The sequence below is a fragment of the Flavobacterium sp. Root901 genome (genome assembly GCF_001429765.1).
In the GTDB taxonomy this organism is placed as follows: Bacteria; Bacteroidota; Bacteroidia; order Flavobacteriales; family Flavobacteriaceae; genus Flavobacterium.
This window is the reverse complement of sequence record NZ_LMJB01000005.1, coordinates 1,235,598-1,293,268: the sequence shown is the minus strand read 5'-3', so window position 1 is coordinate 1,293,268 and position 57,671 is coordinate 1,235,598. Positions and strand designations below refer to the sequence as shown.

Sequence of the window (57,671 nt, the reverse complement as noted above, 5' to 3'; positions counted from 1 at the left end):
CAGAAATGCGAAATTGGCTGGACCTGGTACGGAAAAGATTTTCAGGGAACTGGTTTAAACAAAGCCTGTAAATATGAATTATTGAATTTTGGTTTTGAAAATATTCAATTTAGAAGAATACAATTCAGCGCAGATCTTGAAAACTTAAGATCGCAAAAAGCAATTGAAAACCTGGGCGCTTTAAAAGAAGGTTTATTTCGAAATAATTATATCGATTCTGAAGGAAACAGCAAAGATGATGTTTATTATAGTATTATTGCGGAAGAATGGCAGAATACTAAGCGGGATTATTTTGGGGAGTTTGTTAAATAATATCGTATTAGAAAAAATCTTATTTTAGTCTGTAAATTTCTACGACAGGAATTACTTAGACAAAAAATAGAAAATGAACCTCTACTCAGAACATTATGTCAGTCAAAAAACGGAAAGGTTCGTTAATAAAATTTGGTGTCTGGATAACAGCATCGGCGAAAGCCTGATCGAAAATAAACTCGTTTTACCAAACGGCTGTTTTAATCTTGCTATTGTAAATGGGATTGCCATCGAAGTTCATACGAGTAAAAACAAATACGAAATGAACAAGGGAATTTACTTTTGTTCGCAAATGACCAATAAAGTTTTAGTTAATATTCAGCCGAAAACTAAAGTTACTATTATTCAGCTTCATGTATGGACGCTTTCGATGTTTCCTCAATATGATTTAAGCAATTTTACAGATTCGATTCTTAAAATTAATCCAGAAGAATTACCTTTTAAAATTCAAATCGATTCTGAGGTTGAATCTTTATTAAAGATCTTAAATGATTATTTTGAAGAGTTAAGTACTTTACATTCAAACAAAAATACAATCGAAAAAATCTGCGAAATCATTAAAAATAAAGATTCAGCAATTTCGGTTTCAGAAATCAGTTCCGAATTAAAATCTTCTCAGCGGCTGCTTCAGATAAAATTTAAAATTGCGACCGGACTTACCATCAAAAAATACATTCAGATTTTAAAATTCAGAAAATCTGTCGATCAAATGGTGAATGCTGATTTAGAAAAACTGAAATTAACTGATATTGCGATATATAACAAATATTTTGATCAGTCGCATTTTATTAAAAAATTTAAAGATGTGACGAAAGCAACACCAAAAATGTTCGATCCCGATTCTTATTTTCTTTCTCAAAAAAGATAAATTTTCGCTTTTATACTATTTTCCAGATTTTGATTGACGTATTATTGCAGAATCATTAATCATCAATCAATCACAATGAAAATCAATCACACTTTTTTTCAATTAAAAGCTTTTTTAATTGGAATGTTACTCTTTCATATCCAATTTGGATTTTCTCAGGAAATTAAAAATTCCGCTTTGTACAAAACCATTTTATCAAAAGACAGCCTGCTTTTTAACATTGGCTTTAATACCTGCGATGTAAAACAATTTGAGAATCTTTATACGGAAGATTTTGAATTTTATCACGACAAAGACAGTATTTCTGACAAAGCAAGATTTTTAAAAACGTTTACCAGCGGCATCTGCTCTCCCGACAGAAAATACAATTATCGCCGAGAACTAATTGACGGAAGTACTGAAATTTATCCCTTATATAAAAATGGTGTTTTATACGGCGCCATACAAATGGGAACGCATAGGTTTTATGAAAGTTCTGCAGGTAATACGGAACAAGCCGGAAGTTTTGCCAAATTCACGCATTTATGGCTTTTAAAAAACAAAGACTGGAAGTTGGCGCGATCGCTTAGTTACAATCACCAAATGACCAGTTCTACGGCAGGAAAATCAAATCTTTTTGATAACGGTCCGGAAACGGAAAAATGGCTGAAAGAAAATAAAATTCCGGCTTTAGGAATCGGCATTATTGCAGATGGCAAATTAAAACAAGTAAAGGTTTTTGGCGAGCTGAAACCCGGAGTTACTGCGCCATACAACACTATTTGGAATGTCGCTTCACTAACAAAACCGATAACTGCCATTACAACCCTCAAATTAGTAAGTTCAGGAAAATGGGATTTGGATGAACCGCTTTATAAATACTGGACAGATCCAGATATTGCGCAGGATCCTTATTTAAAACTGCTGACAACCAGAATTGTTTTAAGTCACCAGACTGGTTTTCCGAATTGGAGAGATTTTAATGAATCTAAAAAATTAGATTTTAAATTTAAACCCGGAACGAAATATCAATATTCCGGCGAAGGTTTTGAATATCTGCGAAAAGCATTGGAGAAAAAATTCCACAAAACGTTAGATCAACTGGCATCAGAATTGGTTTTTGAGCCTTTGAAAATGACAGATACGCAATTCATCTGGAACGATAAAACCGATATTTCGAGATATGCTATTAATTACGACAATAAAGGAAATGCTTATGAACCAACGAAAAACAAAACTGTAAATGCTGCTGACGATCTTTTAACCACAATTGAAGATTACAGCAAATTTTTATGCAGTGTTTTAAACAGCGATGGTTTGAGCAAAAAAGTATTTGATGAGATGAAGGCACATCAGGTTACTACTAAAAAAGATAAGTATTTTGGTCTTGGTTTTGAAATTTACGATTTAGGAAACGGAAATTATGCTTTATCGCACGGCGGCGCAGATAAAGGCGTTCAGACCATTTTTATTTTACTGCCAAAAACAAAACAAGGTCTGGTAATTTTTACTAATGTAGACGACGGTTATAAAATATACGAGAACATCGTTGTGCATTATCTTGGAGCAGATGGCCAAAAAATAGTTGATATCGAAACAAAATAATTGAATCTTAAAATACAATTATGATACCGATGATCAATACTTTAGTACTTTTCATGTTGTTTTTAAGCAGACAAGCCTCCGGAAAAACAAATAGTGAAAATGCGGGAATGGAACTTTTAAAAGATGAAATTATTGCAATGGATAACCTTCTCTTTGATTTTGCTTTTAATCAATGCGATGCCGCGCTTTTCAAAAAAATAATCAGTGATGATATTGAATTTTATGACGATCGTTATGGATTAAATATTGCCAATGGAGATAAAATTAAAGCCATAGTCGAAAAATATTCAAGACCGGAAAAACTGGTCAGGAAGTTAAATTCCTGCACGATTGATAAGTTAGGAGATTTTGGTGCGGTGCAGGTAGGCGAACATACATTTTACAATAATGATATTCCGCAGGGAACCGGAAAATTTATTCATATATGGGAAAGAAAAGGTAACGAATGGAAATTGAAACGAATTGTTAGTTATGAACATAAACCTTTTTAAAAGGTTTTTTGTCTGTATCCAATTTCTTTTTTATTTAGAAATGAAAAAAAATTGATGACTTGTGAAACCAAACTGGAAATGAATCGTCTAACATTTTAAGACATAAATTTTATTCAGATAAAAAATCGTAATTTCGATCAACTTATTGAATTTCAGTTTATAAAAAGTTTCAATCATCAATCAAAAAAGAATCATTTCGTTAACCTAACCCATAACAATCATTATGAAAAAATCAATCAAACTCATAGGGCTGTGCATCCTGTTACAGCTTTTTGCACTAAATATTTTTGCGCAGGACAAAGCAAAAAAAATCGAAGATCTTTTGGCCAAATACAACGAATACGGACAATTTAACGGATCTGCCTTAGTGGCTGAAAATGGAAAAATAATCTATAAAAAGGGTTTTGGCCTGGCAAATATGGAGTGGAATATTCCAAACCAGACTGATACAAAATTCAGACTTGGGTCTATAAGCAAACAATTTACAGCCTTATTAATCGTAAAACTGGCTGAAGAAGGAAAAATAAAACTAAATGTTCCGATTACAACTTATTTACCAGATTATCCAAAGGAAACCGGCGATCAAATCACCATTCATAATTTATTAACGCATACATCCGGAATTCCGAATTATACAAATGCGCCAAACTTTCTGAAAGAGAAAAGCCGTAATCCTTATACACCAGAGGAATTTATAAAAACGTTTAATAAACTTCCACTTGATTTTAAACCGGGCGAAAAGTTCAATTACAGTAATTCCGGTTACTTTTTACTAGGCTATATTATTGAGAAAATTTCAGGTAAAACATACGAGCAGTATTTACAGGAAGTTATTTTGACACCTCTGAAAATGAGAAATACAGGTTACGATCATTTTGAAGTAATATTAAAAAACAGAGCTGCAGGTTACGAAAGAGAAGGCAAAAAAATTACTAATGCTCCTTTTCTCGACATGAGCATTCCGTATGCGGCGGGTTCTTTATATTCTACTGTTGAAGATTTATATCTTTGGGACCAGGCGCTTTATACGAATAAACTTCTTTCAGAAAAATCGATGGAATCCTTATTTAAGCCATATATAAAAGCCTGGGATAGCTCTTATGGATACGGATGGTTCATAAGAGAAGCTGACAATGGTGATAAAGGTAAATTGACAATTATTGAACATGGCGGCGGTATCAACGGATTTAATACCAATATTGCCCGAGTTCCTGCTGATAAAAATTTAATTGTTTTATTGAACAATACCGGCGGAACAGTTTTAGGTGAAATGACTGCTGCAATTGGTGCCATTTTATACAATCAGCCATACAATCAGCCTAAAAAATCTTTGGCATTGGAGCTTTTAGATGTTTTTTCAGAAAAAGGAACCGCTGCCGGATTGGAAACTTATAAAAAATTAAAAAACGATCCGACTTTCGGCATTAAAGAAGACGATATGAACCGTGTTGGTTATCAATTATTGCAGACAGGAAAAAAGAAAGAAGCAATCGAAGTTTTTAAAATTAATGTGGAAACTTTCCCAAAATCAGGAAATGTTTATGATAGTTTAGGCGAAGCGTATCTAGCCGATGGTGATAAAAAACAGGCCATTCTAAATTATTCTAAATCAGTTGAACTGGATCCTTCAAATGCGGGCGGCAAAAAAGTATTAGACGAACTTCTTTCCAAAAATAAAGCGAAATAATATTTCGTAAATTCTTTAAAATTATCTCCGATAAAACAGATTTTTAACCTGGATTATCGGAGTTTTTTGTTATAACTTGTAACATTCAAATTTGATGATTTCTCATAAAATATAGTATTTTAGCCGTACCCAAAACAACTAAAATAACCTATGAAAAATCTAAAAAAGCACTTTTTTATGGCTTTGCTGGTATGTCTTTTTATTCCGGCTATTTCTAATTCTCAAACCAGTTTTCCGACTCCGAAAATGCCTTCGCAGCAAAATAAAATTATAATAGATAAAATTGTCGAAGCCGCGCACTACAAAAACTATGTAATTGATTTTTGCTTATCTAAAATAAACGAAACATCGGCAAAAGAAGGCTGGAACGAACAAAAAGCCATGGAAATTACAGAAAGTATCAACTACAAGAATTTTAGAGATGCGATTTACAATTTGTTTGTTGTTTATGACGAAGTTGAACTGGAGACTTTATTAAAAGCATACGAGAAAGATACGGCTTATCAAACACAAAATATTATGACAACCAGCAAAGTGCTTACCAATAACCTTAACATTTTTGCAAATGATATTGTTAAGGGAAAGTATATTGCTAAATAAAGCGGCTAAGATTCTAAGAACTAAGGCTCTAAGTTTTTTTTTAAAAGTTTCAACATCTTTGTCAAAGTTTAAAACTTTGACAAAGATTCGCAACCTGAAAACTGAAACTTAAAAACAACCTACTTTTTCGGTTTCAAAACCAATTTCGTAGAAGTCTTTATAATTTCGTCTTTGTTCAGTTTCATTTTTCTGAATTTTCCGGCGTTGTACATTTCGGCCTGATCGCTGTAGTGTTTGCTGAAAGGATTTCCGGATTGTCCTGTTGGAAGAATACTCCAGCTGTTTTCAATGTCTGAAAAATCTACAATTCTTCTGGTCGAAGGACCGCCTTTTACATAATACTTTCCTTCATCAGTTAAACCGAAAAATAAATTATTAATTACTTCATTTGAACCAGGCGAAGCAAAAGGCCCAACATTGAATAAACCACGAAGTGCAGCTACTTTTCCTAATGGATGCTCGTGTTCAACCGTATGTACTTGCCCCCATTTCCAGTCAGAAATTGTATTTCCTAACTGTTCTTTAAGAGCTGAAACAGCTTCATGAAAGGATTTTGAAACAATCTCTTTTCTGGTTTCCTTTATATTTTTGGTTTTGATATTATCCCACCAAACCGAATTTTCATTCTTAACCTGATTCGCAATAACTTGTTTTCCAACAGAAATCCCTAAAAACAAATTAAAATTATCTTCGCCCATTTCGTCTTCAAAAGTGTTTTTTAAATACAGGTAAACCCATTTGTTATAAATGGTTGGCGCGACATCCTCAAGGTTTGTTGTTCCTTTCCATGATTTTAAAACTTTAATCGCCTCTTTTTCTTCTGCAGAAGCAGAATTAAGATCCGTATTTGAAATTAAATTTTTAACCGTTTCAACAGCAACTACCGAAGTATTGTCGTAAATCATTTTACTAATTGCTTCTTTATCCCAATCAGATTTTGCATCCATTAGATTCGAAATTCTTTTTGCACGGTCTTCCGGAAGATAATATCCCGGATATAAAAAACCATCAACTGCCTCCGGCTGATTATTAGCAGAATAAACATATCCCCATTTTGGATTTTCAGCCGATGGATTTTTAGAAAAATCTAAATATTCTGTAATATCATCTTTTCCACCTGAACCGTCTAAAATTAAATGCGTATTTACACCTTTGTTATGTTTATACAATTTTCCTGTTGCCCACCAGCCCACATTTCCTTTGGCATCGCCATACATTACATTTAATCCCGGAGCAGCAATTAAACTTGCAGCTTTTTTAAAATCCTCTTTACTTTTAGAATGAGAAAGACCATAAGCCGCATCTAAAATTTGAATTGGCTGCCGGGTATAAGTCCACATCATTGCAATTGGATGTTTACGATCTAATCTCTCCAGCAAATCATTCATAACAGGTCCGTGACGGGTTGTTTTTATGGTTAAAACAACATCTGAAGTATCTTTTACTTTAATGGTTTTTTTTCTGATTTCGTACTTTGCAAAACCTGTTGGTGTTTGATATTGACTGGAATCTCCGGTTTTATTTTTTTCCTGATAAAAATCAATGTCATCATTTTCAAACATCGTTAAACCATAGGCATAATCCCGATTATGTGCTAATAACGGAAACGGAGTTCCTGCGAGATAACAGCCGTACAATTCATGTTCCGGAGTTACGATATGCGCTTCATACCAGGTTGCCGGCTGCGAAAATCCGATATGCGGATCATTTGCAAAAATTACTTTTCCGCTTTTTGTTTTATGTGGTCCCGCAACCCAGCTGTTACTTCCTATAAATGGCGGAATTGGCGATTTGTCCAGCAATGCCGTTATTGATTTTGAAACCGCGGTATAATCCTCAATATTTTCCTTGGAGCTTTTAAGCTGCGTAGTGTTAAATTCGCCTTCAATTCCTAAATCTTTCAAATAAGCGGCTCCGAATTTATTACGGATATCGGTTAGTAAAGGATCTGTTTTTTGAGCCATTGCAAAACTAAAAGACATATAACCAAAGATATTATAAACGTCTTTTATGGTAAATTTTTCTTTTTTCACTCCAACCAATGTAAACTCAATTGGTGTTGTTCCTTCTTCAAGATATTGATTAATTCCATCCAGATAAGCCATTGTCAGTTGATAACTCTTACTATTTTTGTCTAATTTGGCAATGGCTTTCGCCGAAGCTTCTTCAATACCAATTCCGGCAAAAAACGTATCATTTTTAAGTGCTACAGAACCAAAAATTTCTGATAATTTCCCCGGAGCAATTCTGCGGAGCAATTCCATCTGCCATAATCTTTCCTGTGCATGAACGTATCCAAGTGCCGTCATTGCATCTTTTTCAGAATCTGCATAAATATGGGGAACGCCATATTCGTCAAAATATACTGTAGTTTCTTTTTCAAGATTTTTTATTTCTAATTCTCCTTCATATTTGGGCTTTAAATGAAAAATATAAGCACATAAACCTATTCCAATTACTACAACAAGTACCAATAAAACCAGCAGGATTTTTTTTAATCTTTTCATATTTTGAAAAAGTATAAAGCGTAATGTTTCTAAAATGATGTAATCAAAAAGGGGAATAATGTAAAAATCATCCTTTTTAAAAGCCTAAATTTATGTATTTAAACAATACTATAAATGTCAATATATAAAAAAATAGCGATTGGAGTAATTTCCCTTTTTCTACTTGTGATTTTCGCCAATATTGGACTGAATTACTGGATTAAAAAGCAGCTTCCGATTATTGTTCATGAAAATAACAAGACGCCATATAATATCAATTATGAAAAAATTGAAGTTTCGCTTTTTTCAAGAAACATCTATGCAGAGACATTATTAGTAAGTCCGAAAAACCAGCCTAAAGACAGCAAAAATGGTCTTTTTTCTAAAATAGAATCTATTACAATCAAACATTTTAATATTTGGGATCTTGCTTTTCGCGATGTTATTCAGGCTGAAAGCATTATCATTAATAAACCCCGCGTCATTTTATATAAAAAAGGCGAAAAATTATTGAACAACAGCAAAAGTATTAAAAGTGAAATCTTTGAACCGTTTCGCAAAATCATAGCTGTTTCTAACATTTATTTAAATGACGGAACTATTGATGTTGTTTCTCTAGACAGCGAAAAACCAATTCTGAGCATTAAAAAAATAATTCTGAAATTAGAAGGAATTCTCCTGACAGACGCCACATTACAAGAAAAAATTCCGCTGCAATATAAAAGTTACGCCTTGGTTATTGATAGCTTATTTTATCGTGCAAGTGCTTTTTATCATATCAATATTGGAAAAATAAGCACTGAAAAGAACTTTTTAAAAATCAATAATTTTTCTAATCTGCCTCAATTTAGCCGAAGAGATTTTATAAAACGATTAGATAAGGAAAAAGATATTTATACCTTAAAATTTGATTCGGCACAAATTGCAAAAATGGATTGGGGATTTAAAAATGACCGTTTTTTCTTCAAGGCCAATTCGGTTGTAATCAATCATTTTAATGCTAATATCTACCGTGGAAAAATGCCAAAAGATGATTTAAGCAAAAAATATCTTTACAATCATTTATTACGAAATATTAAATTCCCTCTTCAAATTGATACGCTGCAGGTTTTAAAATCAAAATTGGTTTACGAAGAAGAAATTGATTTTTCTAAAGGTCCCGGAGTTTTGAATTTTGACCGTTTCAACCTGCAGGCATTAAATCTGCGCAGTGGTTTTGGTTTGAAAAAAACTAAAGACGTAAAAATTAAAGTGAACTGTATTTTTATGAAAACATCTCCTTTAAATGTAAACTGGAATTTTAATGTTCTCGACAAAAAAGACAGTTTTCATATTCAGGGGGTGATTTCAAATTTTGATGTCAGGGCTATGGGTCAGTTTAGCAAACCTTACATGAATGCTACATTTACGGGAGCTTTTAATAAATATCGTTTTAATTTCTACGGAAATGACAATATTTCAAAAGGAAATGCTTCTCTGGATTATGATGATCTTAAAGTCAAATTATACAAAAAAAAGCATCCCGAAAAAGAAGCGAAGCTTAAATCTGCAATTGTTAATTTATTGGTTAAGAACGATTCAAATGACAAAACCAAAACAGCAGATGTTGAAGTTGAAAGAATTCAGGAAAAATCATTTTATAATCTTTTATGGCGCAGCATAGCCGAATCTTTAAAGAAAATTTTGATTTAATTTTTTTTGCCGCAAATTGCACGAATTGCATGAATAACGCACAATCTTTGTCATTCCGAGGAACGAGGAATCTTCGCAAGAAACTCAGCAAAGATTTTCAATTCAATAATCTTACGCAAAGACATAATTTAAAAAATCTAAATCAGGATTAATAGTTTTAATTAATTCTAACTTTTTGCCTCTAGTCCAGCCTTTAATCTCTTTTTCACGCATAATCGCTTCTTGAATCCAAGTGAACTTTTCATAATATAAAAGAAATTGGACATTATATCTCGAAGCAAAGGTTTTGTTTTCATCAGATATATTTTCTTTATGCTTATTTAAGCGAATTCTTAAGTTATTTGTTACTCCAGTGTAAAATACGGTTTTAAATTTATTCGTGATGATATAAATGTAATAGGTGTGATAACCTTCTGACAATTGCATTGCTTAATTGATTATTTTCTTCGAAACGCAAAATAAAAAGAAATATTTTCTTACTTAGAGAAATAGTGATTAATACTTTGTAGAGTTACTTGCGAAGATTCCTCGTTCCTCGGAATGACAAGATTGTAAAACCCCATTTATAATTTTTAACCTGACAATTATCAGGTTTTAAAAAAATCCTTTTTTCCATATTTGCCTTTATTTTAATCTGAAAAACAAATGGCAAAAATACCTCTCCATACTTTTCATATTCCTGTTATGGGCCTTGCATACACAATTGACAGTCCAATACGTGTAGCCCAATATGGAATTTCATCTGTTATCGCACTTGCTGATGATGATTTGATTGAGAAAATGCGCAGCTTTTACAGCACTAAATTCAACATTCCATACGAAGAAATTACCCAGAAATTTCATGATTATCGGGCAGAAAGAATTACCTCTTACTTAAATTTGGTTGATAAAATTGTCAAAAAAAAATTTGAAAATTTCAAAACTGAATTAGCTGAAAGCAAAACTGCGCTGGAAAACTTCATGTCAATCCTGCCCAATACATCTGATATTAAAAAAGGATTTCAGAATTTATTAAATGATGGAATCACATTTAAAGAAAACATTCAAAATTACATTGAATCTCATCTATTTCCGGGCGAAATCGACGTTAACATCATGACGAAGCTTGACAAAGATAATTTTGTAAAAAAGGAACAGCTTCCAGTCGAATTTAATGATGCTCATGCTGCTTTAAGGGGTTTTGCAAACAGCAATTTAGAATCTTCCGTAGTTCTTTCGGCAGGAATGAATCCGAGATTGTTTGGATATTTTGAAAACTTTAAAGATTTTTTTCCGAATGAAAATAACGAACTTAAAAAGAAAATCATTCTAAAAGTAAGTGACTTCAGATCGGCGATGATTCAGGGGAATTTCCTCGCCAAAAAAGGACTTTGGGTTTCCGAATACCGAATTGAATCCGGACTAAACTGCGGCGGTCATGCATTTGCAACTGACGGCCTTTTATTAGGCACTATTTTAGAAGAATTTAAACAAAAAAAAGAGCAGCTTATACAATCAGCCCATGATTTGATGATTAAAGCTTTACAGCTAAAAAATCAGGCTTTTCCGGAAAATCCTTTAGCAATAAAAATCACAGTTCAGGGCGGCGTTGGAACTGCAGAAGAACATGAATTTTTATTAGACGAATATAATGTAGATTCTGTTGGCTGGGGATCTCCTTTTTTGTTAGTTCCAGAAGCAACTTCTGTAGATCAGGAAACGCGAAAATTATTGATGAACGCTAAAGAAGATGATTTTTACCTGAGCAATATTTCACCACTGGGAGTTCCATTTAATACTTTAAGAGGCACAACTAACGAGTTTTTAAAACAAAGAAGAATTCAGGAAAATAAAGCCGGAAGTTCATGCCCAAAGAAATTTTTAGCATTAAGTAAAGAATACGATCCGCATGGTATTTGCACGGCATCTAAAAAATATCAGGATATTAAACTAGCAGAATTAGAAAACATAAAAGACACTTTATCCGCCGATGCATTTGAAAAAAACAAAATCAGGATAACAGAAAAATCATGTTTATGCGTTGGTCTGGCCAATGCTTCATATCTTGAAAATGACATCAAAATAAAAGGCCAGGCACAAGGAGTTGTGATTTGCCCCGGGCCAAATTTAGCTTATTTTGATCAGGAAGTTTCTTTAACAGAAATGATTCAGCATATTTATCAAGGAAAATCCATTTTAAGAACGAATGACCGACCAAATTTATTTGTAAAAGAATTAAAAATGTATGTTGATTATTTCAGAAATGAAATTGAAACATTATCGGGAGAAGCAACAGCAAATCAACTTAAAAAATGGAATTCTTTTAAATCAAATATTTTAGAAGGAATTGAATATTATCAGCGCCTTTTTTCATCGACATTGTATTTTAAAAAAGAAAAGGAAAAAATCAAGACCCAATTTGATTTTTATAAATCAGAATTAAATGCAATCAAAATTCCAACACTGGAATTAACCTAAACAAAACGCCGATTTAGAATTCTAAATCGGCGTTCTTTTATATGTAAAGGTTAAAATCTACTCTTTTTTCTTCTTGCTGTCAATAACAGCACCTGTTCCTGTACCTAAAGCAGCACCGGCTAAACCACCAATAATAGCTCCTTCACCTTTTTTCTTGCTGACAATTGCACCAGTTGCAGCACCTACCCCGGCACCAATTACAGCACCTTTAGCAGTTGCACTCCATCCTTTCTTTTTAGCAGGAGTCGCAGTTGCAGCAGCGGTTCCGTCATTTTGATGCACCACAACAACTTTTTGTTCTTTTTGAGATTCAACTTTCTGCTCGTCTTTTATTTTGGCCATTTCAGTCTTCATTGAATCTATTACACGCTGCTTGTTTATTTCAACTTTCATTGAATCAATACTGGCTTGTTTGGCTTTATTTAGATCTTCTTTGCTTTGATTCTGGCAAGAAGTCATCATTATTACTGCAAATAAAATATATAAGCCTTTCATGATCTTTAGTTTTTAAATTTATATTACAAAATACGGAATATCTGCTATATTAGTTATTACAGAATTTTTTAAAAACGTTATAAGATTAGAAGATTATTTGTTTTTACGTAGAATTTTTCGATTTTAATTTTGGTGAATTAATCTCGCAAAGGCGCAGAAACGCTAGGTTTTATTATTTTAAATTCAATAGTGTCCAGTTCTGGCTGGATGAAAGCATAAATACAAACAAAAGGGCTTTAGCCAAACTTTATCGTTTGGCTAAAAGCCTTTCCTATTTCTATTATTTCCCCTAGCTGAAGCTAGGGGCTATGGAAAAAACTTTGCGCCTTATCCTACTTTCCTAAAATTCCTTTTTTCAAAATTTGTCCAAAGTCATACATGTCTTCGTAAGAACAATATAACGGAACTGGTGCCAGACGAATTACGTTTGGTTCACGCCAATCTGTAATTACTCCGTTTTTCATTAAATAATCAAATAAACTTCTTCCTTCTCCGTGCAGGAAAACAGACAACTGCGAAGCTCTTTCTTTCGGGTTTGCGGGAGTGATAATTTCAAAATTACCTGCAACTTCTTTATCAATTTCGTGCAGAATAAATTCAAGATAAGAGGTAATGTGATCACGCTTTGCAACTAAAGCATCCATTCCAACTTCAGCAAACATTTCTACAGATGCCAGATAGGGCGCTAAAGACAACACCGGAAGATTACTAATCTGCCATCCGCCTGCCCCATGAACGGGATCAAAGTTGGGTTCCATTTTAAAACGGCGTTCTTTATTATGTCCCCACCAGCCGGCAAATCTTGGCAGATCCGGATCGTTATGATGTTTTTCGTGAACAAAAACCCCAGAAGCATTTCCTGGTCCTGAGTTCATGTATTTATAACTGCACCATGCGGCAAAATCGACATTCCAGTCATGAAGTTCCAGTTTGATATTTCCTGCAGCGTGCGCTAAATCCCAGCCCACTTTTGCACCTGCTTTTTGTCCGGCTGCAGTAATTGTTTTTATGTCAAAAACCTGACCTGTATAGTAATTTACTCCACCAATTAAAACCAACGCCAGTTCATCACCTACTTCTTCGATTTTTGCTAAAACATCTTCAAGACGAATATTGTGTTCTCCTTCTCTGCGTTTAATTTCTACAATTGCATCTTCTGGTTTGTAACCATGAAAATGAACCTGGCTCTGAAACATATATTGATCTGATGGAAAAGCTTTTTCTTCACAAATAATTTTATAACGCTTTCCTTTTGGCTGATAAAACGAAACCATCAATAAATGAAGATTTACAGTTAAAGTATTCATTACGGTAACTTCAGACGGAAGTGCGCCTACAATTTTACTCAGTGGTTCTGCAAATCTTTCCTGATAATCCCACCAAGGTTTTTCGGCATAGAAATGACCTTCAACAGCTAATTGTGCCCAGTCGTTCATCACTTCATCAATATAAGCTTTGGTACGCTTTGGCTGTAATCCAAGAGAATTTCCGGTAAAGTATATAACGCGTTTATCGTTCACTTTCGGAAAAATAAATTGTTCCTGATAATGATTTAATGCGTCTTGTGCATCAAGTTGTTTCGCGAATTCGCGTGTATTTTGAAAAGTCATTGTTTTTTGTTTTGGATGCTAAAATAACAAAATTTGTTTGTTTTGTTTGAGGTTTCACGTTTCAAGTTTCACGTTATATTGACAATTTGAAAGTGAAACCATTATAAAACAGAAAACCCGACAAGTTTTGAAAACCTGTCGGGCTTGATATATAATAATTCAAATTACAGAATTAACATTGCATCTCCGTAAGAATAGAATTTGTATCCTTCTTTGATCGCTTCTTCGTATGCTTTTTTCATTAAATCATGTCCACAGAAAGCAGAAATCATCATTAATAATGTTGATTTTGGTGTATGGAAATTGGTAATCATACAGTTTGCAATACTAAAATCGTGTGGAGGAAAAATAAATTTATTTGTCCATCCTTCGTAAGGGTTCAAAGTATTAGCAGAAGAAACAGAACTTTCGATTGCACGCATAGAAGTTGTTCCAACTGCACAAATACGCTTTCTCTTTGCTTTTGCCTCATTTACGATATCGCAGGCTTTTTGATTGATAATCAATTCTTCAGAATCCATTTTGTGTTTAGATAAATCCTCAACCTCAACCGGGTTGAAAGTTCCTAAACCTACGTGAAGTGTAACTTCAGCAAAATTTACTCCTTTGATTTCTAATTTTTTCAAAAGATGTTTTGAGAAGTGTAAACCAGCCGTTGGCGCTGCTACAGCTCCTTCTTCTTTAGCATAAATAGTCTGGTATCTTTCAGCATCTTCCGGAGTCACATCTCTGTTGATGTATTTAGGAATTGGAGTTTCTCCAAGTTCTGTCAATTTGTTTCTGAATTCTTCATAAGAACCATCGTATAAGAAACGTAAAGTTCTTCCACGAGAAGTTGTGTTATCAATTACCTCAGCAACTAACGAATCGTCATCACCAAAATAAAGTTTGTTTCCAATACGGATTTTTCTCGCCGGATCAACTAAAACGTCCCAAAGTCTTTGTTCTGAATTTAATTCTCTCAACAAGAAAACTTCAATTCTTGCTCCTGTTTTTTCTTTGTTTCCATACAAACGTGCAGGAAAAACTTTTGTATTGTTAAGAATTAAAACGTCTCCGTCATCAAAATAGTTGATAACATCTTTAAACATTTTATGTTCTATTGTTTGTTTTTGACGATCAATTACCATTAAACGAGATTCATCTCTATTTTCTGCCGGGAATTCAGCTAAAAGTTCTTTCGGTAAATTGAAATTGAAGTGTGATAATTTCATATTTGGATTGTTGATTTTAAAGTGTAGATTTTAGATTTATTTACCTAAAATTTTAAATCGGATGCAAATATACGATTGTGAGATAGGCGTTGTCAAGTGTTTTGACGTTTATTTTCAAAAGTCCCTGATTTACTGATGTTTTCAGAAGCCTTAAAAATGTTTTTTTACCTAAAAAAAACTATTTCGCATAATTGTCATTTCGAGGAACGAGAAATCTCCGCGAGAAACTCGACAAAGATTTGATTTTCGTTGCGGAGCCACTTGCAGAGATTTCTCCTCCGTCGAAATGACAAACTTTGAGGCCAGAGCAAAACTCATCCACAAAAAAACCTCTGGTTGAAACCAGAGGCTATATTGATCAAGCTTTATATTAACTTTTTATTTAAATGAACTTATGTAACTTATATGGTTCAAAAAAACTATAATTCTGAAATTTGAAAATTCAGCGCTTTTAAATCATTCCAAAAATCAGGATATGATTTAGAAACCACTCCGGCATCTTCAATAATAATAGGCACTTTTATTGCTAGTGGAGCAAATGCCATTGCCATACGGTGATCATTATAAGTTCCGATTTTTACATCATGATTTATATTTTCAGAACGCAGTAATGTTAAGCTATCATTTGTTACAGAAATGTTTGCGCCCAGTTTGGTAAGTTCAATTTTTAAAGCTTCTAATCGGTCTGTTTCCTTGATTTTTAAAGTATGAAGTCCAGTTAAATGACATCCAATTCCTAAACCTAAACAAGTCACCACGATTGTTTGTGCAATATCTGGTGTATTGTTTAATTCAAAATTTACATCCTGATAATTATATCCGGCAATTTTTTCCAAAGTCATTTTATTGTTTTGGAAGATGGTTTTTACACCCATTTTTTCATATAAAGAAACTAATTCAGAATCTCCCTGAAGACTGTTTTCTTTGTAACTGCTTAAAGTTATTTTTGCAGCATCGGCCAAAGCCACAAGGCTAAAGAAATAAGAAGCCGAGCTCCAGTCAGATTCGACAACCATTTCTTTTGATTCCACAGCATCTTTAGGATAAACTTTAATTACATTGCCTTCAAAACTGGTTTTAATATCTAAATCAGTCAGCAGAGCCAAAGTCATTTTGATATACGGAATCGAAGTAATTTCTCCTTCTAATGTCAACTCTAAACCATTTTCTAGTTTTGAGGCGACTAATAAGAGTGCCGAAATATACTGGCTGCTTACATTTGCTGCCAAAGTAACTTTCGAAGCGGTTACTTTTTTTCCTTTAATTCTGATTGGCGGATATCCTTCTTCTTTTTCGTATGATATTTCAGCTCCCAACTGTCTTAAAGTATCAACCAAAATTTTGATGGGACGCTCCTGCATTCTCTTTGAACCAGTCATTACCACTTCTCTGCCTTCGTTTACAGCAAAATAGGCTGTTAAAAATCGCATTGCTGTTCCGGCATGGTGGATGTCAACAATTTCATCATTGCCAATTAATGCTTTCTGCATAACTTCGCTGTCGTCTGAGTTTGAAGTATTGGCTAAAGTTATATTGGGGAATAAAGCTTTTAATAATAATAATCGGTTCGTTTCACTTTTGGAACCTGTTATATTTAGCTGCGAATCATCAATTGTAAATGGTGAATTCGTTCTTAATTTTAAATTCATGATATTAGTTATGAGTTGTAAATTATGAGTAACATAATCCAGGCCCGCAATTTACCACTCCTCGCCCGTAAATCAAAATCAATGCTGAAATTTCACAATTATTTCAATTTATCGTTGTTTTTATGGCGATCTTTATCTCTAACCGATTTTAAATCCATTTTTTTATCAAAAGCTGCCTGTAAATCAATTCCGGTTTGATTCGCTAAACATAAAACAACAAAAACAACATCTGCTAATTCTTCCCCTAAATCTTTATTTTTATCGCTTTCTTTTTCAGATTGTTCGCCGTAACGACGTGCTATAATTCGGGCAACTTCACCTACTTCTTCTGTAAGCTGTGCCATATTGGTTAATTCATTAAAATAGCGAACACCGTGTTGTTTTATCCAGGTATCAACATCCAGCTGTGCATTTTTCAAATCCATGATTATATTTTTTTTAGGACAATTTTTTGATTTTGACTTGCAATAATTTTTTGAAAAATATCTTTCAAACCTTTATACTGCTCCGCTGCAAAAATACTACTGTTAATTTCATTTGTACAACTAATTTGGATTTTGTTTCCGTCGTTAAAAAAATTAAGTGTGTAAACTAAATCATTGTTTTCTGCAGCAACTTTAATTTTTGCCGGCATGGATTCTACCGTATATCCTTGTGGGATTTCAATATTGATATTATATTTTTCCTGAGATTTATATCCAAAACTAACTGGCATTTGTCTTACTTCCTGATTAAAAGGATTTTTTGTACGGGTAAAAAACAAAAGTGGATTTACAAATATTTTTCCGTCAATTATATCAGACTGACTATTTGAATTAAAGTTGAAGGTTTGAATTACAGGATCTTTTATATTTGATTTTTGATTTTCTATTTTGTAATTTGAAATATTCAAATTCCCTAATTGTTCTTCAAATTTCTCTAAATAAGTATCTTGTGTTTTGGTATTATTTTCAACTCTAAACCGATAGGCATCATAATCTGAACGTAAAATTCTCGCTTGTCCGTTCATTTTTCCTTCATTATCTATTTTAACCATCAGGATAAAGTTTTCTTTAGATGGAATTGAAGGCTCTAAATCTATTTCTATAGAAGTTCCGTCGTTTTTTATTAATCGGCCTTTCCAGTTTAAGACATTCAAAGGCAAAATATTTGGTGCTGTATATTTATGTGATGCATCTAATAAAATTTGTCTGCCATCGATTTCAGCAGCGGCAATAACATAGTTAAAACCTGTTCTGGTGGGATAAACCGGAAGTCCGTTTTCGACAGTACTTACTAAAACCGGATTTGCAGTAATACCAGCCATTCTTAACATGCTTATCAAAATAAAATTTATTTCGGCAACATTTCCTGTCTGCTCTGTATATGCTTTTACAACTCCTTTATCTGTATAATAATCATTTATTTCGTTCCAGTTCATTCTGTTCTGAACATAGGTAAAAATAAGATTTAATCTTTCGTTTGGCGATTCAACGTTTCCTGTTAATCTTTTTACATCTTCAATCAAAAACTTATTTTCATTGAGTTCTTTTCCAAAAGTATTTTCTTTAAAAATAGTTTTTGCCACTCCTTCCCATGTCAAAGTATAATCTTTAACGGGCTGATCGGGCATACGGACTCTTTCCAGTTCATGTTTAATCTGGCCTCTGTAATTTTCAATATTATTTACAAAAGGTTCATCTTCGTTTATTGCCGGAATGTTTTTGCCGGAATAAAAAGCATCAATTTGGCGGTATGAAAGCGAATTCGTCTGATTGTATTCATTTTCAAATGTCTGGTTTCCATTAACAAATTTACTTTCTGTTTCAAGCGGAATACCTCCAATTAAAATGGGCTTATAAATATAAAATTCTGGGAGTTCTGTTTTGTAATAAAAATAATTTACCGGAATTTCATATTGAATATCAAAATCAGGAAATTTGACAATATTCTCTGATTTTAAAACATATTTATATTCAATTACAGAACCAGCTTTTACATTAGGAAGTGTAATGGCTTTTTCTTTCCAGTATTTATTAATTTTTTTCTTAAACGAACCTTGATTTTCAAGTTTTGTTTTGATGATTTTACCATCTTCAAGATTGTACGTTACAGCATCAGAAAATTCCAAACGGTCTTCGTTCAGATTTTCATATCCAATATAAAATCGAACTTTCTGATCGGCCCATTTTAAACCTTCTTTCTTATAAATTTTAATTTTGACTTCGCAGACATGATTTGCAGAAAAACCAACCTCTCTGTTATAAGTAAAATAGGTTCTTCCTTTTTTAAACAAAATTGCCGCAGAAGCACTGCTGTCTGCCGGATGTACTTTTTCCTGAAGTTCAGCAACCGTAACTTTTCCTAATTGATAATTTTGTGAATGAACTTTGATGGTAAATAAAAGCAGTAAAAAAATTATTGGTAAACTTGAAAGCTTCATTTTATATTCTTTTTAAGACTATTTTTTCTGTTTGTTTCGCAAGCATAGTTTTATAATATTCTTTTAGCATCTCGTATTTCCCTACAGGAAAAATTGCTTCGTTTATTTGATGCACCATTGAAATCTGTACTTTTTTATCTTCAACCGTGATATCAAATTTAAATACTCCACAATTATCTTCCATAACTACACCTAAGGATTTAGGTAAACTTTCGACCGTAAAATTATCTGGAATAGTTATTATGATTGCATATCGTTTTGCAAAAGGAAAGCCGAAATCTACAGGATATTCTCTTTTTTCCTGTTTGAAAGGATTTTTTTCATCCAGGAAAAACAGCATTGGATTTATATAAATTTTATCTCCAATTATTTCCGAAAGACTGGATCCTGTAAAGGAAAATGTTTCCGAAACCGGTTCCTGAATTTCTTTTTGATTGGTTCTTTTGTAATCGCTTACCTCAATTTTACTATTATCATTTTCAAGTTTCTCTATATAAGATCCTTCATTTTCTTTAGCAATTTTTGTTCTAAAGTTGAAGGCATTATAATCTGAATATTGCCGTCTGGCTTTTCCTTCGATTTTTCCGTCATCTTTGACCTCAAAAACCATAGAAATCAGATCAGTTGAGCTTTTTTTAGGTATTAAATCCACAGTTTCAGAAGTTCCGTCTTTACGAATTAATCTACCTATCCAGTTCAAATCTCTAAAGGGCAGAACATTTATGGCTGAAAATTCATCTGTCGCATCTAACAGCACAACTCCATTTGGAGTTTCGACACCTGCAATTACATAATTGAATCCTTCAGTACTCGGAAAAAAATTAATTCCATTAGATCTTGTGCTTATTAAAACAGGATTTGCCTGTAAGCCAGAGTTACGCAGCATTGCAGTCAGCATTAAATTGATATCTGCGCAATTTCCTTCTTTTTCTTTATATGCTTTTCTTACGCCTTTGTCGCATCCGTAACCTAAACGATTATTCCATTTTATGTTAGATTTTACATAACTAAGAATAGCATTCATTTTATCTTCAGGATTTGTTTTTTCTTCTAAAAGCAGCTTCAGATCATCTTCAAAATAACCTGTTTTATTTAATTCAGGGCCAAAATCTTCGTATTCATAAATTGTTTTTGCAACGGTTGGCCAATTAGTAGAAAACGATTTAAAAAATCCGGGAAGTGAAATTGTTTCAAGTTCGTGCGAAATAGAAGCACAGTAATTTTTTACATTGTTAACATATTCCTCCCTTTTCATTGCAGGCAGATTTTGCAAAATATAAGTAGTTTCTTTTGCCAAATAAGTATAAGTGTGTGCTATTTGAGAAGTTACTTTTGGAATAAAAAAGCCAGTTATATTTTTTTTTAAAACAAAGGCATCAGGTATTATTGTTTTAAATTCTGAATAATTAACCGGGATTTCTTTTTGAAAATCCCAATCGCGAATACCGCCGCCATAGCTTTTAATTTTATATTCGATAACAGATCCTTCTTTTACGTCAGGAAAAGTGATTTTTTTTATCCAATAGTTTTTATTGTTCTTTTCGATAAATTCACTTTCAGGTTTTAATTTAGATTTTACAATCTTTCCTCCTGCCAAATTGTAGGTGAACACATCTGTTAAGCTAATTCTGTTTGTTTTTCCCGCCGGAAATGGAAACTGGGCATTAGCCCAGTCGTATCCTTCTTTTTTGTAGATTTTTATTCGCATCTGAATTGTAGTTTCTGAATCTTCATCATTAATTTCAGAAACTCCTTTGCAAAATAAAACTGCTGCGACCGCTCCAGAATCAAGCGGATGTATTTTTTGTTCAAGTTCAGCAACACTTACTTTTCCTAACTCAAAGTTTTGAGATTGTATCTTTCCTATAAATAGAAAAAACAAGATAAATACTAAACTTGGAAATTTCATACTTAGATTCTTTTTAAAACTATTTTTTCTGTTTCTTTAGCGACCATTGCTTTGTAATAATCTTTTAGCATTTCATATTTTTCAGCAGTTACAATCGCTTCGTTTATTTGGTGTAAAACTGATACCTGTAGAGTATTTCCGTTTGCTGCGATATTAAATTTAAAAATACCCAGGTTATCTTCCATTGTCACCGCTGTTGGAGCAGGTAAAGTTTCAACAGTAAAACCTTCCGGGATTTGAATTGTAATATTGTATTTATCAGCAAAAGGATAACTAAAATCTACCGGATATTCTCTAACTTCCTGTGTAAATTGATTTTTATCTTCTGTAAAAAATAATAATGGATTTACATAAATTTTTCCTCCAATAAGTTCGCATAAATTTGTGCCTGCAAAAGAATAAGTTTCAATAATTGGCAGTAAAATATCTTTTTCATTGGTTTTAGTATACTCACTGATCTCAATTTTATTATTTCGATCTTCCAGTTTTTCAAGATATTCCTCTTCTTTTTGACTGCTAATATTATCTCTGACAACCATAGCATTATAGTCTGTATACTGCCTTCTGGTTTTTCCTGTCACTTTTCCTTCCGGATCTATACTGTAATTCATAAATACGTTATCACCCGAAACTTTTTTTGGCATTAAATCTACTTCTTCAGAGGTTCCGTCTTTTCTAATTAAACGTCCATTCCAGTTCAATGCTCTTAGCGGCAAAACATTTGGAGTCGAAAATTTATCTGTTGCGTCAAGTAAGATATTCCCATTTGGAGTTTCAACCGCTGCAATTACATAATTGAATGCTGTTCGGTTAGGGAATAAAGGAATTCCGTTAGAACGTGTACTTACTAAAACCGGATTTGCTGTTAAACCTGCGTAACGAAGCATTGCTGTAAGCATAAGGTTTATTTCAGCACAATTTCCTGTTTTTTCCTGATACGCTTTTTTAACTCCTTTATCACATGTATAGCTTTGGTATTCATCCCATTTCACTCTAGATTTAACATAATTTAAAACTGTTACTATTTTTTCTTCAGGAGTATTTTTTCCTGCCAAAATGGCTTTTACATCATCTTCAAAATAACCAGTTTTATTTAATTCAGGGCCAAAATCATCATAATCATAAATTGTTTTTACTACAGAATTCCAATCTGACGAATAGGATTTAATTGGTGTATTAGGCCATTTAACAACAGATAATTCATAAGATAAAGCTGCTCTGTAATTATCAATATTGCTTACAAAAGATTCTTCTTTTATTCCTGGTACATTATCAATTACATAAGTTGTTTTATCTTCAAAATAATCTATTTTATCCTGAGAGAATGATGTTGCTCCACCATTACCATGGGCATCTGGTCTCTCTTTACTGGTAAGAATAATTGAAGCACTCTTTCTGTCTTTTGTAACTTTTGGAAAAACGTATCCTTTCTGCATCACATTAAAAACATAATACTCAGGTATATTAGTCGTAAACTCTGAATAATTTACCGGAATATCATATTGAAAATTCCAGTCACGCATCCATGACACATACGGAGATTTAACCGTATACTTAAATTCAATCACAGAACCTTCAACTATATTTGGCATCGTAATTTTTTTACGCCCTAAAAATTTATGTACAAGCTGGTCAAATATTCCATCACTTTTAAGTTTTGTCTTTTCAATTTTCCCATTTACTAAATTAAAAGTATTAGCATCTGATATTTGAATACTTTCTTTTGAATTTCCTGAAATAGTATAATTTATGGTTTGGTTCGCATAATTAGCCCCTTCTTTTTTATATATTTTGATACGGGTTTCTACTTCAGTTGTCAAAACAAATCCGTCATTTTGATTATAGTCTAGTCTTACATTTCCTTTCTTGTAAAGAATTGTAGCGACGGCTGATGTATCGATAGCATGTCTCTTTTCTTTTAGTTCCTCAATAGAAACTTTTCCTAATTTAAATTCCTGTGCAGATGCTTCTGAGATAAAAAGCAATACAATTGCCAGGCTAAAAAATTTAATGATTTTCATTATTATGTTTATTTATTTTTTGATTTTGGTTAGTTCTTGTTTAATATAATTTTGGCATTGTCATTTCTTGAAACCTGTTCCATAAAAAGCCTGTATTCGTCATATTCTTTATTAGAATATTTTCCTTTGTTTAAAAACATAGATCGTTTATAAGTCAATTTGTTATTGTCTTTTTTAATGATCTCGGTTTTGTATTCTCCAAATTTTCCTTTTAATTCAAAATTTGAAGGCAGAAATTCAATAGAAAAACCTGCTGGCAGATTAATCTCAATTTCATCTGTATCTAAATATCCACGCTGAATTAAAAATGGATTTTTACGATTTCTGATTCGTTTAACGTTATCTGAATTTTGATTAAAAGCATCAACAGCAAAAATCATTTTGTTCCCTGAAATCATACCATAATCTGATGCGCTTATTTGTACATCTTCAGAAAAACGAACATTATCTTTGTCATTTGTAAATGCTATTTTACCCAATTTTAAATTATTGATATTGTTCCAATAACTTTTGTAGTGCTTTTCTTTATCAGTAGGCTGCATACTTTCTAATTTATATTTAGAACTATATTGTGACCCTTCTGAAATAATTGAAACTGATCCGGAAAAATTTCCTTTTTCATCTATTGTAAATATTCCTTTGTCAATTTGAGTGTTGCTTTTATCATCGTAGATTTTAGTTCTAATAATTTCTCCGCCATCCGGCTTAATAACTAAAACATCACGATCATCAGTAAATGTTCCCTGATATCCAAACGGATCATCCTGACTTGTACATTCTAACCATGTGTAATTGTTACCATTTGGAATAGATAAAATCATATGATTACCCTGCATGGAAACAAAATCTGCTGCTATATCTGTTTTATATTCATCTCCATATAAAACTGTATTATAAGAAGGAACATCAACTGCGTCTAAAAGTGCTTTCGTATAATTAGTTAATGCTTTACAATCACCATATCCTAAGCGATCAACATCTGTTGCGAGCATGGGTCTCCAGCCCCCAATTCCAACCTGAATACTTACATATCTTGATTTTTTCTGAACAAAATCGTAAACGATTTTAGCTTTCTTTATTGGGTCTTTCTCATTACCCACAAGAGATTTTATTTTTGCTTTTGTTTCTTCAGGTAAATCTGTGGTACCCGCTAATATTTTTTCAGAATACCATTTTCCAAAGTCAACCCAGTCTTTAGCAGTTCCATCAACCCCTTCTAAATGAAATAGCTCTAATCCCATCAAAACCTTTGGAAATAATTCTCCTTTAGACGGACTCAAATCTTCATATTTTTGAGCCTGTATATTTGTTACCGTATATGAAAGCTGTGTATTTATATCTTTTACCTTTTTGATTTTAAAATTTGAAAACTGAAGTTCTTTCTTTTTAAATCCTAAATTTTCAGGGTAAATAACATTTAAGACAGATTTTTCTACGCTTATATTATATCCGTTTAAAGGCATCCATCTCGGAATAAATGCTGTGGACGAGGTTTGAACTTCACTTATAAATTCAACTGTAAATGGATAGGAAACTGGTGTATAGTCGAGATACATATACCTGTTGTCTGAGAAAAGTGTTCCTCCGCCAACAACACTTTGGTCTTTGAAGTCTTTTCTTTTTATTTTTTTTATTTCTTTTCCAAAGGCGTCATAAATTATCGCCTCAATATCTTTAATAGAACTTGATTTGTCATAAAATTCATAAGCATCTGTTGCATCAAACCCTTTTTCATTAAAAACAGTAACAATTCTGTTTGTTTTAATAACCATACTTCGCTGCGATAAAATAGAAATATCTGTCTGATAAAATCGAACAACAGCATTCGCATTTTCTTTTAAGCTATCGGAAATAGTAAGGGCAGAATAATCAATCTTCTGGGCAGAAGAGACAAGGGAAAAAAAGAAAAAAAACAGCCCGTAAAAGGTAAATTTCATTAGTACGTAATTTCGCCAAATATATATTATTTTTAGAAATCCTTAACACTTGTTGAGCTTATTTTTTACTCTTTATTTTTACTGTCTATTACAACCGTTACAGGGCCATCATTTAAAAGATTTACTTTCATATCGGCACCAAAAATTCCGGTTTGAACTTTCTTATTAAACTCTTTTTCTAAAGTTTTTACAAAGTTTTCATACATCGGAATTGCAAAATCCGACTTTGATGCTTTTATATAAGATGGACGATTTCCTTTTTTTGTAGAAGCATGAAGTGTAAACTGACTCACAACAATTATTTCGCCGTCGATATCCTGAACCGAGCAGTTCATAACATCATTTTCGTCGCCAAAAATTCTCATTTTTATGATTTTTCCGACAAGCCAGTCAATATCCTCCTGAGTATCGGCATCTTCAATTCCAACTAAAACCAATAAACCTTTTTTAATATCTGCTGTTTTTTTTCCTTCAATGGTTACGGATGCTTCTGAAACTCTTTGGATTACTACTTTCATTTTTGTTGGAATATGTTTTTTTAAGCCACAGATTAAAGGATTATTTGGATTTTACTTTCTGGATTTAGATGTACAGCTATACATCTCTACAATTGAAATTTGGAATTTGGAATTTTAAAGATAATTTAGAAATTGGAATTAAAAATTTATTTTCTCGTTTCATCACTCGCCGCACGGTCTTCTCCATAAATATCTGTGCGGTAATGCTCTTCATCACCTTCAAGGATTTTAAGGTAGCTATTGTAACGTGACCAGGCAATTTCATCTTTTTCTAAAGCAGCTTTTATAGCACAATGCGGTTCTTCTTTATGCAGGCAGTTGTTGAATTTACATTGATCTTTTAGTTTGAAGAATTCAGGAAAGTAACCGCTGATTTCTGTTGGTTCCATATCGACAATTCCAAAACCTTTGATTCCCGGAGTATCAATAATTCTTGCGTCAAAAGACAGATCATACATTTCAGCAAAAGTCGTAGTATGCTGACCTTGTTTACTTTGTTCTGAAATTACAGTAGTTTTTAAGTGAAGGCTCGGTTCTAAAGCATTAACCAAGGTTGATTTTCCAACACCTGAATGTCCGGAAAACATACTCACTTTTCCGATCATCATTTCTCTCAGTTTGTCAACCCCTTTATTTTCTGTCGATGAAATCCGAAGGCATTTATATCCAATTTCAGTGTAAATATGCTGCAGATAAAGCTGATCGTCTAAAGTTTGTTCTGTAAGTGTGTCAATTTTATTAAAAACAAGGATTGCTTCGATTCCGTACGCTTCGGCAGTTACCAGAAATCGATCTATAAAACTGGTAGTTGTAGGCGGATTATCAATTGTAATCAAAAGAAAAACCTGATCTATATTTGAAGCAATGATATGAATCTGTTTAGAAAGGTTAACCGATTTACGAACGATATAATTTTTACGTTCATGAATAGTATGAATCGTTCCCGTTACAGCATCTGAAGTTTCATCGAGCTCGTAATCTACAATATCACCCACAGCAATAGGATTGGTACTTTTAATTCCTTTTATTCTGAATTTACCTTTCATACGGCATTCCACAAAATCTCCTTTTTCAGATTTCACGGTATACCAGCTTCCTGTAGATTTATAAACGGTTCCTGTCATTCTTTAATTTTAGATTTGCGATTTTAGATTTTAGATTAAACCTTAAATCTCTTGCAAAGATAAATGAATATTTCTAAACATGGCCCAAGGTTTCAACCTTGGGAGACAAAGATTATAATATGTCTAATTCGTTTAAAGATTGTGAACATATATTGCGCCCCCAAGGTTGAAATCTATAATTAAAAATATTTTCAAACATAGCCCAAGGTTTCAACCTTGGGAGACAAGATTGTTATTATGCGTAATGCGTCCAAAGATTGTGAACATATATTTCGCCCCCAAGGTTGAAACATTGGGCTATATTTTAAAACAAAAAATCCCCACTGCTTCTTTAACAAAGCGATGGAGATTCTTAAAAAACAATCTATTTTTAATTAATGTTATAAGAAAACTTTAAATCAAAATTTATAAAAACTGAATTTCTCTTATAGCACTTATATGATTTAAAGAAAATTATGCGTTGAAAATTTTCTCCTGGTGACCAATACTTTCCTGGTGAATTGCTTTGAACATTCTTAAAACGAATTCTTCAGTAAGACCTTTTTTCTCACCTTCCAAAATCATTTTCCCTAAGATTTCGTTCCAACGGTTGTTTTGAAGAATGGCAACGTTAGCATCTTTTTTCACCTGACCAATTTCGTCAGCAACTTTCATACGTTTTCCTAAAAGTTCTAATAAATTAGCATCCAAAACATCGATGTTAGCTCTTAGTTTTTTCATTTTTTGGCTGTACTCATCTGTAGTGTCATCCGTTTTTCTGATAGTCAAATCTTTGATGATTTGTTTCAAAGAATCTGGAGTAACTTGTTGCGCAGCATCAGACCAGGCGTTGTCCGGATCGTAGTGCGTTTCGATAATCATACCGTCGTAATTCAAATCTAAAGCCTCTTGAGTTACTTCAAAAATCATTTTACGATCTCCAGTAATGTGAGATGGATCGATGATTAATGGTAAATCAGGGAATTTATTTTGCAATTCGATAGCAATCTGCCACTCTGGAATGTTTCTGTATTTTGTTTTTTCGTAAGTAGAGAAACCTCTGTGAATTACACCTAATTTCTCAATTCCAGCCATGTGTAAACGCTCAACACCACCTAACCATAAAGCTAAATCCGGGTTTACAGGATTTTTAACCAAAACGATTTTATCTGTACCTTTTAAAGTATCTGCAATTTCCTGAACTGCAAAAGGGTTTGCCGTTGTACGTGCACCAACCCATAATACGTCGATATCATGTTCCAAAGCCAGTTTACAGTGAGCTGCAGTCGCAACTTCAGTACCCATTAATAAACCAGTTTCAGCTTTTGCTTTTTGTAACCATTTTAATCCGATTTCACCAACACCTTCAAATCCTCCCGGACGCGTTCTTGGTTTCCAGATTCCAGCTCTGAAAACGCTTACTTTAGAATCTTTTAATTCGTGAGCGATTTTCAAAACCTGATCTTCCGTTTCTGCACTACAAGGTCCAGCTATCACAAGTGGGTGATTTAAATTGAAATCTTCTAACCACTTTCTCATTTCTTTCTTATTTTCCATCTTAATTTATAGTTTACTTTTTAATTGTTAATCCGTTTAATATCTCTTTTATTTTATTTGTGCTTTCCATTTCTTCAAAAATGGCATTGTAATTTTCATCTTTCAGCAAATCCCTAAACCGACTCAGATTTGTAATATATTCTTCTAAGGTTTCCAGAACGTGTTCTTTATTTTGTTTAAAAATCGGGGTCCACATGGCCGGCGAACTTTTTGCGAGACGAACAGTACTTTCAAATCCACTTCCCGCCATATCAAAAATATCCTGTTCGTCTTTTTCCTTATTCATTACTGTTTTCCCCAGCATAAACGAACTAATATGCGACAAATGCGAAACGTAAGCTATGTGTTTGTCGTGAGAAGTCGGATCCATATATCGAATCCTCATTCCGATTGCCGTAAAAAGATTTAATGCTTTTTCCTGCAGTTTGAAAGTGGTTTTTTCCACTTCGCAAATGATATTCGTTTTTCCCTGAAACAATCCTCTTATTGCTGCCGATGGTCCGGAAAACTCTGTTCCGGCAATCGGATGTGTAGCGATAAAATTTCTTCTTTTCGGATGACTGGCTACCGCTTCACAAATTGGTTTTTTAGTCGATCCCACTTCAAAAACAATTGTTTTGTCTCCAACAGAATCCAGTACTTTTGGTAAAACTGTCAGCGCGACATCAACCGGAACCGAAACAATTACAAAATCGGCATCCTTCAGATCTTCCATTTTCCCTTCCTGATCAATAACTCCTAAATCAATGGCTTCCTGCACATGTTTTTCGTTATTGTCAATCCCGAAAATAGTCGCTTCAGGATAACGCCCTTTAATGTCTAACACCATCGAGCCACCAATTAATCCTATTCCTATTACGTATACTTTCATATTCTTTTTTATTTGAAGCTGTTTCCAGATCTTTTTTCATTTGTCACCCTGAGCGAAGTCGAAGGGCGTTCCAATTGGCACGGGCTTCGACTCCGCTCAGCCTGATAATCTTTGACAAAAAAATCTAAAATCTTGATTCTTAAATCTTAAATCTTAATACTTAAAATCTATCTATCGCTTCTTGTACTTTTTCTTCTTTCACACACAATGAGAATCTGATATATCCTTCGCCGTTATTTCCAAAAATAGTTCCCGGCGTGATGAAAATATGTTTCTCATATAATATTTCGTCAATGAACTTCTCTGCTGATTGGATTCCTTCTGGAAGCTTGGCCCAAACAAATAATCCAACTCCTTCTTTATACACTTTACAGCCTAATTTTTCTGCCAGCTTTTCGGTTAATTCTCTTCGGTGTCTGTAAATTTTATTTTGATCTTCAAACCACGATTTATCACATTTTAAAGCCGCAATCGCTCCTTTCTGAATTCCGTAGAACATACCGCTGTCCATGTTGCTTTTTACTTTCAGAACTGCATCGATGATTTCTGGATTTCCTAAAACCATTCCAACTCTCCAACCAGCCATGTTGAACGTTTTACTTAAAGAGTTTAATTCTAAAGCCACATCTTTTGCATCTTCAACCTGTAATAAACTCATCGGATTATCATTCAAAACAAAACTATACGGATTGTCATTGATCAATAATATGTTGTGTTTTTTAGCAAAAGCTACCAATTTTTCAAATAACGCTAAACTTCCTCTGGCTCCTGTCGGCATGTGCGGATAACCCAGCCACATTATTTTTACTTTCGAAAGATCCAGTTTTTCTAAAGCTTCAAAATCCGGTTCCCAGGCATTTTCTTCTTTTAAATCATAATAAACCGGAACCGCTCCTACCAAATTGGTTACCGAAGTATAAGTTGGATAACCCGGATTCGGAATCAAAACGTGATCGCCTTCATTTAAAAATGCCAGCGAAATATGCATAATTCCTTCTTTTGAACCCATTAATGGTAAAATCTCATTATTCGGATTCACTGCAACACCAAACTGATCCTGATAAAAATCCGCCATCGCCTGTCTCATTTCCGGTAATCCCTGATAACTCTGATAACCATGCCCGTTTTCGTCCTGAATTGCCGCAGCGACTGCTTCAATTACGGCGCTTGACGGACTCAAATCAGGGCTTCCAATTCCCATATTGATGATCGATTTTCCTTCAGACATCAGTTGTCTCACTTCTCTCAGTTTTGATGAAAAGTAGTATTCTTCAACTGTGTCTAATCGTTTTGCTGTTGTAATCATGATTTTATTTATTCTCTTTTCAATTTCTTGTTTTGTCCTCCTGAGCGAAGTCGAAGGACTTTTTTATTGTAAAGCTCTTATTAACTTTGAAGGGCTTCGACTCCGCTCAGCCTGACAACTTTCATTACAAATTTGGAATTTTAAAAATTCAATTTTGCCATCTATGGCCTCGTATTTCTATATTCTCCAAGCACTTTAAAATATTCTGCCATTATATTTAATAGCGCTTTTGCTTTTGCGTAATCTTCGTATTTTTCGAAAGTCACATCGACAAAAAACGAATATTTCCAGGGCGTTTCAATTTTTGGCAGCGACTGGATTTTTGTCAAATTCAGTTTGCAGTCACTCATTACATTTAAAACTGCCGCCAGACTTCCTCTTTTATGATCCAATTCAAATTTTACAGAAGCTCTGTTAATTTCGCTTTCCGGCAAAAATGAATTTTGCTTTTTGATGATCACAAAACGGGTCATATTATTTTTGATCGTTTGAATAGATGGCGCAATAATATCCAGATCATACATTTCAGAAGCTGTTTCACTTGCAATCGCTGCAATCCCGGTGAGCTGTTTTTCCTGGATTCTTCTGGCTGTTTCTGCTGTATCTTTATCTTCAACCAATTTAATATTTGGATATTGTTTCAAAAAATCCATACACTGCAAAAGTGCCATTGGGTGTGAATGAACTTCTTTTATATCTTCAATTTTCTGACCTTTTAAAGCCATTAAATTTTGCTGAATGTTTAAATAATGTTCTCCAATAATGTGAAGATTATTTTTGTCGATCAAAGCATAATTCGGTATAATCGGACCTGCAATCGAATTCTCGATCGCCATAACCGCCTGATCAGATTTTCCGGCAATAAGGCTGTCGATCAATTCTTCAAAAGAAAGACATTCATCAATATCCACGTTTTCAGAGAAATACTCCTTCACAACCTGATGATGAAAAGATCCTTTAATACCTTGTATTGCAATTTTCGCTGTCATATAGTCAAAAAAAAATCCTGATTTGCATCAGGATTGTATATTAGTTTTATTTGTCTTAAATATTTCTCAAATAACCATAGCACAATCCTGACTTCTACTAAAGAAGAAATAAAAATTGTTGCTAAAATAAAAACGGTTTGCTGCCATTTTGTTTGTGTTATTTTGTAAATTCTTTGCGAATGTATAAATTATTTTTAGTGCACCAAAAAAAAGATTGCATTTTATGAAACAAAAAAGGATTTCTTAACAAATTTAGGATGATTTGTATGATAATATAAAAATATGGGTTTAAAATAAGATATTTATAATTGAGATTGAAAGTTTCTAAAATTGAATTATCTTTTATTTTCTAAGTTATCATTATAGCTTTTCAATTTGTCTCTTATTAATTTAGTTGAAAGAGTGATTCCTGAGCTTAATCGTTGTTCCCTAGACACGCAAACATTACTTTCATTCTTATGTCTAAATTTCTTGGGTAATTTCACTAAACTTGCTTTGTTAAATCTCCAGCCAAGTTTATTTAGAGCTAAAAACAATTGTCTATCAATATAGTAATCAAGTTCTTCAGAATATTTATACAAGTTAGTATAGATAAATGATGATATCCAACCATCCTGCATATTAATTATTTTTTTTAAGAGGGAAAAAACTGTATGATTGACTTTACCATTACACGCATCTCTAATTTTCGATTTTAATCTTTCAAAATTGGCTAAAGACGGATAAATGTCTACTCCATCAAAAGTTACAGAAAGAAAAGTCAAAGACTCAACATCAATCTTAATTATCTTAGTCTTTTCACCTTCTTCTAAACTATGAATATCTAATTTTAACTCTTTTAAAATTTCACAACAATCTAAATAAGCTTGTTCACATTGTTCCTTAGTTTTACAAAGAATTACAAAATCATCTGCATAACGAACTAATTTGTAATCTTTTTTAACAAGAAATTGATCAAAAGGCGAAAGAAATATATTAGAAAGCAGTGGTGATAAAGGATTTCCTTGTGGTATACCTTTGTGTACATCTTTAAAATTAGATTTTTCTTCATCACTAAAATCTTCTAAACCTTTAAGTTCCTGATTTAATGCTTTTTCTAATAATTTATTAATAGATTCATCTTGAAGTTTAGGATATATGAAGTTACTTAACAAATCTTCCTTATTAACCGTTCCAAAAAAATTTATTAAATCTGCCTCTAAAGAATATACATAACCATTTCTGTAATGTTCAATGATTTTGAAAATAGCATCTTTTGTCCCAAGTTTTTTTTGATATGCAAAACTATAACCATTGCTTTTTTCAATAACATTTTTAAATAAGTTTTCAAGCTCAATCGCGATAACTTTCAATACAATTCTATCTGAGACTTCAGGAATTTGTAATGGTCTAAATTTTCCATTATTCTTTGGAATCAAAACGGCTCTATTGGCCGAGAAAAAATATTTACCTTTTAATAAAAGAGAGGATATAGAAGCAATTTTATCATCTTTATTTTTTTCAAAGTCTTCAATTGTTTCTCCAGAAAAACCGTGTGAAGATTTATTAGTTTTATCTAAATTATCCCAAGCTTTTTTTAAAGACTCAACTGAAGATATTTTTTCTAATAATGTTTTTGACATATAACTATATGATTGTAAAGACCCTTAGAATAACAATTTGTTAGTATGACAGACTCCACAAAATGAGTACAGAACCCTTTAATGAAATGAATAGCCAAACAACGAATGAAGTTCGAACTAACACTTTAGAAAGGTGTTCTTGGGCAATCCTGACGAAAGATTGAAGAGCCAATCTAAAGTCGAACGCTAACTTAAACCGAAATCTAAGTCGAAACTCTTGGGCGTTAAAGACTGCATTTTTTTGGTTTGCTGGGTTTTCTCCAGTTCTGAATTCGATATTGTATTCATAGTTTTCAAAATTAAGTTTTTTCCTGACATATGAAACTTTTTTCAAAATTCCGCATGTTTTTTGAAATCCGCAGCTTTCTGCCTGTCCGCCTCACTAAATAAATAGCTTGGTGCCAATGTTTCTATAGGTTTCTGTCTGTCATACACAGTGGCATCAAACGAGATAGACACAGAACCCTTTAATGAAATGAATAGCCAAACAACGAATGAAGTTCGAACTAACACTTTAGAAAGGTGTTCTTGGGCAATCCTGACCAAAGATTGAAGAGCCAATCTAAAGTCAACCAAATTAATTCAAAGAACTAAATTTTAAATTAGTTAAGTTTCTCTTTTTTTACCATTAATTTAAAAAGAAAAACTTAACTATATATTTTATTACAGAATATTAACTTCCACACATTTCACAATCCTCAGGATCTGCAGCTTGTGCTTTTAAAAGCATCGCTTTGTAATCCTCAACGCTGATTGATTCTGTTTCTGCAACTAATGATGGAGCTGTTTCTTCTTTTTTATCGTTGTTTAATGTGAATTTAATCGCATCTACAGCTGCTTTTGTTCTTAGGTAATACATTCCAGTTTTTAAACCAGACTGCCAAGCGTAAAAGTGCATTGACGTTAGTTTAGAATAGTTCGCATCCTGCATGAACAAATTCAACGATTGAGACTGGTCAATAAAGTATCCTCTTTGACGAGACATATCGATAATATCTTTCATCGACATTTCCCAAACTGTTTTATAAAGCTCTTTTAAGTCTTGCGGAATAACATCAATATTTTGAACAGATCCATTATGACGCATGATTTCTTGTTTCAACGTTTCGTTCCATAATCCTCTTTCTACTAAATCGTGAAGTAAATGTTTGTTTACTACGATAAATTCTCCAGACAATACACGACGCGTGTAAATATTTGAAGTATAAGGTTCGAAAGCTTCATTGTTTCCAAGAATTTGTGAAGTCGATGCTGTTGGCATTGGCGCTACTAATAATGAGTTACGAACTCCATGTTCCATAACTTCTTTTCTTAACGAAGCCCAGTCCCAACGACCAGATAATTCTTCATCTTTCATTCCCCACATGTTGTATTGGAATTCTCCTTGTGACATTGGAGAACCTTCAAATGTAGAATATGGCCCTTCTTCTTTTGCCATTTCCATTGAAGCGGTTACAGCAGCAAAATATAATGTTTCGAAAATCTCCTGATTCAGTTTTTTAGCTTCATCACTTGTAAAAGGCATACGCAGCATAATAAAAGCATCAGCCAAACCTTGCACTCCTAATCCTACCGGACGGTGGCGCATGTTTGAGTTTTCAGCTTCTTTAACCGGATAATAGTTTCTGTCGATTACTTTGTTCAGGTTACGGGTTACACGTTTTGTAACATTGTAAAGTGCTTCGTGATCAAATTTTCCGTTTTCAATGAACATTGGCAGGGAAATAGAAGCCAGGTTACAAACTGCAATTTCATCCTTAGAAGTAAACTCCATAATCTCTGTACACAAGTTAGAAGAACGAATTGTTCCTAAATTCTTGTGGTTCGATTTACGGTTTGCTGCATCTTTGTACAACATATATGGCGTTCCGGTTTCGATTTGCGATTCAAGGATTTTCTCCCATAACTCACGAGCGCGGATTGTTTTTCTTCCTTTTCCTCTAAATTCGTAATCTGTATATAAAGCTTCAAATTCTTCTCCGTAAACATCATATAATCCAGGGCACTCATTTGGACACATTAAAGTCCAGGTTGAATCTTCCTGAACACGTTTCATGAACAAATCTGAAGTCCACATGGCGAAGAATAAATCTCTCGCACGCATTTCTTCTTTTCCTGTATTTTTCTTTAAATCTAAGAATTCAAAAATATCAGCATGCCATGTTTCGATGTAAATAGCAAAACTTCCTTTACGTTTTCCGCCACCCTGATCTACGTAACGAGCAGTATCATTGAAAACTCTCAACATCGGAACAATTCCGTTTGAAGTTCCGTTTGTACCGCGAATGTAAGATCCGGTTGCACGTACGTTGTGAATAGAAAGTCCAATTCCGCCTGCCGACTGCGAGATTTTTGCTGTTTGTTTCAAAGTATCATAAATACCATCAATACTATCATCCTGCATTGCCAAAAGGAAACAAGAAGACATTTGTGGTTTTGGAGTTCCTGCATTGAACAACGTTGGCGTTGCATGCGTAAAGAACTTTTTAGACATTAAATCGTAAGTTTCAATTACCGATTTTAAATCGTCTAAGTGAATACCAACAGAAACACGCATTAACATGTGCTGCGGACGCTCTACGATTTTTCCGTTTATTTTAAGAAGATAAGAACGCTCCAGGGTTTTAAAACCAAAATAATCGTAATTAAAATCTCTTGTATAAATGATATGAGAATCTAAAAAAGCAGCATTTTCCTGAATCACTTTATAAACGTCATCTGCGATTAAAGGTGCTTCCTGACCGTTTCTTGGATTTACGTAGTGATACATATCTTTCATCGTTTCTGAGAAAGATTTTTTTGTATTTGAATGTAAATTTGAAATCGCCACACGAGCTGCTAATTGTGCATAATCAGGATGTGCAATAGTCATAGATGCCGCAGTTTCTGCTGCAAGATTATCAAGTTCAGAAGTCGAAACCCCATCATACAATCCTTCGATAACTCTCATCGCTACCTTAACCGGATCTACAAGCTCATTCAGGCCATAACACAATTTTTTGATTCTTTCTGTAATCTTGTCAAACATTACAGGCTCTCTGTGTCCATCTCTTTTTACTACATACATAAGCTTACTTTTTAAGTTATTGAATAAATGAAAGTAACTAGAAAACGAATTCCAGTACTTAAACATTGCGTGTTTTTAAATTATTTTTCGAGAATTACAGAATTCTCAATAGCTGCCCTTTCCCAATTTGAATATCAAACCGAAAAGCCGTTAAAATTGCTATTAAACCTCCGATTTGGGTGATAGAAGATTTAACCTAAAATGTTCTGTAAAATTAATTTGGGCATTAGATAAAATTATCCCAAATTAAAAAAATGCTGTTGTTCTAAAAATCTGCGTCAAATGAAATTTTCTGAGCATCGCTGTCTGTGTTCATTACTCCAGATTTTTGATACTCGGCAACACGTTTTTCAAAGAAATTAGTTTTTCCCTGAAGCGAAATCATGTCCATGAAATCGAATGGATTTGCAGATCCGTATACACGTTCGCATCCTAATTCAACTAAAAGTCTGTCGGCAACGAACTCTAAGTACTGTGTCATTAACGCAGCGTTCATTCCAATTAAACTTACAGGAAGAGATTCAGTCACAAACTGTCTTTCGATATCCAGTGCATCAACAATAATTTCTTTGATTCTGTCTTTTGGTACTTTGTTTACCAAATGGTGATTGTGCAGGTGAACCGCAAAATCACAATGTACGCCTTCGTCACGGGAAATCAACTCATTAGAGAATGTTAAACCTGGCATTAAACCACGTTTTTTCAACCAATAAATTGAACAGAAAGCACCGGAGAAAAAGATTCCTTCAACAGCAGCAAAAGCAATAAGTCTTTCAGCAAACGAATCTGACTCGATCCATTTTAAAGCCCATTCTCCTTTTTTTGCAATAGCAGGAAAAACTTCCAAAGCATTAAACAATTCTGTTTTCTCAGCTTCGTCTTTAACGTAAGTGTCAATTAATAAAGAATACGTTTCACTATGAATATTCTCCATCATGATTTGAAAACCGTAGAAAAATTTTGCTTCTGCATATTGAACTTCATTTACAAAGTTCTCAGCAAGATTTTCGTTTACGATTCCGTCAGAAGCAGCAAAAAATGCTAAAATGTGTTTAATGAAATATCTTTCGTCATCATTAAGTTTATTGTTCCAATCTGTCAAGTCCTGATGCAAATCGATTTCTTCAGCTGTCCAGAAACTAGCTTCCATTTTTTTATACCATTCCCAAATATCATGATGTTTGATAGGAAAAATAACGAAACGATTTTTATTTTCTTGTAAGATTGGTTCTACTTGAGACATGACAATTTTTGTTAAATTTTTATACCGAAATTTTACTAATTCAGTAGACTACAAAGATTGTCAATTATCGCTAAAAATGAAAGTCAAACTTATTCACAATTTGATGTAGTTTTTAACAACGGCAAATTTTGAAACATTTTTCATACAATAATCAATTCGCTGTAAATGAAGCAATTAAAAACGCTCATTATACCTTGAAGCCCCGTAAAATATAGACTTTTAAATATAAAAAGCAAGAAATTTTAAATTGTTTTAAAAAGTTTTTCCGGAGTTAAAACTTTATTTTTTTGAGTTAAAATACAGCTTCGCAAAAGGGTATTTTTTACACTTTAGTTTTTAAGAATTTTTAAGTTCGCTGGCTACTTTTTCGAGCTCCATATACCAGTCTTCTCCAAAACGGCGAATCAAGGCTTCTTTCACAAATTTATACACAGGAACTTCCAATTCTTTTCCTAACGAACAAGCATCATCGCAAATATCCCATCGGTCGTAATTTACTGCAGCAAATTCTGTGAAGTCTTTTACGCGAATTGGATATAAATGACAGGAAACAGGTTTTTTCCAATCTATAATTCCTTGGTTATATGCCTGCTCGATTCCGCAAAGCGCGGTTTTGCCGTCAAAAATAACATAAGCACAATCTTTATTATCGATAAGCGGTGTTTCAAGATCGCCGTCGGTTCCGGTTACCCAGGTTCCCTGCGCTTCAATTGCATCAATTCCTTCTTTTCGTAAAAAAGGTTTTACTTTTGGATAAATTTCCTCTAAGATTTTAGTTTCAGCCTCATTTAAAGGCGCGCCCGCATCTCCATCAACGCAACAAGCCCCTTTACAGGCAGACAAGTTGCACACAAATTCTTTTTCCAGAATATCTTCTGAAATAATAGTTTTACCTAACTGAAACATGATATTACAATACTCTTATTTATAAAGTGCAAAGATAGTCAAAGAAAGCAGATATTCTCTGGTAAAAAATTTTAACGAAGATCTACACAAAAGTAAACCGTTGTAATATGGGGTCTGCATTTAAAAAAAGCCTTGCAGCGTTTGAAAAATCTTTTATGAGCTTTGCGGTAAAACCTGGTATACATTCTTATATATATAATTCTAACCAGCAATTGTTACAAATATCACTTTTTTAAACCTTAAACTATGTTTTTATAACAAAAATACAAGCTGTCAAAAAAACACCTAACTTTATTATCTACTTTTGCAGAAATTTTTAAATCCTCAAAATCAAAGCGATATGTTAGAAATCGATTTTAAAGAAATCATCACAGTAAGCATGGTACTTTTTGCAGTAATTGATATTGTAGGTTCAATTCCTATTATTGTAAATCTAAGAGCAAAAGTGGGACATATTGAATCTGAAAAAGCATCAATTGTTGCGGGTGCCATTATGATTGTTTTTCTTTTTGTTGGAGAAGGAGTATTAAACCTTATTGGTATAGATGTGCATTCGTTTGCCGTTGCCGGATCTTTTGTATTATTTTTTCTGGCACTGGAAATGATTTTAGGAATCAGGATCTATCGCGACGAAGAACCCGGATCTGCTTCTATAGTTCCTCTTGCTTTTCCTTTAATCGCCGGAGCAGGAACAATGACTACTTTGCTGTCGTTGAGATCGCAATTTCACACCATAAATATTATTATCGCAATTCTGCTTAATATAATATTGGTATATGTTGTTTTAAAATCTTCTAAAAAAATTGAAAATTTACTAGGAGAAAACGGACTTGGAGTTGTCCGCAAGACATTTGGAGTAATACTTTTAGCAATTGCTGTTAAATTATTCGCCGCTAATGTTAAAGGTTTATTTGTCTAAGATTTATTTTTATACTTTTATCCCCAATAAATTTATAAAATACAACTTTAAGACATTTTATTAAAGTTTTACTTTGATATTTTTACAACAACAAACAACCAATATGAAAATCTTCACTTCAATCTTAGTGCTTTTAGCATTAGCTTTAATTGTTTTTAATATTACGCTATTAGACTTTAAAAACCCTTTTCAGGGCGATAGTATGGTAGCTTTTATTGGAATCGCAGCTTCGTTTTGCGCCGTGTTGATTCTTTTGATTTTTAGAATTTCTAAAAGAATTGAAGAAAAAACAAACGGTCGATAATATATATGTTTGACGTTTTAATTATCGGCGGAGGTGTATCAGGCATGTCTTGCGCCTTAGTTTTAGGATCTGCAAAAAACAAAGCTTTTGTTACCGACAAAAAAATCGGAATTTTTACCCATCAGAAAAACTCTTCTTTACAAGAGGCTGTTTTCTACAATGCTTATGGGATAACGCCTGGTAAATTAGGTTCTGAACTGCTTACACAAAGTATTCAGGATCTAACAGCTTCTTATCCGCATATTGAACAAATTCCAAATGAAAAAGTAATGAAAATCGAAGGCTCTTTTCCTTCGTTTACAGTTGTTAGTAATAAAAACTCCTACCAGACAAAAAATATCGTTGTTGGAATAGGCTCTGCCAATACTTTTGATATTGAAGGCTTAATGCAATTTGTTGAACCTCACAAAAAAGCACTTCCGGAAAAACAACGTATTCAGCTTAAAAATGATGATCATAAAGTTGCCGACGGGATTTATGCAATTGGAACTTTAGCCGGATGGAGAAGCCAGCTGGCCATTGCCGCCGGAAGCGGTGCTGCTGTTGCAACCGATATTCTCACTTTATGGAACAACGGCGTACAGACGCATTCGCACGACAGCATTCGATAATTTAAACACAAAAAAATAAAACAGTTCCCAAAAAAGCTATTAAAGTTGTTATTATAAGACTTTTAAATCCTAGCTTTTTAAAAACAGATATTTTTATGTCTTTTGAAAACAGTTTATCCAGGAAAAAATTCAAAATTAGAAGAATAATTATCCCAATAAAACCGATGGCTGATACTCCAAGAAAACGAAAAATAAAAGAATAAGGAAGCAGAGTATAAAGCTCGATTTTTCGCTCATAACTTCCGACCCAGAAAAGACTAAAAAAAGCAACAATTACTGCATTGATTAGAATAAATAATGTATTGAAAACTGTTCTCAAAAGTTATGTTTATTATTTAATACATCTTAAAATAAAAAAACACTGACAAAATCAGTGTTTTTTTATTTTAAGTAAGTAAATTTATTTCACCGAAACAATCTTCGTTACCTTAATATGATTCTCATCATCAGATTTCCAGATTTCTCCTTTTAACGAAACTACATCTCCTATTTTTAACTGCTTGTAATTTTGCGGCCCGCCAACATTTACGATGCTGATTGTTGCAAAATATACTTCTTTTGTATCTGTATTAATTTTTGCAGTGTAACCGTCTTTTCCGGATTCAATTGATTCTACTTTTCCGGAAACTGCCTTATTCGCATCGTTTTTCATCGTTGTACAAGAGATTATAAAAGTCATCAGAATTACAACTAAACTTATTTTTTTCAGATTTTTCATATTTTAAATTTTAACCGCAAAGTACGTTATGATTAACGAGGTTTCGGTATGTTCTATTTTAAGTTAATATTATTTTTGCAGTCAAAATTTATGCCAGTTGAATGCAGCTTCCGGCGATAATTTTCAAATCTGCGCCAAATTGTTTCCAAACACGTATGTATTTAAAAACGCCATTGACAGGATTATTATCGTAAGTTCCTTTTAATGAAACAGAAACAGCAACGACAGCTGTATCATCTATAATATTAATAATTTGATCCGAAGCCTCCAGAGAATCAATTTTCATTTTACCGGAACGGTATGAATTCAAATCAAATTCTTTTGTAATGGTTTGTCCGTCCGGCATATTGAAAAGCAGATCATCGTGAAGGATTTGTTCCAAAACAGTAACATCGGCATTTTTAATTGCGGTCAAAAGTTCAATTTCGGCATTTACGATTTGGTCTTTTTCCATCAAATTAGAATTTAGGATTATTTCTTCTGATTTAAAACTGTTTTTATCATGGCATCATCTTTTAAAATAACATCATAATAATACATTTCGCCGTACAATTGGCGCGCAAATTCTGCAGTAATATACCGGTTTACTAATGATTTGGTTTTGTCTAGTTTAAGATCTAAACCTGTCATTAAAATATAGTTTTTAAACTTTTTAAAATAAGCATCGGAACTTTTCATTTTCTCCAAAAAGTCTGCAAAGTGAAGTCCTGCAAAAGCATTTCGGTTTTTATCTAATTCTTCAAAAACAAAATGACCAACAATTCCGGTTTGAAGTAAGTAAGCTGCATTTTCGTTTCCATGCTCCGCTTCTATCGGAACAAAAATATCCGGAACGATTCCGCCGCCGCCGTATACTATTTTCCCTTTTGGAGTTTTAAATTTCAAAGAATCAGCTACTTTAATACTGTCTTTTGCATACAATTCCCCCGAATTTATTCTGGATTCTGATTCTTTAAAATATTCTTCGTTTCCTTTTTTATACGGTTTTTGAATTGATCTTCCTGTTGGAGTGTAATATCTTGCTACAGTTAAACGAACTGCAGATCCGTCGTTAAAATCCATTTCGCGCTGTACCAAACCTTTACCAAAAGAACGGCGCCCAACAATGGTCCCGCGATCACTGTCTTGAATTGCGCCGGCCAAAATTTCGCTGGCAGAAGCACTGTTTTCATTAATCAAAACATATACTTTTCCGGTTTCAAAACTTCCGGCTTTTGTGGCGTATGTTTTTTCAGTAGTTCCGTTTTTGTTTTTTGTAAAAACAATAAGCTGTTTATCTTTCAGAAATTCATCGGCAATTGCAATTGCTTCTTCCATATAACCTCCTCCATTATCACGAAGATCGATTACAAGCGACTGAATTCCCTTTTGTTTTAATCGTGTTAAACCTGTTTTGAATTCATTAAAAGTGGTTTCTGCAAAACGATTGATTTTGATATAACCGGTATTGTTTCCAATTAACAAAGAAGCATCGACACTTTTTATCGGAATAATATCTCTTTTAATTTTAAACTTCAGTTTCTTTTGTTCTGATTTTCTAAAAACGGTCAATTCAATTTCAGAGCCTTTTATTCCTTTTAATTTGGAGAATAAACTATCAGAAGGAAGTTTTCTTCCGTACAATTTAGTTTTTCCTGCGTACAAAATTCGGTCGCCGGATTTTAATCCCGCTTTCGCTGAAGGTCCGTTTTCGACCGGTTTTATAATTGCAACAGAATCTTTGTACATGTAGAAATTAATTCCGATTCCCACAAAATCGCCTTTCATGCTTTCAGCAACTTCGGCTTGTTCGCTTGGCGGAATATAAACAGAATGCGGATCTAATTTTGAAAGTATATTATCGACTGTAAGGTTTACAATTGAATCTGTGTTAACACTGTCAACATATTCGGTATTGATAAAATCAATCAGTTTATTTAGCTTGGTTTTAGAATAATTTTTAGCCAAAAGCTGATCATCTGCGGAAGCGTTTGTTAAACTTCCGATTATAGTTCCGAGAGCAAAAGTCGCCCCGATAACGATTGGCAGATATTTGGGATTAAATTTCATTACTCTTCTAAAACAGGAATATGCTGAACTTCAACACCTGCTTTTATTAAAAATTGAATTCCGGAATCATCACGATATCCGTCCTGATATACCACTCTTTTTATTCCGGACTGGTGTATTAATTTACTACATTCTTTGCAAGGCGAAAGTGTAATATACAATGTTGCGCCTTCACAAGATTGTGTAGATCTGGCTACTTTTAAGATTGCGTTTGCTTCGGCATGCAGAACATCCCAGCGCGTTAATCCGTTTTCATCTTCACAGCAATTTTCAAATCCGGATGGTGTTCCGTTATAACCATCAGAGATGATCATTCTGTCTTTTACGATAATCGCCCCAACTTGTTTACGCTTGCAGTAGGATAAAAGGCTCCATTCTTTAGCGATTCGCAAATAAGCTTTATCGTATTTATTTAATTTTTTTATTTCCATTTATTTTATCTGTTCCAAATTGGACTATCAATAATCATCGGAATTACAACTCCAATAATAAATGCTGACATTACAAGTGCCCAGTCGCGTTTTGAAAAACGAAATACTGTTTGTACAATATAAGATATTACCAAAACTACAAAAACAACTACCAGCTGTGCCGCCTCAATTCCCAAAGCAAATTCTCCTAAAGGCATTAATTTTGAACTTGGCGATCCTCCTAAAATGCTTTTAAAATAATTTGAGAATCCGAGTCCGTGGATGATTCCAAAGAATAAAGTCACAAAAAATACTACGTTTACGCCATCGTTTTTCGTTGCTTTTCCTGCAGTAAAAAGATGATATAAGGCTGTAATCAGAATCGTAATCGGAATTAAGAATTCAACAATATTTACTTTTATTGCAATTATTCCGAAAACAGAAAGTATTAAAGCTAATGTATGACCGATTGTAAAAACCGAAACCAGAAGCAAAATACGTTTCCAGTCTTTGAAAGAATAAGGAACAGTTAATGCGATTAAAAAAAGAACGTGATCGTAGGCGTTAATATCTAAAACATGCTTTAATCCTATTTGAAAATAAATCCAAAATTGCGACATACGGGTACTATAATTAATTGATTAGGGGTTGTAAACTTACGATTTATTTTGAAGATTTTACGATGCGTATCCTTAAAACAACAAGTAAAAATAAGTTAAATTTATTAAAATTTTAAAATTGTTAAATTAAAATAAAATTTATCTTTGTTCCATAAAACTTATTTTAATTATGTCATTTTCAGAATTATTTGATAACGAATTCAAACAAAGAAACAGAGGTCATTTCTCTGCAATTGTTCGTGTAGCGTTTGCTGACGGAAAAGTAAGTCCAGAAGAAAAAGACTTTTTGGACAAATTAGCTTCAAGATTAGAAATTTCAGAAGAAGAATACACTGAGATTCTTAAAAATCCTTTGAAATATCCAATAAATCCACCGTATTTGTACTCGCAGCGATTAGAGCGTTTATATGATTTGGCAAGGATGATTCACGTTGACCACCATTTAGGTGACCAGCAGGAAGTTATGTTAACCCGTATGGGATTAGCTTTGGGTTTCACTCCAGGAAACGTAAATTATATTATTAGAAAAGCGTTATCTCTAATTGACAAAAAAGTTGATTTAGATACTTTTCTTTTCGAAATGGAAAATATGAACAAGTAATTTTAGTTTTCAGTTTTCAATGGCAGTTTTCAGTATTGCCCTGAGAGTTGAGATTTAAATTAAAAATATAAACCCGACAAGTTTTTTAAAAACCTGTCGGGTTTGTTATATCTGGCAGCTGCGACTGGAAACTGAATCTATTTTGACTGTTTAATATTTATATAATCATAATAATTCCCTTCCTGCAGAGTAACGACAAGAGTTCTGTCTTGATTGGTTGTGTTTTTGTTGATACTAATTATTATAGTAGTCCCATCTTTTCTTTCAATCTGGAATTCATTATACTTTAAAATAAAACTCTGTTGAGCGGCTATTTCACTGTTAAAGCCAAACCTTTCGTCATTTATTCTCAGATCACTTACCCGCCACCATTTTGATTGGGAGGTAATCGTAACCGAATGTGCATCTGAACTAAAACTTATATTTTTATTAGAAAGTTTAATTGGATCAGTGCCGCCGCCTACAATGCCTCCACTGCTTTCATCACTACTGCAGGAAATTATTAAAAAGGAAAGCGCAGTAAAAAGGGTAAATAGTAATTTTTTCATAATAATCTGAATTTTGGAATAATAAATATCTGTGGTTATTTTTACTAAAGATGTTTAAATCCAGAAATGGTTGCGTGTGTTTTTTAAGTTTTCAGTCGCGGTTTTCAGTTTCAGTATCGTTTCTGTTGAAATTTTAAGCTACTCAAAACAAAAACCCGACAAGTTTTTAAAAATCTGTCGGGTTTGTTTATCTGAAAACTGCCACTGAAAACTGAAAACTTATTCAGCGGCCATAAACTCTTCTGCTTTTTCTACCATGCTTTTACTTCCGCAAAAAAATGGAACTCTTTGGTGCAGTTCTGATGGCTGGATTTCCATAATTCTTCCAAAACCGTCTGTTGCTTTTCCTCCGGCCTGCTCTGCCAAAAACGCCATTGGATTACATTCATATAATAAACGTAATTTCCCTTTTGGTGCTTTTGAACTTGTTGGATAAATATAAATTCCGCCTTTAATCATATTTCGGTGAAAATCGGCCACTAAACTTCCTATATATCGGGATGTGTAAGGTCTGTCTTCTTCTTCACGCTGACAATATTTAATATAATTTTTTACTCCCTGCGGAAAATGAACATAATTACCTTCATTTACGGAGTAAATGCTTCCGTTTTCAGGAAACTTCATATTTGGGTGTGAAAGGTAAAATGTACCAATTGCCGGATTGAGTGTAAAACCATTTACGCCATATCCGGTTGTGTAAACCAGCATTGTCGAAGTTCCATATATTACATATCCTGCTGCAACCTGATTGATTCCCGGCTGTAAAAAATCCTCGCTTGTTACCGGAGTTCCAATTGGTGTTATTCTTCTAAAAACAGAAAAAATAGTTCCTACCGAAACGTTTACATCAATGTTTGAAGATCCGTCAAGCGGATCCATTAAGATCACGTACTTATTATTATGACAGTTGTCGCTCCCCTTAACTGTAATAAAATCGTCGTTTTCTTCTGAAGCAATACCACAGACAATCTCACGGTTTATTAACGTCTGGATAAATACTTCGTTTGCATAGACATCTAATTTTTGCTGGTCTTCTCCCTGGATATTCTGCTCGCCTGCGGCGCCGATGATATCTACCAGTCCAGCCTGGTTTACTTTATGATTGACAACCTTTGCTGCCAACCGAATCGAGTTGATGATCCGGGAAAGTTCTCCCGACGAATACTGAAATGCTTTTTGGTTCTCAATAATAAACTCTCCCAGTGTTTTATTGCGTTCTTCCATTACTATATCGTTGTAGTTTTAATTTTAAGTCACAAATATCGTTTATTTTGTGAGAATGATTTAAAAATTATTTCGTTAGTTTGCTACAATTGTATATTTGCTAATTAATAGCAAAAAGTACTGTGCAATAAAAGGTTTTTTTAGCGAATACATGATTAATAATAGGAATATATGAATATTAGAAAAGGAAATCCCGAAGATATGAAATCGGTTTTGGGATTAATACAGGAGCTGGCAATATTCGAAAAAGAACCTGATGCAGTTGTCATAACAGAAGAAGATTTAGTGCGTGACGGGTTTGGAGAAAAACCGCTTTTTCAGGTTTTTGTAGCTGAAATTGAATCAAAGGAAAATGAAACAGGAAAAGAAATAGCTGGAATTGCATTATACTATTACCGCTATTCGACCTGGAAAGGAAAAACCATTCACCTTGAAGATTTAATAGTTAAAGAAAAAATGCGCGGCACCGGCTTAGGATCTGCACTTTATGCTGAAATAATGAAACAGGGAAAAAAAGACAATGTGCGAAGAGTAGAATGGAATGTTCTGGCATGGAATATTCCTGCGGTTAATTTTTATAAAAATTCAGGAGCGAGAATTCTGGAAGACTGGCAGGTTGTACAAATGGATGAAACAGGAATTAATTCGTTCTTAGAAAAATTATAAAAATATTTATTTTTCCACAGATTACAGGATTCAAATGATTTTACAATCTGTGTCAGTTTGCCGAGGATACACTAATTTCACGAATTAAATTAGTGCAATTAATGTAATTCGTAGCAGAAAAATCATTTTAACCCTGATAATCTGTGGCTTAAAAAAAACAAAATAGCAAGATTTCGCCCCAATCTGAAATCTAAAATCTAAAATCTATAAATTAATAATGAGAGTATTTAAATTTGGAGGTGCATCAGTAAAGGATGCCGAAGGAATTAAAAACGTATACGACGTTTTGCAAAAAGTGGGTTATGAAGATGTGATTTTGGTCGTTTCGGCAATGGGAAAAACCACAAATGCTCTTGAAGTTGTTATCAAGAATTATTTTGATAAATCGCCAGAGTTAAGTTCATCTGTACAAGAAATAAAAAAATACCACAATCAAATATTATTAGACTTATTTGAAGACGAGAAACATGAGGTTTTTGCTGCGGTAAGTGCACAGTTTTCTGAATTAGAATATTTCCTGGCACACAACAAATCTCCAAACTACAATTTTGTTTACGATCAGGTTGTGAGCTTTGGAGAGTTAATTTCGACTAATATTTTAAGTCATTTTATGAATTTCATGGGAATTCAGACGCAGTGGCTTGATGTACGTAATTTTATTAAAACAAATGCAAATTACAGAGATGCAGAAGTTGACTGGGAAACTACCCAGCAAAATATCAGCAAAAATGTACCCAGAAAACAATTAAATATTACACAAGGATTTTTAGGTGCTGATGAAAATAATTTCACTACAACTTTAGGACGTGAAGGTTCTGATTATACGGCCGGAATCTTTGCATACTGCTTAAATGCAGAAAGTGTTACAATCTGGAAAGATGTTCCGGGAGTGATGAACGCCGATCCGCGTTATTTTGAAAATGCGAGTCTGCTTAACCAGATTTCGTACCGTGAAGCTATTGAGTTGGCATTTTACGGAGCAACGGTTATTCACCCAAAAACCTTACAGCCCTTACAGAAAAAAGAAATCCCGTTATATGTAAAATCATTTGTAAACCCTTTATTAAAAGGAACCTGCGTTTCAAAAGGCGTTGATCTAGAACCGCAGTATCCCTGTTTTATTGTAAAGAGAGAACAGCTTTTGATTTCGCTTTCATCCATTGATTTCTCTTTTATTATGGAAGAAAACATCAGTGAGATTTTTGGTTTATTCCACGAATTCAAAATTAAAGTAAACCTGATTCAGAACTCTGCGATTAGTTTCTCTGTTTGTGTAGAAGATAAATTTGGGAATTTCTCTGAACTGAATGCGATTCTTTCGAAAAAATTCAAAGTTGATTACAGCGATAATGTGACCTTATATACAATCCGCCACTTTACCGAGCAGGCATCACATACTGTTGAAGCAAACAAAGAAGTTTTGCTAAAACAAGTAAGCCGCGAAACAATGCAGATTGTGACTAAAGAATTAAACTAATACTTTATAAAAGGGAATTATTAAAATTCAGATAGATGTTGAAAAGGCTTCACTTAATTGTGAAGCCTTTTCTTTTATCTCGCCCTGTTATTTTCTGTCTGTTCAATTTCAGATTTTTTATAGGTCGTGTTTTTAGAATTGCCAAAACTGTAAACGGCAATCAATTTAAAATAATTGCTTGTATAAGTTCTGTGGTAATAAATTTGGGTTTGTCCAACATTATAATCTCCGGAAACCATGAACTTATGGAAAATATCATTTGCTGTAAAATTGACTCGTAAAGCATCTTTGAAAAAATTTCTTTCGATTCCCAGTGTTACTGTAGAACGGCTGTTATCTGTTCCCAATCCGTAACCTCTGTCTCCTAAATACCAGGCAAGAAGCTGAATTTTAAATAATTTCGGAATTGTAAATGTATTATTCGAATAGAAATATAACTGAGGCGTTACCGGACTAAAAACATACGAGTATTTATGATCTACAGATTTGCTTAAATTGATATTTATGGTATTAGTCGAATTCCACCATTTGATAGTAAAAGATCTCGAAAGCGAACTAAAAAACACATGGCCGTTTTCCAGATTTATAGCTTTTAAAACATAACTATTTGGCGTATCGCCTCGTAATGCCGCGCCAGAAATTGGGTCAATCTTATAAGTATATCCTATTTTAAAATCGAATTTCCTGTACATCGTACCAATCTCAAAAGCATGAATTTTTTCAGGAACTAAATTAGGGTTTCCTTCAATAGTCGTAAAAGGATCCTGATAGACCACATAAGGATTTAAAGCCTGATAACGCGGTCTTGTAATTCTCGAAACATAGGAAAAATGTCCTTTTAAGTTTTCTGAAAAATCCATATTTAAAAGCAGGTTAGGAAAAAAATTGCCGTAGCTTTTTTCAAAATTCTGAATTCCGTTTGCGTTTGTATATAAATCATAACTCGTCCATTCGCCGCGAAGGCCCGTCGATAAACTTAGTTTTTGACCAATTGAAGTTTGGTAATTAAAATACGCTGCATTGATATCTTCTTTATACATGAAATCACTGGAAAGCTTATCATCAAATTCAAAATTCATGTCATCGGCATCTGCGATTAAAAAATCAGTTCCGGATTTTACTTTGGCAAAACTAAATTTTGCCCCCGTTTCTAATTTTGTTTTGTCACTTATTTTTTTCGAGTAATCAGCTTGTGCGGCAATAATATTAATGGTATTTCCAACATTATTTTTTAAATATCGTTGTCCTTCAAGATTATCAACCACACTATTTTCTTCTATATAATCTCGTATCGTTCCGTTATAATTGGAATATTGCGAACCAATAAAAAGCGACGAACCTTTACTATCAGTAATTAAATTATAATTTAGATTGATGAACTGATTCAGCAAAACATCGTTTTTCTTAATATCGGTTGCAAAAAAGCTGTTTCCCGAATTATTATCTATAGAATTCCGGCTTTTTACTGCTCCGCCTAAATCTTCAATATTTCCGCTGTATGCCAATGAAACATAACTTTTCTCCGAAAAAGTATATTGAAGACCCGCTGCAAAATTGGAATAATTATTAAACTGCCTTAACCAGTCTGTTGTTAAAACAGATTTCATGTATTCGTCCGGATTGGATCGGGTTCTTGTCGTATAAAGTAATTCCCGGCCTTTTCCTAACTGAAGTCCATAATTCGAAATAAAAGAAAATTTACCTTTTGAATAATTAAAGTCAAAAAGCGTATTAGTACTGGTTCCGGCAAACTTAGAAACTGTAACATGCTGACTTGCCGACCCCATAATACCGCTTTCTATATTTTGTATTGTAATAATATTTACAACTGCTTTTCCTTCGGCATCATATTTTGAAGACGGATTTGAAATAACTTCGATTTTAGCAATCTGCGAAACCGGAATCGCCGCAAAACGTTCGTAATTAATCAGGATTCCATTTAAATATATAATTGCTTCTCCTTTTCCGATAATGCTGATTTGTCCTTCGGCAATTGCAATATTGGGAACCCGGCCCAGTAATTCATTTACAGAACTGCTGGCCGCAAGAACGGTTCCTTTTACATTTACATTGATAGTTCCGTCTGCGCCATATTTTAATAATGAAGGCTGACTTTTTACAACAACTTCATTTAACTGGTTTTGATCTTCATCTTTAATAATTATAGAATCCCGGGCAGATAATTTTGGTGTTATTTTTTCTATTGGTTTGTCTTCTCCAACATAGGATTTATCCGGAACTTTTTTTACAGTTTGTGCTTTTACTTCGATTGATGAAAAAATCAGGCAATAAATAAAAATGGCAGATACAATAAGAAATCTCATAAACTTTAACGATTAGCGGTTTGACTTTATTTGAAACAAAAGTCATCTGAAAATCTGTGAATGAGGTTTTAGAAAGGGAAATCAGGAGTACGGATTTATAAATTAAGACCTTTTAAAAGATGCTAAGGTTCTAAGATTCTAAGGCTCTAAGTTTTTTCAAACGTAAAATTATACTCTCGTAAAGGCGCAAAAGTTTTATTTCCCCTTTGGCTTTGCGACTTTGCGAGATTTAATTTAGCATTATCTAAGCGATAATTCCTGCAGTTGATAATTTAAAGGTGTTGTTCCGGTATGTTTTTTAAATGCTGCGAAAAATGTTGATTTGGAATTAAAACCGACATCATATCCTACGGATTCTAAAGTTAATTTATCACTTGCAATTATAATTCGGCAGGCTTCGTTTATTCTAAATTCATTTATATAACTGGTAAAATTTTTTCCAAGGCTATTATTTAAAAATTGGGATAATTGATGACCCGGAATATTAATTTCTTCAGATAATTTTTTTAAACTCAAATTCGGATTTTTATATAATTCTTTTTCATTCATAATTTTTTCCAGCTTCTGATCTATCATTAAAGATTCAGCATCGGTCAGTTTTTTGCCTTTTTGAAAATTGAGAAGAAATAAATCGTCTGTTTTCTTTCTGTGTAAAAGAATTAAAATTATCAGATATAAAATAAAAGTAAAAGCAAGCGCTCCGGTAAGGCAGGAAACAAACGGAATTCTGGAAAATCCTAAAAAATAAGCCAGAAATATAGACGCATTACCAAAGAAAACTGCTCCAAACCATCTTTCTGCAGCAGAAGAACTGTCATAATTCCAAATTATTTTTTGAAACACTACCCTGCTTTCAAAACCGGAAATAAAAAGATATGAAAACCATTGAACAAAAATAAAAGCCACAAAATAATAATTCCATAAAACAGGATAATTTTGATACGGATATAAAATTCCGATACTCAAAATCGCAAAAAGCCAAATTCCTAAATGTAATTTCCATTTTTTTGAAACAGTGTTTTCCAAGCCGGATTTTAAAGTATAATACAATAACGGCCCAATTAACAAACAAGCCGAAAGCCCAATTTGAAGCCAGGTTTTGTGCAAATTATTATTAAAGTAAACAAAAACCGTTACCGCGATTCTTATACTTAATGCGAGTAACGCTGCGCCAAGAAAAAGGTTCGTAAGGTATTTTTTCTTCGTAAAAAATAAAAAATACAAACTCAGAATAAATCCGTTAAAAGCACCTAAGGCGCCAAAAAAAAACAATATTTCTTTTCCAATGCTCATATATTAAGTTTGTAAAGCCTGAAGCTGATAATTTAAAGGTGTAGTTCCGGTATGTTTTTTAAAAGCTGTAAAAAATGTTGATTTGGAATTAAAACCAACATCATATCCTACGGATTCTAAAGTTAATTTATCATTTGAAGTAATGATTTTACAAGCTTCGTGTATTCTAAATTCGTTTACAAAACTGGTAAAGTTTTTCCCCAGATTATTGTTTAAAAACTGCGATAACTGATGGCTGGAAATATTTATTTCTTTTGATAAATCCTGTAAATTCAGATTTGGATTTTTGTACAAACTTTTTTCGTTCATTATATTTTCCAGTTTTTCAGAAATAATAATGGCCTCAGAAGCTTGTATTTTTTTACCCGGGATTTTCTGAACATTCAGTAAAAACAAATCATCGGTTTTTTTTCTGTAAAGAAGAATGGAAATTATCAGATATAAAATAAAAGAAAAAACAACTGCACCACTTATATATGTTGCTCCGGAAGCGCCCATTATCGCTAAAAAATAAAAAAGAAATAATAAAAAATTACCCAGAAAAAGCATTCCGAACCACATTTCTGCCGGACTTGGTTTTTCTTTTTTACTCACAATTTTCTTTAAAACCCCTCTAATTGTAAAGCCCGAAAAAACAATATACATAAACCATTGAAAATAAATAAACAGAATAAAATAGCCTGTCCACAGTTCCGGATAATATTCATACGGATATAAAATTCCTGAACCGACGATTACTGTCCCCCATAACGAGAGTATAATTTTCCATGATTTTGGCATGACGTTTATTTCTTCAACAGCCGATTTTAAAAAATAATACAAACATGGCCCGATGAAAAAACAGGCTGTGAGCCCAATTTGCAAATACATTTTTGGCAGTTCAGGATGAAAATATACAAAGACCGATTTTGCAATTCGGATACTTAAAGCAAACAAAAGTGCGCCAAGAAAATAATTGGTTAAATACTTTTTCTTCGTAAAAAAGAAAAAATAAATCCCCAGAATTATTCCGTTGAAAGCTCCCAAAGCACTAAAAAAGAATAAAAGTTCTTTGCCAGTATCCATAATATTAGTTGGTTATATCCTGGAACAAAGCTAAAAAAAAGATTGGTTTATGATGAGAATTATACTTCAAAATATAGTTTATGTTTTTATTTAAGAAAAGTCATTATGCTCAAAATCAAGTGTTTTCCCAACAAACAAAAGCCTCACAATTTCTTGATTATAAATACTACTTTTGATTTTTTAGAGTTAAAGTGTTTATGTTGAAAAAATTACTGTTTTTTACGGTGCTGTTTTGGTATTCCGGGCTTATGGCACAGGATACAGAATCGTTGTATAAAACAAAAAAAGTAATTGCTGTAAAAGACACTATTCACCTGGAAAACTTCAGTATTAACTCCAGTTTTTTTGAACTGCTGAATTCTAAAAACCAACCTATAGATTCCAGTTTTTATAAAATTGATTTTCAAAAAGGAACACTTCTTTTAAATGAAAAATTCAATTCTGTTAGCGATACTTTAATTGTCAATTATCTTCATTATCCGGATATTCTGACAAAAGAATACGGACTTTATAAAGACAGTCAGGTTGTAACCAATGACGTTGGAACAGAAAAATTATATAAAATTGACAATACCAGTTCTAAAAAAATTACACCTTTTGACGGCTTAAATACTTCCGGAAGCATTACTCGCGGCGTTACGATTGGAAATAATCAAAATACGGTTTTAAATTCCAATCTTGATTTACAGATAACCGGAAAAATCTCCGACAAAATCAGTTTACGGGCTTCACTTCAGGATAATAATATTCCGCTGCAAAATGGCGGTTATTCTCAAAAACTCGATCAGTTCGACAATATTTTCATGGAACTTTTTACCGATGACTGGAACATTCGCGCCGGCGACGTTTTTCTGGAAAACAGAAAAACACAATTCCTGAGTTTCAATAAAAAGGTTCAGGGACTTTCTGCCAGTTTTGATTTTGATACAGAAAAAAGTAAAACTAATGTTTTTGCTTCGGTTTCATTTGTAAAAGGCCAATATGCAAAAAGTACTTTTACAGGTCAGGAAGGAAATCAGGGACCGTATAAATTAAAAGGACAAAACGGCGAATTGTATGTTTTGGTAATTTCCGGTTCTGAACGTGTTTATGTAAATGGTGTTTTGCTTAAACGCGGCGAAAACAACGATTATGTTATTGATTATAATGCCGGCGAAATTGTTTTTACATCGCTTTTTACCATCACTTCAGAAATGCGGATTAATATTGAATATCAATATTCTGAACGAAATTATAACCGACTGGTAACTTACGCGGGCGCGACAACAGAAAGTAAAAACTGGAGTTTTGGCGGTTATTTATATTCAGAAAATGATATGAAAAATCAGCCGCTGCAGCAAAATCTTTCTACAGAACAAGCAGCGATTCTGGCACAGGCAGGAGACGATCAAAGTTTAATGACGGCGCCTTCTGCCTATCAAGATACTTATTCTGATAAAAAAATATTGTATAAAAAAACAGTGATAAACGCTGTTGAAGTTTATGAATATTCCAATAATCCGGATGATGTTTTGTACAATGTAAAGTTTAGCCTTGTGGGCGCTAATCTTGGAAATTATATAATCCAAAACAGTACTTCGGTTGAGAGAATTTACGAATATGTTTCGCCTGTAAATGGTGTTCCGCAGGGAAATTACGAGCCAATTGTTCAGCTGGTTGCCCCAATGAAAATTCAGGTAGCGACTTTTTTAGGAAAATACAATCCTGACGAAAAAACGCTGGTTGATTTTGAAATTGCAATGAGCAATAATGATAAAAATTTATTTTCGAAAATTGATGATTCTGATAATGACGGAATTGCTTTTAAAACCAATATTAAAAAACGTCTTTTTACCAGAAACTGGACTCTGGACGGTTTTGCAAATTATCAATTTGTGCAAAAAGACTTTCGCTCTGTTGAGCGTTTGTATAATATTGAGTTTAATCGCGACTGGAATTTAAATGCTACACTTTTAGGAAATCAAAGTTTATTGGTTACGGGCGTTAATTTTGATTTATTTGCAAAAAAAGAAACTTCAGACATTGGTTTATTTACCTATCAATTTGAAAAACTGGATTTTACCGAAAGTTATTCGGGAGCGCGCCATACCACAACCGCTCTGTTCAAACTTAAAAACTGGACGATTCAAAATCAGGGGAGTTTTTTAAATTCTGATGCGACAGTTTCGACTTCAAAATTTATTCGGAACCAAACCCGCGCAAAATATCATTTTGGAAAAAACTGGATTGGCGGCAGTTTACAAATTGAAGATAATCAGGAAAAAGATAAAGTTACGAATCAGTTTTCGGCTTTAAGCCAAAGGTTTTCTGAATATGGCGCTTTTATAGGACGCGGCGACAGTACAAAGGTTTTTATTGAACTGGGTTATTTACAACGTAAAAATGACAGTTTGCAAAATGGCCTTTTACAGCATGTAAACAATTCACAGACTTATTATTTAAGATCAAAACTCATTCAGAATAAAAAAACAGATCTGGCGGTTTATGCCAGTTACCGAAATCTGGATTTTACGGATTCCGGTAAAGAAAATGAACCTTCGTTAAATTCGAGAATTCTTTATAACGACCGATTCTTTAATCAGTTTATGCAGATTGGAACTGCTTATGAAACCAGTTCCGGAACTATTGCCCAGCAGGAATTTACATATGTCGAAGTTCCAACCGGACAAGGCGTTTATACCTGGAATGATTACAACGGAAACGGAATTCAGGAACTGGAAGAATTTGAAATTGCAGCTTTTCCGGATCAGGCAAAATACATTCGGATCTTTCTTCCGAATCAGATTTATATTAAAACCAATCAGAATAAATTTTCGCAGTCTGTTATATTAAATCCGCTGCAATGGCAGAATGAAAAAGGTTTGAAAAAACTGATTTCGTATTTCTACAATCAGACATCTTTTATTATGGACCGAAAAGTAAGAAGCAGCGGCAATCATTTAGAATTGAATCCGTTTTATTCCTCAGATGAAAATATTCTCGGTTTAAATTCAAGTTTTAGAAACAGTTTATTTTACAATCGCGGGAAACAAAAACATTCTGTAACATATTCTTACCTTATTAATAATGGTAAAAATCTGCTTTCGATTGGTTCTCAAAATGTAAAAAACAGTTCGCATCAATTGCAGTATACACATCTGTATCAAAAAAGCTGGCTGTTTAATTTTTTTACCAAAACAATAAAAACAAATTTAATTTCAGAAGATTTTGTTGAGAAAAATTATGATTTAAAAGGGTATCAGCTGGCACCAAAAATTAGTTATTTGTTTTCGAAAAACACCAGCCTTGATTTCTTTTATGAATTTCAGAATAAAGAAAATCAAATTGGTAATCAGGAAACGTTAGTTCAAAACCGACTCGGAACTTCGTTTTCTTTTGCCGGAGAAAAGAAAGTAACTGTAAATGGCGAGTTTTCTTTTTATGAAAATAAATTTACCGGAAATGAATTTTCATCTGTAGGATTTCAAATGCTTGAAGGGCTTCAGGCGGGACAAAATTTGGTTTGGAAACTGCTGCTGCAAAAAAACATTACACAGTTTTTAGATGTTAATTTGAATTATCAGGGACGTAAAAGTGAAACCGGAAATACGGTGCATACCGGAAATGTTCAGCTTCGTGCTTATTTTTAATACTTTAATAAAACATAAGATTTTTTTGCTTAATTTTAAATGAAAATTTAAACTCTAAACCATTATGAAAAAATTATTATTACTTTGCTTTATAGTAGTTTTATCTACTAATTTCTACGCACAGGAAACTGCAAAAGAGACCAAATCTAAAACAGAAGCCAAAGCTAAAAAAGCAAAATCTGATGCTGACAAAGCAAAAGCCGATGCTAAAAAAGAGGCTGCAAAAGCGAAAAAAGATGCGGCTGACGATGCTAAAAAAACGGCAGATAAGGAAGCTGTAAAAGCTAAAAAAGAAGCCGCAAAAGCTACTGATGCTTCAGCAAAAGCTAAAAAAGCATCTGATAAAGCTGAAGGTACAAAAGCTGACGCTAAAAAAGCAAAAGCCGATGCTGACGCTGCTGCCAAAACAGCTAAAAAAGATGCCGCTGCTGCAAAAAAATCAACGGCAAAGACTTTTAAAGAAACGAATGAAAAAGCTCCAAAAACACCGGATAAGGTTACTGGAGAATACAATGGCAAAAAAGTGTATACCGGTCCTAAAGGTGGAAAATATTACATTAACAAAAACGGAAACAAAACTTATATTCAAGACTAAGA

47 protein-coding genes (1 of these 47 only partly in view) are annotated in these 57,671 nt (G+C 33.3%); 16 read left to right on the top strand and 31 right to left on the bottom strand.

The genetic code is table 11. From position 1 onward, the window contains the following. The 6 genes from ASE21_RS09285 to ASE21_RS09260 all read left to right on the top strand — a co-directional run. A protein-coding gene (locus ASE21_RS09285) for a GNAT family N-acetyltransferase (RefSeq protein ID WP_057122306.1) crosses the window boundary here: on the top strand, window positions 1–312 show its 3' portion. Its footprint begins 285 nt before the window's first position; only the last 312 of its 597 coding nucleotides appear in the window; its start codon lies beyond the left edge, outside the window; it ends in the stop codon at window positions 310–312. Window positions 313–385: 73 nt separating this feature from the next. Further along, window positions 386–1,180, top strand: coding sequence for a helix-turn-helix domain-containing protein (locus tag ASE21_RS09280; RefSeq protein ID WP_057122305.1), 795 nt, complete (start codon window positions 386–388; stop codon window positions 1,178–1,180). Window positions 1,181–1,255: 75 nt separating this feature from the next. After that, on the top strand, window positions 1,256–2,764 hold the full coding sequence (locus ASE21_RS09275) for a serine hydrolase (RefSeq protein ID WP_082603454.1): 1,509 nt from the start codon (window positions 1,256–1,258) through the stop codon (window positions 2,762–2,764). Between the two features lie 20 nt (window positions 2,765–2,784). Then, complete coding sequence (locus ASE21_RS09270) at window positions 2,785–3,255, top strand: nuclear transport factor 2 family protein (RefSeq protein WP_057122304.1); 471 nt, start codon at window positions 2,785–2,787, stop codon at window positions 3,253–3,255. Window positions 3,256–3,478: 223 nt separating this feature from the next. Continuing rightward, window positions 3,479–4,942, top strand: a complete 1,464-nt coding sequence (locus ASE21_RS09265; RefSeq protein WP_057122303.1) for a serine hydrolase domain-containing protein — start codon at window positions 3,479–3,481, stop codon at window positions 4,940–4,942. A gap of 150 nt (window positions 4,943–5,092) precedes the next feature. Next, on the top strand, window positions 5,093–5,542 hold the full coding sequence (locus ASE21_RS09260; protein ID WP_057122302.1) for a hypothetical protein: 450 nt from the start codon (window positions 5,093–5,095) through the stop codon (window positions 5,540–5,542). Window positions 5,543–5,661: 119 nt separating this feature from the next. Here the strand turns inward: ASE21_RS09260 and ASE21_RS09255 are convergent, their stop codons facing one another. Continuing rightward, window positions 5,662–8,049 (bottom strand): penicillin acylase family protein, encoded by a 2,388-nt coding sequence (locus tag ASE21_RS09255; RefSeq protein WP_057122301.1) that lies wholly within the window; start codon window positions 8,047–8,049, stop codon window positions 5,662–5,664. Between the two features lie 114 nt (window positions 8,050–8,163). Here ASE21_RS09255 and ASE21_RS09250 point away from each other — a divergent pair, with 114 nt between their 5' ends. Further along, window positions 8,164–9,720, top strand: coding sequence for a hypothetical protein (locus ASE21_RS09250; protein WP_057122300.1), 1,557 nt, complete (start codon window positions 8,164–8,166; stop codon window positions 9,718–9,720). 111 nt (window positions 9,721–9,831) lie between these two features. Here ASE21_RS09250 and ASE21_RS09245 read toward each other — a convergent pair whose 3' ends face one another. Further along, window positions 9,832–10,146 (bottom strand): GIY-YIG nuclease family protein, encoded by a 315-nt coding sequence (locus ASE21_RS09245; RefSeq protein ID WP_057122299.1) that lies wholly within the window; start codon window positions 10,144–10,146, stop codon window positions 9,832–9,834. A gap of 219 nt (window positions 10,147–10,365) precedes the next feature. Here ASE21_RS09245 and ASE21_RS09240 point away from each other — a divergent pair, with 219 nt between their 5' ends. Next, window positions 10,366–12,177, top strand: a complete 1,812-nt coding sequence (locus tag ASE21_RS09240; protein ID WP_057122298.1) for a hypothetical protein — start codon at window positions 10,366–10,368, stop codon at window positions 12,175–12,177. Between the two features lie 57 nt (window positions 12,178–12,234). Here the strand turns inward: ASE21_RS09240 and ASE21_RS09235 are convergent, their stop codons facing one another. The 19 genes from ASE21_RS09235 to ASE21_RS09140 form a co-directional block, all read right to left on the bottom strand. Then, window positions 12,235–12,672: a YMGG-like glycine zipper-containing protein gene (locus ASE21_RS09235; RefSeq protein ID WP_057122297.1), complete on the bottom strand. Its 438-nt coding sequence runs from the start codon at window positions 12,670–12,672 to the stop codon at window positions 12,235–12,237. 332 nt (window positions 12,673–13,004) lie between these two features. After that, a complete protein-coding gene (kynU, locus tag ASE21_RS09230) occupies window positions 13,005–14,282 on the bottom strand; it encodes a kynureninase (RefSeq protein ID WP_057122296.1) in 1,278 nt (425 codons plus the stop codon). A gap of 164 nt (window positions 14,283–14,446) precedes the next feature. Continuing rightward, on the bottom strand, window positions 14,447–15,496 hold the full coding sequence (gene queA, locus ASE21_RS09225; RefSeq protein WP_057122295.1) for a tRNA preQ1(34) S-adenosylmethionine ribosyltransferase-isomerase QueA: 1,050 nt from the start codon (window positions 15,494–15,496) through the stop codon (window positions 14,447–14,449). 419 nt (window positions 15,497–15,915) lie between these two features. Further along, window positions 15,916–17,145, bottom strand: coding sequence for a 3-phosphoshikimate 1-carboxyvinyltransferase (locus ASE21_RS09220; RefSeq protein ID WP_057122294.1), 1,230 nt, complete (start codon window positions 17,143–17,145; stop codon window positions 15,916–15,918). Window positions 17,146–17,243: 98 nt separating this feature from the next. Next, the gene (locus ASE21_RS09215; RefSeq protein WP_057122293.1) at window positions 17,244–17,570 is read right to left on the bottom strand and encodes a nucleotide pyrophosphohydrolase; all 327 of its coding nucleotides are present in this window, start codon (window positions 17,568–17,570) and stop codon (window positions 17,244–17,246) included. 2 nt (window positions 17,571–17,572) lie between these two features. Then, entirely contained in the window at window positions 17,573–19,567 is a 1,995-nt protein-coding gene (locus tag ASE21_RS09210; RefSeq protein ID WP_057122292.1) for a DUF3857 domain-containing protein, read from the bottom strand. A 1-nt stretch (window position 19,568) separates the two neighbouring features. Further along, the gene (locus ASE21_RS09205; protein WP_057122291.1) at window positions 19,569–21,476 is read right to left on the bottom strand and encodes a DUF3857 domain-containing protein; all 1,908 of its coding nucleotides are present in this window, start codon (window positions 21,474–21,476) and stop codon (window positions 19,569–19,571) included. Between the two features lie 2 nt (window positions 21,477–21,478). Further along, entirely contained in the window at window positions 21,479–23,497 is a 2,019-nt protein-coding gene (locus tag ASE21_RS09200; RefSeq protein WP_057122290.1) for a transglutaminase domain-containing protein, read from the bottom strand. A 29-nt stretch (window positions 23,498–23,526) separates the two neighbouring features. Next, complete coding sequence (locus ASE21_RS09195; RefSeq protein ID WP_057122289.1) at window positions 23,527–25,434, bottom strand: DUF3857 domain-containing protein; 1,908 nt, start codon at window positions 25,432–25,434, stop codon at window positions 23,527–23,529. Window positions 25,435–25,499: 65 nt separating this feature from the next. Further along, window positions 25,500–25,952, bottom strand: a complete 453-nt coding sequence (gene dtd, locus ASE21_RS09190; RefSeq protein ID WP_057122288.1) for a D-aminoacyl-tRNA deacylase — start codon at window positions 25,950–25,952, stop codon at window positions 25,500–25,502. 146 nt (window positions 25,953–26,098) lie between these two features. Continuing rightward, a complete protein-coding gene (gene rsgA / locus ASE21_RS09185) occupies window positions 26,099–27,076 on the bottom strand; it encodes a ribosome small subunit-dependent GTPase A (protein WP_057122287.1) in 978 nt (325 codons plus the stop codon). 453 nt (window positions 27,077–27,529) lie between these two features. Beyond that, entirely contained in the window at window positions 27,530–28,612 is a 1,083-nt protein-coding gene (locus tag ASE21_RS09180; RefSeq protein WP_057122286.1) for a bifunctional 3-deoxy-7-phosphoheptulonate synthase/chorismate mutase type II, read from the bottom strand. Between the two features lie 13 nt (window positions 28,613–28,625). Beyond that, window positions 28,626–29,483 (bottom strand): prephenate dehydrogenase, encoded by an 858-nt coding sequence (locus ASE21_RS09175; protein ID WP_057122285.1) that lies wholly within the window; start codon window positions 29,481–29,483, stop codon window positions 28,626–28,628. Window positions 29,484–29,643: 160 nt separating this feature from the next. Next, window positions 29,644–30,789 (bottom strand): pyridoxal phosphate-dependent aminotransferase, encoded by a 1,146-nt coding sequence (locus tag ASE21_RS09170; RefSeq protein WP_057122284.1) that lies wholly within the window; start codon window positions 30,787–30,789, stop codon window positions 29,644–29,646. A gap of 161 nt (window positions 30,790–30,950) precedes the next feature. Further along, the gene (locus tag ASE21_RS09165) at window positions 30,951–31,778 is read right to left on the bottom strand and encodes a prephenate dehydratase (protein ID WP_057122283.1); all 828 of its coding nucleotides are present in this window, start codon (window positions 31,776–31,778) and stop codon (window positions 30,951–30,953) included. Window positions 31,779–32,113: 335 nt separating this feature from the next. Then, on the bottom strand, window positions 32,114–33,400 hold the full coding sequence (locus tag ASE21_RS09160) for a reverse transcriptase domain-containing protein (RefSeq protein WP_057122282.1): 1,287 nt from the start codon (window positions 33,398–33,400) through the stop codon (window positions 32,114–32,116). Between the two features lie 673 nt (window positions 33,401–34,073). Continuing rightward, window positions 34,074–36,467: a ribonucleoside-diphosphate reductase subunit alpha gene (locus tag ASE21_RS09150; RefSeq protein WP_057122280.1), complete on the bottom strand. Its 2,394-nt coding sequence runs from the start codon at window positions 36,465–36,467 to the stop codon at window positions 34,074–34,076. 265 nt (window positions 36,468–36,732) lie between these two features. Continuing rightward, complete coding sequence (locus ASE21_RS09145; protein ID WP_057122279.1) at window positions 36,733–37,710, bottom strand: ribonucleotide-diphosphate reductase subunit beta; 978 nt, start codon at window positions 37,708–37,710, stop codon at window positions 36,733–36,735. Between the two features lie 336 nt (window positions 37,711–38,046). Beyond that, window positions 38,047–38,616 carry a DUF3109 family protein gene (locus ASE21_RS09140; protein ID WP_057122278.1) on the bottom strand — a complete coding sequence of 190 codons (570 nt, stop codon included), beginning with the start codon at window positions 38,614–38,616 and terminating at the stop codon, window positions 38,047–38,049. 340 nt (window positions 38,617–38,956) lie between these two features. Between ASE21_RS09140 and ASE21_RS09135 the strand changes: the two genes are divergently transcribed. From ASE21_RS09135 to ASE21_RS09125, 3 genes are all read left to right on the top strand, one after another. After that, complete coding sequence (locus tag ASE21_RS09135; RefSeq protein WP_057122277.1) at window positions 38,957–39,535, top strand: MarC family protein; 579 nt, start codon at window positions 38,957–38,959, stop codon at window positions 39,533–39,535. Window positions 39,536–39,638: 103 nt separating this feature from the next. Further along, complete coding sequence (locus ASE21_RS09130) at window positions 39,639–39,839, top strand: hypothetical protein (RefSeq protein WP_026728410.1); 201 nt, start codon at window positions 39,639–39,641, stop codon at window positions 39,837–39,839. Window positions 39,840–39,844: 5 nt separating this feature from the next. Then, the gene (locus ASE21_RS09125; protein WP_057122276.1) at window positions 39,845–40,450 is read left to right on the top strand and encodes an FAD-dependent oxidoreductase; all 606 of its coding nucleotides are present in this window, start codon (window positions 39,845–39,847) and stop codon (window positions 40,448–40,450) included. Between the two features lie 400 nt (window positions 40,451–40,850). On the opposite strand, the gene ASE21_RS09115 is transcribed toward ASE21_RS09125, so the two are convergent. From ASE21_RS09115 to ASE21_RS09095, 5 genes are all read right to left on the bottom strand, one after another. Then, window positions 40,851–41,168, bottom strand: a complete 318-nt coding sequence (locus ASE21_RS09115; RefSeq protein WP_057122274.1) for a hypothetical protein — start codon at window positions 41,166–41,168, stop codon at window positions 40,851–40,853. Window positions 41,169–41,256: 88 nt separating this feature from the next. Beyond that, the gene (locus tag ASE21_RS09110) at window positions 41,257–41,622 is read right to left on the bottom strand and encodes a nuclear transport factor 2 family protein (RefSeq protein ID WP_057122273.1); all 366 of its coding nucleotides are present in this window, start codon (window positions 41,620–41,622) and stop codon (window positions 41,257–41,259) included. Between the two features lie 17 nt (window positions 41,623–41,639). Continuing rightward, window positions 41,640–43,217 carry a S41 family peptidase gene (locus ASE21_RS09105; protein WP_057122272.1) on the bottom strand — a complete coding sequence of 526 codons (1,578 nt, stop codon included), beginning with the start codon at window positions 43,215–43,217 and terminating at the stop codon, window positions 41,640–41,642. After that, the gene (locus ASE21_RS09100; RefSeq protein ID WP_057122271.1) at window positions 43,217–43,648 is read right to left on the bottom strand and encodes a deoxycytidylate deaminase; all 432 of its coding nucleotides are present in this window, start codon (window positions 43,646–43,648) and stop codon (window positions 43,217–43,219) included. Before ASE21_RS09100 ends, ASE21_RS09105 begins: the two co-directional genes overlap by 1 nt. 5 nt (window positions 43,649–43,653) lie before the next feature. Continuing rightward, window positions 43,654–44,247, bottom strand: coding sequence for a HupE/UreJ family protein (locus ASE21_RS09095; RefSeq protein ID WP_057122270.1), 594 nt, complete (start codon window positions 44,245–44,247; stop codon window positions 43,654–43,656). A 169-nt stretch (window positions 44,248–44,416) separates the two neighbouring features. On the opposite strand from ASE21_RS09095, the gene ASE21_RS09090 reads away from it, so the two are divergent. Next, window positions 44,417–44,848: a TerB family tellurite resistance protein gene (locus ASE21_RS09090; protein ID WP_057122269.1), complete on the top strand. Its 432-nt coding sequence runs from the start codon at window positions 44,417–44,419 to the stop codon at window positions 44,846–44,848. A 137-nt stretch (window positions 44,849–44,985) separates the two neighbouring features. Here ASE21_RS09090 and ASE21_RS09085 read toward each other — a convergent pair whose 3' ends face one another. Both ASE21_RS09085 and fbp read right to left on the bottom strand, forming a co-directional pair. Next, a complete protein-coding gene (locus tag ASE21_RS09085; RefSeq protein ID WP_057122268.1) occupies window positions 44,986–45,396 on the bottom strand; it encodes a hypothetical protein in 411 nt (136 codons plus the stop codon). A 219-nt stretch (window positions 45,397–45,615) separates the two neighbouring features. Further along, entirely contained in the window at window positions 45,616–46,620 is a 1,005-nt protein-coding gene (fbp, locus tag ASE21_RS09080; RefSeq protein ID WP_057122267.1) for a class 1 fructose-bisphosphatase, read from the bottom strand. Between the two features lie 171 nt (window positions 46,621–46,791). Here fbp and ASE21_RS09075 point away from each other — a divergent pair, with 171 nt between their 5' ends. Next, the gene (locus ASE21_RS09075) at window positions 46,792–47,286 is read left to right on the top strand and encodes a GNAT family N-acetyltransferase (RefSeq protein WP_057122266.1); all 495 of its coding nucleotides are present in this window, start codon (window positions 46,792–46,794) and stop codon (window positions 47,284–47,286) included. Between the two features lie 217 nt (window positions 47,287–47,503). Further along, window positions 47,504–48,763 carry an aspartate kinase gene (locus tag ASE21_RS09070; protein WP_057122265.1) on the top strand — a complete coding sequence of 420 codons (1,260 nt, stop codon included), beginning with the start codon at window positions 47,504–47,506 and terminating at the stop codon, window positions 48,761–48,763. A gap of 74 nt (window positions 48,764–48,837) precedes the next feature. Here ASE21_RS09070 and ASE21_RS09065 read toward each other — a convergent pair whose 3' ends face one another. The 3 genes from ASE21_RS09065 to ASE21_RS09055 form a co-directional block, all read right to left on the bottom strand. Further along, window positions 48,838–51,087, bottom strand: a complete 2,250-nt coding sequence (locus ASE21_RS09065; RefSeq protein ID WP_057122264.1) for a TonB-dependent receptor domain-containing protein — start codon at window positions 51,085–51,087, stop codon at window positions 48,838–48,840. A gap of 240 nt (window positions 51,088–51,327) precedes the next feature. Beyond that, window positions 51,328–52,380, bottom strand: a complete 1,053-nt coding sequence (locus tag ASE21_RS09060) for a helix-turn-helix domain-containing protein (protein ID WP_057122263.1) — start codon at window positions 52,378–52,380, stop codon at window positions 51,328–51,330. A 3-nt stretch (window positions 52,381–52,383) separates the two neighbouring features. Next, window positions 52,384–53,445, bottom strand: coding sequence for a helix-turn-helix domain-containing protein (locus ASE21_RS09055; protein ID WP_057122262.1), 1,062 nt, complete (start codon window positions 53,443–53,445; stop codon window positions 52,384–52,386). A 197-nt stretch (window positions 53,446–53,642) separates the two neighbouring features. On the opposite strand from ASE21_RS09055, the gene ASE21_RS09050 reads away from it, so the two are divergent. Together ASE21_RS09050 and ASE21_RS09045 are read left to right on the top strand one after the other, a co-directional pair. After that, the gene (locus ASE21_RS09050; RefSeq protein ID WP_057122261.1) at window positions 53,643–57,074 is read left to right on the top strand and encodes a hypothetical protein; all 3,432 of its coding nucleotides are present in this window, start codon (window positions 53,643–53,645) and stop codon (window positions 57,072–57,074) included. 64 nt (window positions 57,075–57,138) lie between these two features. Then, entirely contained in the window at window positions 57,139–57,669 is a 531-nt protein-coding gene (locus ASE21_RS09045; protein WP_057122260.1) for a hypothetical protein, read from the top strand. The last annotated feature ends 2 nt before the right edge of the window (window positions 57,670–57,671 follow it).

Coding starts and splice junctions, on each gene's coding strand:
- ASE21_RS09235 (WP_057122297.1), bottom strand. CDS start 12,672: ATGAAAGGCTTATATATTTTATTTGCAGTAATAATGATGACTTCTTGC.
- ASE21_RS09150 (WP_057122280.1), bottom strand. CDS start 36,467: ATGTATGTAGTAAAAAGAGATGGACACAGAGAGCCTGTAATGTTTGAC.
- ASE21_RS09110 (WP_057122273.1), bottom strand. CDS start 41,622: ATGGAAAAAGACCAAATCGTAAATGCCGAAATTGAACTTTTGACCGCA.
- ASE21_RS09105 (WP_057122272.1), bottom strand. CDS start 43,217: ATGAAATTTAATCCCAAATATCTGCCAATCGTTATCGGGGCGACTTTT.
- queA (WP_057122295.1), bottom strand. CDS start 15,496: ATGAAATTATCACACTTCAATTTCAATTTACCGAAAGAACTTTTAGCT.
- fbp (WP_057122267.1), bottom strand. CDS start 46,620: ATGGAAGAACGCAATAAAACACTGGGAGAGTTTATTATTGAGAACCAA.
- ASE21_RS09280 (WP_057122305.1), top strand. CDS start 386: ATGAACCTCTACTCAGAACATTATGTCAGTCAAAAAACGGAAAGGTTC.
- ASE21_RS09210 (WP_057122292.1), bottom strand. CDS start 19,567: ATGAAGCTTTCAAGTTTACCAATAATTTTTTTACTGCTTTTATTTACC.
- ASE21_RS09160 (WP_057122282.1), bottom strand. CDS start 33,400: ATGTCAAAAACATTATTAGAAAAAATATCTTCAGTTGAGTCTTTAAAA.
- ASE21_RS09085 (WP_057122268.1), bottom strand. CDS start 45,396: ATGAAAAAATTACTATTTACCCTTTTTACTGCGCTTTCCTTTTTAATA.
- ASE21_RS09095 (WP_057122270.1), bottom strand. CDS start 44,247: ATGTCGCAATTTTGGATTTATTTTCAAATAGGATTAAAGCATGTTTTA.
- ASE21_RS09220 (WP_057122294.1), bottom strand. CDS start 17,145: ATGAATTTAAAATTAAGAACGAATTCACCATTTACAATTGATGATTCG.
- ASE21_RS09215 (WP_057122293.1), bottom strand. CDS start 17,570: ATGGATTTGAAAAATGCACAGCTGGATGTTGATACCTGGATAAAACAA.
- ASE21_RS09275 (WP_082603454.1), top strand. CDS start 1,256: ATGAAAATCAATCACACTTTTTTTCAATTAAAAGCTTTTTTAATTGGA.
- ASE21_RS09145 (WP_057122279.1), bottom strand. CDS start 37,710: ATGTCTCAAGTAGAACCAATCTTACAAGAAAATAAAAATCGTTTCGTT.
- ASE21_RS09050 (WP_057122261.1), top strand. CDS start 53,643: ATGTTGAAAAAATTACTGTTTTTTACGGTGCTGTTTTGGTATTCCGGG.
- ASE21_RS09270 (WP_057122304.1), top strand. CDS start 2,785: ATGATACCGATGATCAATACTTTAGTACTTTTCATGTTGTTTTTAAGC.
- ASE21_RS09245 (WP_057122299.1), bottom strand. CDS start 10,146: ATGCAATTGTCAGAAGGTTATCACACCTATTACATTTATATCATCACG.
- ASE21_RS09045 (WP_057122260.1), top strand. CDS start 57,139: ATGAAAAAATTATTATTACTTTGCTTTATAGTAGTTTTATCTACTAAT.
- ASE21_RS09165 (WP_057122283.1), bottom strand. CDS start 31,778: ATGACAGCGAAAATTGCAATACAAGGTATTAAAGGATCTTTTCATCAT.
- ASE21_RS09255 (WP_057122301.1), bottom strand. CDS start 8,049: ATGAAAAGATTAAAAAAAATCCTGCTGGTTTTATTGGTACTTGTTGTA.
- ASE21_RS09175 (WP_057122285.1), bottom strand. CDS start 29,483: ATGAAAGTATACGTAATAGGAATAGGATTAATTGGTGGCTCGATGGTG.
- ASE21_RS09055 (WP_057122262.1), bottom strand. CDS start 53,445: ATGGATACTGGCAAAGAACTTTTATTCTTTTTTAGTGCTTTGGGAGCT.
- ASE21_RS09205 (WP_057122291.1), bottom strand. CDS start 21,476: ATGAAATTTCCAAGTTTAGTATTTATCTTGTTTTTTCTATTTATAGGA.
- ASE21_RS09060 (WP_057122263.1), bottom strand. CDS start 52,380: ATGAGCATTGGAAAAGAAATATTGTTTTTTTTTGGCGCCTTAGGTGCT.
- dtd (WP_057122288.1), bottom strand. CDS start 25,952: ATGAAAGTAGTAATCCAAAGAGTTTCAGAAGCATCCGTAACCATTGAA.
- ASE21_RS09130 (WP_026728410.1), top strand. CDS start 39,639: ATGAAAATCTTCACTTCAATCTTAGTGCTTTTAGCATTAGCTTTAATT.
- ASE21_RS09250 (WP_057122300.1), top strand. CDS start 8,164: ATGTCAATATATAAAAAAATAGCGATTGGAGTAATTTCCCTTTTTCTA.
- rsgA (WP_057122287.1), bottom strand. CDS start 27,076: ATGACAGGAACCGTTTATAAATCTACAGGAAGCTGGTATACCGTGAAA.
- ASE21_RS09070 (WP_057122265.1), top strand. CDS start 47,504: ATGAGAGTATTTAAATTTGGAGGTGCATCAGTAAAGGATGCCGAAGGA.
- ASE21_RS09115 (WP_057122274.1), bottom strand. CDS start 41,168: ATGAAAAATCTGAAAAAAATAAGTTTAGTTGTAATTCTGATGACTTTT.
- ASE21_RS09100 (WP_057122271.1), bottom strand. CDS start 43,648: ATGGAAATAAAAAAATTAAATAAATACGATAAAGCTTATTTGCGAATC.
- ASE21_RS09075 (WP_057122266.1), top strand. CDS start 46,792: ATGAATATTAGAAAAGGAAATCCCGAAGATATGAAATCGGTTTTGGGA.
- ASE21_RS09180 (WP_057122286.1), bottom strand. CDS start 28,612: ATGGAAAATAAGAAAGAAATGAGAAAGTGGTTAGAAGATTTCAATTTA.
- kynU (WP_057122296.1), bottom strand. CDS start 14,282: ATGACTTTTCAAAATACACGCGAATTCGCGAAACAACTTGATGCACAA.
- ASE21_RS09090 (WP_057122269.1), top strand. CDS start 44,417: ATGTCATTTTCAGAATTATTTGATAACGAATTCAAACAAAGAAACAGA.
- ASE21_RS09140 (WP_057122278.1), bottom strand. CDS start 38,616: ATGTTTCAGTTAGGTAAAACTATTATTTCAGAAGATATTCTGGAAAAA.
- ASE21_RS09260 (WP_057122302.1), top strand. CDS start 5,093: ATGAAAAATCTAAAAAAGCACTTTTTTATGGCTTTGCTGGTATGTCTT.
- ASE21_RS09170 (WP_057122284.1), bottom strand. CDS start 30,789: ATGATTACAACAGCAAAACGATTAGACACAGTTGAAGAATACTACTTT.
- ASE21_RS09265 (WP_057122303.1), top strand. CDS start 3,479: ATGAAAAAATCAATCAAACTCATAGGGCTGTGCATCCTGTTACAGCTT.
- ASE21_RS09200 (WP_057122290.1), bottom strand. CDS start 23,497: ATGAAAATCATTAAATTTTTTAGCCTGGCAATTGTATTGCTTTTTATC.
- ASE21_RS09065 (WP_057122264.1), bottom strand. CDS start 51,087: ATGAGATTTCTTATTGTATCTGCCATTTTTATTTATTGCCTGATTTTT.
- ASE21_RS09125 (WP_057122276.1), top strand. CDS start 39,845: ATGTTTGACGTTTTAATTATCGGCGGAGGTGTATCAGGCATGTCTTGC.
- ASE21_RS09195 (WP_057122289.1), bottom strand. CDS start 25,434: ATGAAATTTACCTTTTACGGGCTGTTTTTTTTCTTTTTTTCCCTTGTC.
- ASE21_RS09240 (WP_057122298.1), top strand. CDS start 10,366: ATGGCAAAAATACCTCTCCATACTTTTCATATTCCTGTTATGGGCCTT.
- ASE21_RS09135 (WP_057122277.1), top strand. CDS start 38,957: ATGTTAGAAATCGATTTTAAAGAAATCATCACAGTAAGCATGGTACTT.